This window comes from Streptomyces cinereospinus, from assembly GCF_042430725.1.
GTDB classification, from domain to species: Bacteria; Actinomycetota; Actinomycetes; order Streptomycetales; family Streptomycetaceae; genus Streptomyces; species Streptomyces cinereospinus.
The window spans coordinates 1-57,671 of the sequence record NZ_JBHMCY010000039.1 but is presented as its reverse complement, the minus strand read 5'-3'; the positions used below and the strand labels follow the sequence as shown (position 1 = coordinate 57,671).

Genomic DNA, 57,671 nt, shown 5'->3' with positions numbered 1-57,671 from the left:
CGAGGTGCCCGCGCGGTTCGGGGAACTCCTCACCGGTCTGGTGCGCGAGCGCCGCTACGGCGGCGCGGTCGCCGACGGCACGGCGGACGAGGCGCACGGCGAGAGAGCCGCCACGGACGCGCAACGCAACCTGAGGCTGCGCCACTCGGTGCTGCGCCGCCTCTTCGACGACCCCGTGCTGTACCGGACGGACCTCACCGACGACGAGCTGGCGTACGTCACCTCCCTGACCGGACGCCAGATTTTGCGCCGCTCGGTCGAGCAGGCCGGTTTCCTCCTGGAGGAACGAGCCGAGGGCTTCCTGCTCGTGGACCCGGACGGGCTGGCCACCGACGTCCGCTTCCCCGACGACACGTCCACCGCCCGGGTCGCCGCGCTGCTCCTCCTGGAGCCGCTGTGCGCCGCGCCCGCCGGACTGCTGCCCGAACAGCTCGCCGAGGCCGGAGCGGATCTGCTGCGCCGCTTCCCGCGGTGGGCCAGGGCGTATCAGTCCGAGGACGGCGCGGCCCGGCTGTCCGACGACGCCGTCCGCGTACTGCGTGACGTCGGCCTGGCCCGCCGGGCCGGGGGCCGTGTCGTCGCGTGCCCGGCCGCATACCGCTACCGCCTGACGGAGACGACGAGTGCGGACCGGGACGACAAGCCCGGACCGGCAGGGGACGCCGCCTCCCCCCAGGCCGCAGGCGGCACGGCTGCCGAGGGCGTCGCCGCAGAAGGAGACGAGCAGTGAGCGTGACAGAGCTTCCCTTCCCCCGGCGGCCGGAGCCCACCGAACCGGCCGCGGCAGGCGCCGCCCGAGCGGCGGACGCCACCGGCAGCCGCTGGCAGCCCCACCGCGCCGGCATCCTCAACGTCTGGCGCTACTACGACGAGACGTTCACCTTCCACCAGGGCCGCCTGCTGCTGCGCGGCCAGAACGGCTCGGGCAAGTCCAAGGCCCTGGAACTGCTGCTGCCGTTCCTCTTCGACGCCAGCCTCCGCCCCAACCGCCTGTCCACGTTCGGCGGTTCCGAACGCACCATGCACTGGAACCTGCTGGGCGAGGGCGCCTCCGGCAAGACTCGCGTCGGATACGTGTGGATGGAGTTTGGCCGCGTCGGCGACGACGGTACCGAGCGGTGGTTCGGCTGCGGGGCGCGCCTGCAGGCGAGCGTGCACACCAGCACGGTGCACGCCGACTACTTCACCACCGGCTCCAGAATCGCCCACCCCGAGGGTGTGCTCCTCGTCAACGAGGCGGGACAGCCACTGACCCGGGCCGCCCTCGCCGAAGCGCTGCGCGACCGCGGCGACGTCCATGTCTCGGCCACCGACTACCGCACGGCCGTACGGCGTGAACTCTTCGCGGGGATGGCGGAGCAGCGTTACGAGTCGCTGCTGTCGGCGCTGCTCCAGCTGCGTCAGCCCAAACTGTCGGAGCGGCTCGACCCGTCCCTGCTCTCCACCCTGCTGTCCCGTGCCCTGCCCCCGCTGGGCGAGGGGGAGATCGCCGAACTCGCCGAGGGCTTCGAGCGGCTCGACCGGCAGCGCGAACACCTCAAGCGGCTCGACGACGAGGTGACGGCCGCCGAAACCGTCGAGTCCCGGCAGCGTGCCTACGCGCGGCGGGTCCTGCGCGCGAGTTCCGCCGTGCTCATCTCGGCCACGACCGAGATGGACAACCTCACCCGCGTCGCCCGCCAGAGCGCCGAGGAGCTCGAACAGGCCCTGGCGGAACGCCGGTCGGCCCAGGCCCGGCGCGAGGAACTGGAGCTGCGCGCGCGTGCGCTGGACGAGACCGTCGAGGGCCTGCGCGAGAGCGACGCGTACCGACAGGGCGAGGAACTCGACCGGCTCCGCCGCCGCACCGAAGACGTGGCAGCCGCCGCCGAACGGCAGCGAGCCGCTGCCCAGGCCGCTCACAGCCGGTCGGAGGAGGACCAGCGGCACGCCGACGAGGCGGCGGACCGGGCCCGCACACTCGGCGAGCACGCGCGCGAAGCCGCCGCAGAAGCACACCGGGCGGCTCGGGCCGCAGGGCTGGAGTCCATCCACCACGAGGTGAGGACGGTCCTCGACACGGCGGATCCCGCGGTGGCCCTCCCCCGCACCACGGGACGCGACCAGGGCGGCGTCCCGCGCACGACGCCCGAGAACGGCGCGCGACAAGCCCGTCGACTGGTGCGCGGCGCGGACACCGCCCGACGGCAGCAGGTCACCCTCGTCACCGAGGCGATCGACGCGCATGATCGCGCCGTCCGCGACCGAGGCGCCGCCGAGGAACTGCTGGACGAGGCCCGCACCCGTCTCGCGGAGGCGATCGCCCGGCGGGACGAGGCGTCCGCCGCCTGGGACGACGCCCTCGCCGCACAGGTGGAACGCCTGCTCGCCTGGGCCGAGGACTGCGCCGAACTGCGCATCGCCGACGTCGACGCACTCGCTGCCGGAGCAGCGGTGGAGGCCGAGGTGACGGCCCTTGCCGAAGCCGCCGCGCGCCCGCTGGAACAGGAGATCGCCGCGGCGGAGGCCACCACCCGAGCCGCACGCCAGGGCCTGCGGGACGAGCGGAACCGACTGGAGGAGAAGCTACGGCAGCTGAGCGGTGAAACCGATCTGCCGCCGGTGCCCCCGCCCACCCGCACCACCGTCCGTACGCCGACGGCGGGAGCACCCCTGTGGCGAGTGGTCGCTTTCCGCGAAGGTGTCCCGCTCCCCGTCCAGTCCGCGGTGGAGGCCGCACTGGAGGCGTCGGGCCTCCTGGACGCCTGGATCAGTCCCTACGACGGACTCACGCTGCCGGGTCACGACACCCGCGCCGAGGCCGCCCTGGCCGCGACCGTCCCGGGGCCCAGCCTGCTGGAGGTGCTGAGGCCCGAGGAGGACATCCCCGTCCCGGCCGACACCGTGACCCGGATCCTCGCCGGCATCGCCTACGGGACCACTCTGCCGGGCGGGCACCCCGCGGCCGTCTCCGCCGACGGCGCCTGGCGTCTCGCGCTCGCCACCGGGACATGGAGCAAACCGGAGCCGGCCCACATCGGCGCCCTGGCACGTCAGCGCGCCCGGCAGCGCCTGATCGGCGAGCTGACCGACCGCATCGGCGAGACGAACGCCTCCCTCGCCGCACTCGACGACCGGCTGCGCGGCCTCGCCGCTCGCCGCGCCCGGCTGGACGCCGACCGCGACGCCCGCCCCGACCACCGGGAACTCGACGCCCGGCGCCGAGACCGGGACCGCGCGGAGGACAGCGTGGCGGCCCGGGACGACGCCGTGCGTGACGTCGCCGGACGCCTGGCGCGATGCGAAAGGGAGGTGTCGGGGGCGCTGCGCGCGCTCGACCGCCGGGCCGCCGAACACGGGCTGCCCACCGACCGCGCCCGGTTGCGTGAACTGTCGGACGCCATCGGCAGGTTCCGGGACACCGCCGACAGCTGGGTGGACGCCCGGCTCGCCGCGACCGACGCCTCGGACCGAGCCCGCCAGCGAGCCGCGCAGGCGGACCGATCGCGCCGGACCGCCGAGGAACGCGCCGAGGACGCGGCCGCCGCCGAAGCGGAGGCAGCGGGGCTGGCAGCGCGCCTGGAGGCAGTGGAAGCCACCGTCGGCGCGGACTACCGGCAGATCGTCGCACGCGTCGCCGAGGCGCGCGCCGATCTGCGTCACTGCCGTGAGGAGGCCGGCCGGGCCGCCGAACTCCTGCTGCGCCTGGAAGGACAGGTCGGAGAACTGCGGGCCACCAGCGGCCAGGACGCCGAACGACGGGAACAGGCCGTCGCGACCCGGGACGCGGCGGCGCACCGCTTCCGGCACCTGTGCCTGGCCGGTCTGGCCGAGGACGCCGGCATCACACCGGCACTCGACGCCGGGGACGGTACCAAGGCCACCCTGGAGGCCGCTCGCGCCACAGCGGCGAAGTGGCCGGACATCCCGCACGCCCCGCGCAACCTGGGCGACGCCGCGACCCGCCTGTCCGAAGCGGTCCACGAGACCCGCCAGCATCTCGGCACCCGCGCCGACCTGGACCTGGAACCGGACGACGACATCCAGCTCTTCACCGCCACCATGGACGGCGTACGGGTGGGGGCGAGGGGCCTGCTCAGCACGCTCACCCAGGAACGCGACCGCAGCCGGGACGACATCACGGCGGCCGAGCGGCGCCTGTTCGACCAGATCCTCACCGGCGACATCCGCCGCCACCTCGCGGCCCGCATCCGCCAGGCCGGTGAACTCGTCGACCGCATGAACGGCCACCTTGAGCGCGTCCGCACCGCATCCAACGTCGCCGTCCAACTCGTCTGGGACGTCCGCCCGGACCTTCCGGACAGTACCCGCACCGCCCGTCAGCTGCTGCTCAAGGATCCCGGCCGGGTCACCGAGAGCGACCGGGAGGCCCTGCACGTCTTCTTCCGCGGTCGCATCGAGGAGGCCAAGGGCAGCGAGACGGCCGCGAGCTGGGAGGAACAGCTCAGTGAGGTGCTCGACTACACCGCCTGGCACCGCTTCACCGTCCGCCTCGACCGGGCCAACGGGACCGGCTGGCAGCCGCTGACCAAGAAACTGCACGGCGCGCTCTCCGGCGGGGAGAAGGCCATCGCCCTGCACCTGCCCCTCTTCGCCGCCGTCGCCGCACACTACGAGGCCGTGCCCCTGGCACCCCGGCCCATCCTGCTGGACGAGGTCTTCGTCGGTGTAGACACGGTCAACCGCGGACAGGTCTTCGCGCTGCTCACCGCTCTCGACCTGGACCTCATGGTCACCTCCGACCACGAATGGTGCACCTACGGCGAGGTGCCCGGCATCGCCGTCCACCAACTCCTCACCGGCGGGGACGACGACGCGGTCACCAGCGCCCGCTTCGTCTGGAACGGCAGCGACCTGGAGGCGGGATGACCAGCACCGAAGCGGCGATCCCCGCACAGCCGGCCCCGGGTTGTGCCACCCTGCACCGCCCCGAACTCCGTCTCCTCTGGGACACGCTCCACAGCCGCCTGTCCTCCGGCCGCCCCGTCACCCGGGTGCGCCTCGGACCGCTCGACGACACCCAGCGCGAGGCGCTCGCCGACCTCCTCGGTCTCGACCGCCTGCCGGACGCACGCCCCTCCGTCCCCCTGGCCCGCCTGGAAGAGGCCGTCACCGAACTCACCGGCCGCACCGTACGAGAAGTCGTCACCGAGCTCGTCGGCCCTGTCGGTGACAGAGCCGGTGAGCGGCGCCGTCAGAAGGACGAGCGGGCCGAGCTGTGGACCTGGCTGGCCGAGCACGAGACGGTGAGGGCCCAGCCGGTGCTCTCCGACTGGGCAGCCTCCTGCCGGGCAGCGGGCGTGGTCGCCGGCTCGGCGGAACACACCCGTACGCTGCTGACGGACGCGCTCAAGGTGCTCGCCGAACTGCCCGGCCGGGCAGAACCCCTTCCCGTCTTCGCCGCCCGGGTCCTGAGCGGCCGGGCGCACGCACTCGACGACGGCACACCCCTGTCCGCACTCGTCCTGCGCGCCCTGGCGACCCTGTACGACACCGTCCCTCCGCAGTCCGCCGCGCAGCGGCGTGCCCTGTGGACCCGCGCGGGAGTCGCGGACGACGAGCTGTCCTCCACCGTTCTGGTCGGCGGACTGCGCCCGGCCGGTGACGGCCTGCTCGCCCGGGTGGCCACGGCATGCGCGGAGGCCGGTCAGGCCGCCAGTCTGACCCTCGCCCACGTCCGGCATCCGGGCGAGTTCATCCTTTCTGGGGCCCCGGCGCCCGTCGTCCACGTCGTGGAGAACCCCAGCGTCCTGGCACTGGCCCTACGCCGCTTCGGTCCCTGCTGCCCGCCGCTCGTCTGTACGTCCGGCTGGCCCAACAGTGCTGCGATCCAGCTTCTGCGCATGCTCGCGGACCACGGCGCGGCCCTGCGCTACCACGGCGACTTCGACGGCGAGGGCATCCGCATCGCCGCGTACGTCCTGGACAAGACGCCGGTGCGCCCCTGGCGTATGACGGCAGCGGACTATCGTGCCGCGGTCGCCCGCAACCCACGCGGACCTCAGCCGGGGCGCATCACTGAAGCACCCTGGGACCTCGAGCTGGCCGAGGCCATGGCAGAGCACGATACCGCCGTGGTCGAGGAACTGGTGGCTGAAGTGTTGTTGGAAGACCTCGCTCGTATGGCTCAGCAGAGGTGTTCCCCTGGCCGGCCGTGACGCTCCTTTGACGCTCGATGCGGGCGGCCGCCTGGTCCCACGCTCCGCGGAGCCGGGAGCGCGACCCGACCGCGCCATGTGATACCGGCCTGGTGTCATCTCTGTAGGGCGATGACACTTCGACTCCCCGACGACCTGGACGCGAAGCTCACCGAGCGGGCTCGTCGGGGCCTTCTGGTGTCGGCGGTCGAGCGACCCCGGACGAACGTGTTGGAGCCGAGTTGTCTCCGCGCTGCACGAGAAGGCTGCGGCACTGCTGCACTCCGTCGCCCGCAATCACGCGCTGATCGACGGCAACAAGCGCACCGCCTCGCTCGCCATGCGCGTCTTCCGCGGTTCAACGGCGTCGGCGCCAGTACCGTCCCGCCACCCGTCTCCGTTGCCGGCCCGTTCGTCGAGGAAGTCGCACAGGACACCACCGATGTACCGGTCATGGCCAAGCGCCTCTCGGCCTGGTTCCCCATTTCCTGACGTTCGACGTCGTGCGGTGGGGGATATGTCGAGTTCGAGGAGGCCGGCAGCGATGAGCATCCGGAGCTCACGCGGCAGGCCGGCGAGTTCTGCGTCCCGGTGGAATCATTCGGCATCGCATCTGTCCAGCGACTGCAGCAGCCCGCCCGCCACGGCGTCTCCCGGGGCCCCTCTCACTCCACGTCGTCCGCCACCCAGTCCCTGATGAGCGCCTGAGCCACGTCCATGAGCTGTCGGTGGGCCAGCGGCTGGAGATGGGAGAGGAGATTGCGAGCGTCGCAGAGGATGTCCAGGCGGCGCCGCTGCTCGGTGGTGAGGGTGAGGAGGCGGGAGGCGCGTTGGAGGTCGGCCACCTCGAGCTCGACCAGCGGGGCGGCGGGGAGCTGCTTCTTGACCTGGTACTGGGAGCGAGCCTGCTCGCGGAAATAGTCGAGGCTGATCTCCTTGCGCAGAAGGCCGGGCACCAGATCGGTGAAGGCGGCGCGGGCCTCGTTCACCAACGGCAGCAGGACGCGGTTCTGGGCGTGGCAGACGAGGGTGCGCAGCTCCGTGGAATCGGGGTCGAGAAGGTGGTGACCGAGGACCGGACGGACATGGCCGTCCCAGCTGTCGACGGTGCCGGTCGACCAGGCATCGCGCAGTTCCGCGGAGGGGGCGGAGGCGTGGGCGGTGGACATGCGGCGGGGCCAGGTCCGGTCCAGGACTGCCGCCTCGCGGGGGAGGATGCCGGCCAGGGCACGGCGCAGGGAGTCCAGGTCGCCGCCCTGCCAGGTCTCCCGGAGGGCGAGTGCGCTGTCGATGTCGGGGCCGCAGACCTCGGCGACGACGGCGTCGGTCACCCGGTGGAGCAGTGCCTCGGCGGCCCCCTCGTTCGGACGGGGCCGCCAGGCGAGCAGGACCTCGCTGTCGAGGCGGGTCCACACCCGCCACCACCAGTGCAGGGTGACGTGGTCGTGGCTCGGGCCGACGCCGAAGGCACTGCTGGGCAGGTCGCCCACGCGGGCGGCGATGAGGAAGCGGGGGCGGTGTCCCGCGTCGAGGCCCTCGTCCCGGAAAGTGGCATGGGCGGTGCGGAGCAGTCGGCCCGTCTCCTCGGGTGAGTCCTCTTCCCAGCCGCGCACCACGATCAGCGGCGGTGCGCTCGGCGGGGCGTCGTCCTCCGGACCGTCGTCGCCGGGAACGTCGTGCCGGAGCCGGTTCGCCCGCCTGATCAGCTCGCTCAACGGGTCGCCGGTGACACCGAGTTCCTTGGCCAGGCGCTCGCCGAGCGACATCGAGGTGAGCGTTGCGACGCCTGGGACCGGGCCGCGGCGGCCGGAGGGCGGAGGAGGGCCGGCCGGGGCGGCGACCAGCGCGCCCAGCATCGCTCCGTAGGGGTCTTCGGCGTCGAAGCCGTCGTCATCGTGCCAGAGCGTGAAGTGGTTGCTCGCCCCGGCGGACGGGGCCTCCGGTCCGGGCGCGGTGGCGCGCTGGGGCGGGATGGCGACGGCGCTTCCATGGCCGCCGGGGCGGTCGGCGAGCAAGGTGATCGTGCCCGGCACCGGTATGGGTTCCTCGAATCGGTTGTACAGCTCCCTCAGGAACAGTTCCGCCCGGCCGGAGCCGACCACGGGGTCCGGGAAGTACCAGACGCAGCTGCGGCCGGATCTCAGGTCCCTCTCCAACCGGTCCAGGTGGCGGCGCGGGCCGGGCATACGCACCAGGTCGCGCTCGGAAGCCGGAGGGGCCGGGACGGCGGCCCTGCTCTCCCGCGCTGGTGCCCCCCGCAGGCCGTGCGCCCCGCCCGGCTCGTTTCCACCCCACGGGCCGGCAGTCACAGGTCGCCGCCGATCGCCTTGACGGAACGGAAGGTGACCGGGTCCAGGGTCTCGCCGTTGTCGGTGACGTCGAGGACGCCGAGGAGGTCGAGGCGGGCCAGGAGCCGCTCCACGGAGGGCAGCGCGCCCTCGGCGTCGCTCTCGTCGTACAGACGCGCCTCGTGGAAGGCGGCCTGAAGGTCGCCTGCGGCGGCGACGGCGATGCCGGCGCGGTGCTCCTCCTCGGTGTAGAACTGCGCCCAGGCGGCGAGCCGGCCGACGTCGCCGGAGCTCAGGCCCGCCAGTTCCAGGTGGGCCTTGGCACGCTCCGGTACGGTCATCTCGGCGCGCAGCTCGTCGAAGACCTCCTGCTGACGCATGCCGGAACGGACCTTGTGCATGGCCAGTTCCACCAGCATCGGCCAGCCGCCGGTCACCTCGATCAGGCTGCGCCGCTCACGCGGGGAGCCGAAGGGCGACTCGGACCAGGCACGCACGCTGTCCACCGTCCATCGCTCGGGGCGCACCAGTCCGGCGGCCGACACCACGCTCGCGGCGGTGTCCGGGTCGCACAGGACGACGGCGTGTCGGCGGAGCACGGACGACGAGCTGTCGGAGCGCGGCTGGGTGATCCGGGTGTGGTCCAGGAGCCGGTCCGTGGCCTCCTGCAGCCGGTCCGTGTCCTGGCCTCTGAGGTCGACGAAGAGCAGCCGGGAGCCGCTCTTGCGGCGGGAGTTGGCCGTGATGAACTCGGTCAGGTCGTCGTCCGGTCCGATGCGCACGACGGTCAGGCCGTGGCCGTCGATGTGGAGCTGGATGCCGCGCTCCACCAGGTCGGCGCTGAGCGCCGGGGTGCAGGGCACCAGCGTGGTGCGGGTCGGGTGGGTGAGGATGTCGCTCAGCTGTCCGTCGGTCAGCGGGCTCATCCGCTGCACCCGGGTCCGCCGGTCGGTACCGAGAGAGCGGCGGGCGACGCTCGGGTTGTAGTCGTAGGGCAGGTCGAACTGGGTGTCGCGCAGCTCGTTCTCCAGCTCGGCCTGGGTGCCGAGCATGTTCACCACATTGGGGCTGCGCATGGCGTAGAGACGCTCATCCCCGGGAAGCCGGATCAGCAGGCCCAGGTTGACCATCTCCTCGAGGTAGATGGTCAGCTGTCGCTCGGAGTTGAGTGGAAAGCCGTCCGGCCAGCGCTCGTGGGCGCGCTCGAGGAGTTCGGCGGGCCGGTACCCGTGCCCGTGGCCCTGCTCCAGGCTGCGCAGGGCAATCAGCAGGGCGAGGACGCGGTAGCGGTCCTCCAGGTTGATGGTGTAGCGAAGGCGCTCCGCGATCAGCCCGCGGACCTCCTCCATGCCGGCCACTTGCTGGACGTCCTCCCAGGTGATCGGAGCGTGCCGGCCATCGGCGGGCATGGAGCGCTGCTGCATGTAGGCGACCAGGCGGTCGCAGAAAATCTGCAGCAGGTTGGCCTGGTAGTTGGTGAGGCCGAGGATGTGCCAGACGAGGTCGCGGGTCTCAAAGGTGAGACCGACGGCCGCCATGGGCTCCTCCACCAGCTCCACCGCGTCCTGCGGTTTCAGCGGGCCGACCGGTACGTCGCGGCCGCCGTGCGCGGTGACCACGTTGATCAGCCGGTTGAAGCGCTGGACCTGGTGGAGACCGGCGAACACCACCTTGAAGTTGCGCCCGGTGTCCTCCATCAGCCGCTGGAGTCGTTTCACCGTGGGGAACGTGGACTGGCCGCCGCCGGTGTAGACGGCCTGGGCGTCCGCCGTGAGAAAGGCGTCGGCCTCGTCGGCGAGCAGCAGCAGACGGCGCTCGGGCCGTTCCTCGATCCACTGCTGGACCTCATTCGCGATCACATTGCCCGGCGCGCGGTCGGCGACGCTCTCGCTGATCACGCCGCGCCTCTTCAACTCGGCCAGCAGCATCCGCCAGATGCCCTCCGGTGGCTCCGCGTGCCCGATGTCGGCCTTCATCAGGTCGACGTACACGGCGACCCGGTTCTCCCGGTCGTCTTTCTGGAACACCTCCACGGCCTGCCTGAGCAGGGACGACTTGCCGAGCTGCCGCCCCCCGAAGAGGAAGATCGGCCCCTGCGGGTCGAGGACGGCGCGCATCTCGTCAGTGCGGCCCTTGAACACCTCGGGCGGCACCAGACCCGCGACATGCGGGGTGTACGGGGTGTAGCCCGTCCACGGCAGGGTGACTTGCTGGACGGCGCGGAAGGAGCGTGGCGCGTGCGCGGCCACCCAGCCGACCACGGCCGGGTCGATGACCAGCGCTTGGTGGCTCCGGCCTCGCGACTCCTGCGCGAGGCTGCGACGGCCCTCGACACCCAGCGGCTGCGTGTACAGGATGATGTGGGCTTCGATCGCCGATGCGGGCAAATGGCGCAGTGGGCCTTCACCCCGCAACTCGTCGGTGATGACCACGACTTTGTACGTGCGGCGGGCGTACGAACCGAGGGCGGCGACGTAACCGGGCGTGCTCTCCGTGATGTCGGCCCGCACGCTCAGCCGGGTGACGCCCCACCTGGCCTCTTCCACATTCGGCTGGGAGGCGTTCAGGCCGAGCAGCCGCAGCACGCTGACCACCGCCTTGCCGACCTTCCGGGGGTCCCTCAACTGCCCCAGCCGGTCCCAGGCGTCGAGGCCGGAGACGGCGTTCTGCACCAGCGCCTCGCCCGAGGCGTAGTGGTCCGCCCACCAGCGGGCGCTGCCGCCGGACGAGTCGGGCCTGGGTGCGTCCTGGCGGGCGACACCCGACAGGAAGCGGGAGAGGACTTCTCCGGCCGGCTCGGTCGGCTCCGGCAAGGGCTGCCCCCGGCGGGCGAACGTCAGGAGCTCCTCCGCCGCCACCGTCTCACCGCGGTCCAGGAGGTCGCGGATCCGGCTCGCGTCCTGCTCCGTCAGCCGCACCTGCCCGAGCTGGCGGCGCAGGTCGTCGCTGCGCTCCTGCTCCAAGAGGCGCAGGCCCTCGGCGACTCGCTCGACGGCGCGCAGGCGCTCCCCGAAGCTTCCGCCGTGGCCCTCGCCCTCCAAGTCCAGCAGACGGCCGGTGAACTCGCGCTCCACCTCGTGAGTCAGCAGGTTCTGCGCGCGGACCCGGGCCAGCGCCAGTTGGGCGCTGCGGTGCTCCTTGGCGCACCGGTCCTTCCACTGGCCGGCCGCGTCGGAGAGCGCCTGCCGCTGCTCGGCGAGCTGGACCGCCGTGAGCTCGACACCGGGCACCTCGCCCCGGGAGATCCGGTTCAGCAGACGCTCGGCGAGGTGCAGGTCACCGTGGGCGCGGTGCCAGGCGAGGGCGCGGGCCGGGTCATGCGGGCTCAGTATGTCCGCGAGCACGGGGAACGCCTCCGGGGCGGCGACGTCGGGCAGGTACCTGCCGTTCTCCGAGCGCCAGGACAGGCCCGGCAGCATCATCAGCGCGTCCGCCGGCGGTGGGAACCGGATGTCCTCGTCCCTGGGCCCGGGCGTGTAGGAACGGTCGAGCCATCGCACCAGCAGGTCGAACAGCGCGCCGCCCACACCCGGGGGCCGCCCCGCCTCCCTGGCGGCCGCGAGCGCCGCCAGCAGCTCGGGACCGATGGCGCCGCTGCCCGAGGCCGCCGGCGCCTCGGCGGCGCGCAGGGCCGCCTTCAGGAGGTCCTGGACGCTCTTGATGTGCGTGCGGAGCTGAAGGCGGGCGCCGGAGTGGATGTCGTTCTTGGCCTGCTTGGTGGTGCGCTTGACCCGGTCGGTGTCGTCGATCAGGCGGTCCGCGGCATCGATGCGCCGGAAGTGCTCCTCCATCAGCCCGGACAGCTTCTCCGCGCCGGACGTGCCACCCTTACCGGCCCACTCCTCAACGGCGTGCAGGGTCGCGCCGAGCACCCCGTCGGGCCCGGCCAGTGTCTGGAGGACGACCGTGGCCCGCTGGTAGCGGATCTTCCGCTTCGGCAGGTCGACCGCGAGCTGACGGGCCTGGTCGGCGATCTTCTCGAACCGGTTGGCCTCCGCGGCCGCGACGCCGGTGCGCAGACCTCCCGGAGTGATCTCCGCGCCCTTGCGGACGGCGAGCACCAAGCCGTCGAGAGCCCTCGCCCAAGGGTCCGGAAGACCGGGGACGGACGTGTGGTCGCCGGTGAGGGCGCTGCTCGCCCAGTGGGCCGAGATACCGCTGCGTACGGCCGCCGTCAGTACCATGAACTGGGCGTCGCGGTCGTCCTCCAGGGGACGGCTTCGCGTGACGGCGTCCAGGTATTCCTCGGCCTTCACCTGAAGGTCGGAGGCTGAGGCGGGCGAATCGTGGAACGCGGCGTCCGCGAAGGCAAGGGCGAGCGTGCGGTGCTCCGACACGCCGGCGGCACGGCTCACCCAGTACGCCTCGGCGAGTCGGCCCTCGGCGACCAGGGCTTCCACGGTGGCCCCGGCCCCGGCCCAGCCGTCGGCCGAGGCGGGATTCGCCTCGTCGGCCTCGGGCCCGGGGCGGGACGGCGCATGCGGGCGGGGGGCGGCGGGGACAGTGGCCGCACGCTGGTTCCCACCGGTCCGGGCTTCGTCGTCGTGGTGTTCGCCGCAGCCGGGGGAGGTGGCCTCCCACCGGACCCGGGCGGCGCCGGTGTCCTGGGCCGCCACCGCCTCGGGCTGGTCGACGGCTCCGGTCCCAGGGCCGGGGAGGACGGCCTCCGTCGTCGCCGCCGCGACCGGTTCCGGGGTGTTCCCGCTGCTGAGTGAATCCCCGGTTCCCCCGTCCTGAGACGCAGGTGTGCCGCCTCGTCCGCCCACCCCGTCGTCCGCGCCGTGCGGACTGGTCTCGCCTCCCGGGCCGGGGAGTTCGTCCTGGGGAGCCGGGCCGGGGTCCGTCTCGCCGCTTCCTTCGTCCGGAGGGACACGGTCCGTACCGGCGCCCGCCGCGGAGTCGCTCTCCGCCTCGGATGCCGTGGTGTCGGCCACCGGTTCACCACGGAGCTCACGGAGCTTCCGCTCGAACTGCGCGACCTGGTCGACGAGGGTCTTCCGCATCAGGTCACTGACGGCCTGCTCAAGCAACCCCACCGCCTCGTCGTGCGCCTGCGTCACCTCGGCGATCTCCTCGGCGATCCGCCCCCGTTCCCGTTCTTTCTCGCGAAGCCGCTCGGTCAGCGCCGCGGCCTCGACCCAGCCGAGATCCGGACCCCAGGGGTCGGAGGGCTCCGCGCCGTCGGCCGCCGCGGGTACCGCCTCCGCGAAAGCCTCGGCGAGGAACTGCCGTTCCCGCATCCAGGACGTCACGGCGCCCAGCAAGGCCTCGTGTCCGGCAGGCTGCCGTCCGTCCCTGATCGCAGCGGTGAACGCCTCCAGCCGGTGCGCGAGTTCAGCGGCTCCCTCGCGAAGCCCGGTGGTTCGCAGCGACAGGATGTCGGGGGCCGGCACACTCGGCGCCTGAGCCCTCGCCGTGGAGTCGGCGTCCTCGCCGGCCGCCGCTCCAGCCTCCGTCTCCTCACCCCATATCGCCGGGGTGCAGGAGGGGCGCTCCCAGACGTCGGCCGCCACCGGTTCTCCCTTGACGGCCACCGCCCTGCGGAGTTCCTCGCCATGGCTCTCCGTGAACCGGTGAGCCGGCAGGTGCGTCGCGAACGTCAACCCGTACACGACCAGTTGCGCGAGTTCGGGCGGCAGCATCTCGAGCATCCGGACGAGCTGGTCCAGATCCGGATCCTCCAGGAAATCCCCCTGGCCCAGCTCCACGAGCTGCGAGCAGCCGACACTCAGGCCGCAAAGGCACAGGACGTGCAGGGCTTCCTCCGGAGCCCGGCTGATCCAGAGCCGTGCGCCCGGCGGTCGCCGACGTGCGGCGGGGGCGGGTGCACCGGGGTAGTTCAGGAGTACCGGACTGTGTGCCTTCTCGAGGTGGCGCATCATCCGCACCACTAACTGCGGCCTCCCCAGCAGCCACTGCCGGAACCCAGAAACGGAATGCATCGCCCAGCCCCCTTGCGTCCCCGGTACTCAGTCCATGGCCGGCAGGCCGGCAGGCCAGTAGCCCTACGGACCCACCCCCCGTGGGTCGCTCCGGTCGGGCCTCGTACCGATAAGCGTGATGCGCAGCAGTCTTACCAGAGAACGCCGACAAATGAGCACTCGTCAGCACGGAACGTATCGTTCCGAAGTTGCCGCGCCCCCGCGTATGCCACACTGAGCCAGTTGCTCTCGCCGGCTGCCCCGACGCGGTCCACCACGGAACCCGGAACGGTCCAGCCCCCTACGCTCCGTGGCTGACCGGTCGTCCAACGGTGTGGGTGTCTCGCTCAGCCGGCCTTCCTCCCGGCGTGCGGTCCGGGGCGGGCCACCGAGTCGCCGCGCCGTGAGGAGGCGGCCGGAGCGGCAGGGCTGAGGGGAGCCGCGGATACCAGGTGTCCCGCAGCGCGCGCGGGATGGCTGACACAGCCGACCGTCGGCCGCATCAGCGGGTTCCGGCACCGCAGACGGAGGGAGGAGCCCGCCTATCCGACCAGGTGCGCCAGGAGGGCGGCGGCGCACAGGACGGCCGCCGCGCCGAACAGGAGGAGCGCGCGCCGGACGAGGGCGTACTTGGTGGCGGCGATCCTCGACACCTCGTAGATCTGGTCGACGAGGGAGGCGGCCGGGGTCCGCAGCGTCCTGACGAGCCGCTCCTCCAGCGCCTCCTTCGGCTGGGCGACGACATCGCCGAAGTAGCTCACCAGATGCGTCGTGGCCGGCGTGGTGCGGCGGGTGCGAGGGCAGACGGCCCAGCCCAGGAGCGTGACCCCCGCCGTCGCCGAGCACACGCCCGCCCACCACAGCCAGGCGGCGGCGTCGGTCACGGGCCGGGCGTGCAGCCGGCCCGTGAGCGTCGCGGAGAGGGCCGCCCCGAGCGCGACCCCCGCCCCGGCCAGCAGCAGGGACGCTTTGGCGTCGGCCTGCCGGACCTCCTCGCGGGCGTCGGCCAGCAGCCGGCCCGCGTAGGCGCGGAACTCCGCGCTGTCAGGTCCCGGGCCGGTCATCGCGGGTCCGGGGAAGCCGGGCCCGGGGAGCCGGGGTCCGGTGCGGCCGCGTCGGCGGCGGCGACGAACTGACGGCACATCAGCTCTCTCTCGCCCTCGCTCACCACGCGCCGTACGTTGACCGAGGAGCCCCCGCCCGGCCGGCCGAGCAGGACGTCGGCGGCCCCGTGAACCGGCAGGCTGAGCACGGCCAGTGTGACGCAGAACCGGTCGCGCGCGATGGGCGTCGCGTGGAACGTGCGCACCGGGACCTCGTGCCAGGTCCCGGCCGGGAAACGAGCGGCGCGCAGGGTGGGGACCACGTCGAGATCCTCGCCGGTCTCGTGCACCTCGTCCTTGCCCGTCACCCTCGTCGGCCGGACCTCGTAGACGCGCAGGCGCCGCGCGCCGAACGGCACCCCGCGCGTGTCGTGCAGCCCCGGGCCGACGACTCCGTACTGCGACTCCCGGTACTCGCCCGCCAGGACGCGGGAGTACAGCCGGAAGCAGTGCTGGTGGATCGACGGGTGGCCCGGCAGGCCCCGGCGGAGCCCGTCGGGCCAGAAGTGGACCCGCACGAGGCCCAGCGCGGGCACGTGGGCGATGTCGAAGGTCGCGAAGCCGGTGGGGTGCCACAGCCCGCGGCCCAGCCGGCCCGCGCGGATCGCGCTCACTGTGCCGGCCAGCAGGTCCCCGGTCACGGCGGCGGCCTCCTCGACGAAGCGCAGATGTGCGGGCTCCCCGTCCGCCGCGGGTATGGATACGGGGACTGGTGCGGGTACGGTCGCGGAGTCGCCGCCTGGGGTCGCGGTCACGGTGTCCCTCCCGTTGAGGACGGCCGCTCGGTCTCCGCCGCCCGCCTCTCGTATATCAAGGCGTCGCCTTCGTACTCCTTGGCGGTCAGGGTCGTCTCGCCGAGCGCCGTCCAGTTGCCGAACGGCGATCCCGACTCCGGCGGTTTCACCTGCTCCGCGAGTTGCCCGCTCACCGCGATCAGATGCGATCGCCGGGGAAGCGACGCGAACATGGGTGCACTCCTCTCCTTCGAGGCCGTCGCCAGTCCCTGTTCCAGCCGGACCGCTTCGATCACCGCGGTGCCGTCGAAGGCGGCGGCGAAACTGCGGGTGCCGGCGATCCGGCCGTAGCTGTAGTAGCCCTGGTGGAGCACCATCCGGGTGCCGACACGTTTCTCGGGCGCGCGGATGGAGCCGTTGAACTGCTCTATGAGGCCCACGAGGGACTCCCAGCGGGTGGCGATGTTCGTGATCAGCGCGGTGGTGTTCGGGAACGTCCGCTCGGGAAAGGCGGCCACGAATCCGTCGCCCGCGAACTGGGCCTGGGTGGTGCCGAGGTCGCCCAGCATGGTGTGCAGCTCGTGCGCGACCCGTCTGCGGAACTCGTCCTGTGCCCGGTCCGCCGTGGTGGAGAAGGTGTGCATGTGCTCGAACGCGTACCGCAGTGCGGTCCCGTATCCGGCGAGGTCCACCACGCACAGCACACCGCGTTCCTCGCGGTGGAACAGCTCCGACGGTATGTCGAGGCCCTCCTCGCTGATGACGAGCCGGCGCATCTCCTCCTGGAGGACGTGCTCGACGTTGCTCATCAGCGGCTTGCCGAGGAACCAACGCTCGCTGCGGCCATGCTCCTCGCCGGGACGCACCTCCGTCGCCGTCAGGTAGTCGCGCAGCGGCAGGAAGACGTAGCCGCGCCGCTGCTCGGGGTCGGCGAGGTTGCGGCAACTGGAGGCGTCCACGCCCACCAGGCCGTGCCGGAGGATGTAGTACGCCTTCACCATGCTCGGGGACCGCGGGGACACCTTCACTTCCAGGAAAGGGCTGCGTCGCCGCAGGTGGGTGTCCCGCAGGCCCATCTGGTAGGCGAGGTGGTTGAGGTCCCGCTCGATGTCGATGCGGTCCGCCGCCTCGGTGGCGAGCCGTAGCAGGGATCCGGCCGTCGTGGGCGGCGAGAACTCGATCGGGACCGGGTAGGCGACGAACGGCGGCGCCCAGTACCCCTCGTCGTGCGGCGGGCTGTTGTGCTGTCCGGCGAGCGGATAGCTCGGGTGGACGAGCATCAGGTGGTGATCCCCCTGCCAGGAGACGGCGATCTCCAGCGTCGAGATGATCCACACCTGTGACGGGGGCACCGGGAGCGGCATCTTCCCCGGGCTCTCGTCGGTCAGGACCTGGTAGGTCATCTGCTCACTCTCTGTTCACCCCACGGCCCGCCGGGGGGTCAGATACTCGACCGGATGGCAGGCAGGGCGTCCGCCACGTTGGACGACACCGTGCGGCCGAACGGCGTCTCGGACCGGGCGAGTTCCTCGGCCAGCCGGGACGGCTCGACCCACACGTGCGGCAGCTCCAGATCGAGCGCGGTCACGCGGTTGAGGAAGTAGCTGAACTCGTAGGCGGTGTAACTGTTCGACGTCCTGGAGAACTTGAGGGAGTAGTTCGTGTAGAACGGCGTCCCGCTCCAGGTGCCGTTCAGATCGGCGATCACGTTGTTCACCCCGGTCTGGATGGCCGACACGTAGGCGTCCTGGTGGCCGACGCGCAGCTGCCCCAGCGCCTCGGAGAGCGCGCGGAACGTCGACCCCTCGGTGAGGGCCAGGACCGGGCCGGTGCCGTCGTCCGGGCCGTCCGGGGCGGCGGCCAGCTCGTCGCGGGTGAGGATGAGCGACGCGTACGGGAACATCCAGGTGTCCCAGGTGCCGGCCGGGTGCGGGTCCACCACGAGGATCTCCCTGGCGCCGTTGACGACCACCTGGGGGGCGGTCAGCGCGTACCGCTGGGGGACGACGGCGGCGTCCAGGTGTTCGTCGTTGAGATCCGATTCCTGGTCCCAGGAGTAGTCGGCGTTGGTCATGGGGGCCTCTCTCTGCTTTCTGCTCGATGTTTCCGCGGTCCGCGAGGACGGTCGCGTCCTAGGGACCGCGGAGGCGTTCGATCTCCCGCCGGGCAGAGGTCTGCGCCCGGGACAGGAAGACATCGGACGGTCGGAAATCGGGGTTACCAGTGTGCCGAAACAACGGGGTCCGGGTGCGCGCCGAGCCGGAAGGCGCCACCTCGGCCAGCGGCACGGGCGGTCCCGCCGGAGGCGGATGGGTCTCAGCGGTGAGCACCGAGACCCACACGGTGTCCAGGCCCTGCCGGAGGGCGGCCAGACACCGATGGACCCCGTCGAGGATCAGCAACCCGCCCGGGTGACGCTCGACCAGCGGACCGAGCAGCAGCCTGCCGCCCGGCCACGGGCCGGTGAGGACGGGCAGGTACGGGGCGATACCGGATCGGCCGAACGCACGCAGCAGTGCCTGGGCCGACGTGTAGGGGGCGGGCGCAACCAGTTCGATCACGCTGCCGAGCGAACGGAGGCCGACCTGTTCGCACGTCACGTCCACCGCCCCGAAGCGCTCGCCCCAGCTGTCGGCCACGGCCTGCCGCCAGGCCCGCGCGGCCAGATCCGGGGAGAGCGGGGTCATCGGCGGGCCGCCGGAGGCACGGGGCGGCCGGGGAGTCGCCAGGGCGGGTCGTCCAGCCGCGAGTCCGCCCCGTCCACCACCGACAGGACCACCAAGTCGCCCGCCGAGGTGCTGAGGTGGCACAGATCCCCGGTGAACGTGCCCCGGTCGCCCCGGTGGAAGTCGCCGCGGTCACGCAGGTGACTGACGAGGACCGGGAGTCGGCGTGCCACCTCACCGGGCAGCGCGGCCGACACCTGTTCGGGGACGATGCCGAGCAGGGTCGGCAGGTACGCGCCGTGCGCGTCCGCCACCACGCGGCCGCTCACCGTCACGTTCCGCAGCAGGGTGCGGGCCGCGGCGAGGCCGGCGAGGGGCGCGTCGGCGGGGTCCTCGTAGCGGAAGAAAGGGCACAGGATGCCGGCGCGGGTGCGCAGCCGGATCCGCCAGTCCTTGCCGTGCTCGCGCAGGCGGGCTTCGGGATGGGCGCGGCCGTGGGCCGACAGGCGCCGGGCGATACGGACGGCGGCCTCCGGGCCCACGTCGAACACCACGTCGTAGTCGTGCATGCTCCGCACGGTGGGGTCACCGAGCAGCAGGCGGCCCGATCCCGTGAGTCCGAGCGGGCCGGCGGGCAGCGTGTCGCCCAGGATCCGGGCCAGTTCGGTGAGATGCGACTCGGCGTAGCGGCGCAGGAAGGAGCCGGGCACCGTGTCGGTGCGCGGGTCGACGGCAGCGGACAGATGCAGGTCCACCTGGGAGAGCGGCACGATCGACTTCGCCGAGAAGGGGTGCGCGTGGTCGAAGCAGGTGCCCGTCGGGAAACGGACCAGCTCCCGCTCGCTCTCGGACATCCCCCGCCCGTCCGCCACGTACGCCTTGCGGTACCGCGACCCGAACATCGCGTACCCGCCCGCGGTGGACGGCACGAAGGCCAGTTCCCCGACCAGGTGTCCGGCCGGGTGGCAGTGGCCGTGGACGGCCAGGATCCGGCCGTCCTTCAGTAAGACGTAGTCCTGGTCCCGGATGAGCATCCTGTTCCCCCCAGCGCCCTCCGGTGCGGCGGTGCCCGCGGTCCGTGCTCCGGTTCCCATACGACCTGCGCCTTTCCCGTGGTGAAGGCAGTGCTCACCGTTGGCTGGTTTCCGGCACTCCGCAGGCTCCCGCCCTGCCCGGGCGACCCGCAGCGGTGATCGACAGTTCTCCCAGGATGGGCCGGTACCGGACGCGTGCCCAGGGGTTGCCCGCTAGCCTTGTCGTTCGGCAACGGGCAACACCTGGGAGCGCACCGTGGAATCCTTCGGCACGCGACTGCGCCGGTACCGGAGCGAACAGCAGTGCTCCTTGTCGGACCTCTCCGCCCGGACGCACTACTCAGCGGGGCACCTGAGCAAGGTGGAGAACGGCCTGCGCACGCCGACCCGGGAACTGGCGGCGAGTTGTGACGCGGCGCTGGGCGCCCGGGGCGGTCTCCTCGCGGCGCTCGGCGCGGGCCGGCCCGGCGACGCGGCGCGAGGCGCGGCCGGGGCCGCGGGTTCGGCGCCCGCGGCGGCGGCACCCGACGACACCGTCCTGCCCGCACCACCCGCCACCTTGACCGACGGCGCGGCCGCTTCGGTCATCGCGGCGCTGACCACCGTCCTGGACGGGCTGCGGGCGACCGCGCAGAGCGCCGGCCCGGGGGCCGTACTGGAGAGCGCGGCCGCACAGGTGCGGGCCCTGCGCGGCATGGCGGCGCACGCCCGCGCCCCCGAGGCAGGGCACCTGCTGTCCCTGGCGGGCCGCTACGCGGAGTTCATCGCCTGGATGTGCCAGGAGGCCGACGACGAACGGTCCGCCCTCGGCTGGGCGCGCACCACGGCCTCCCTCGCCCGGCACGTCGGCTCACCGGACATCGAGGCCAACGCCGTCCTGCGGCGCTCGCTGCTCGCCCTCTACTGCGACGACGGCGCCGCCACGGTCGACCTCGCCTCCGCCGCGGCCGGCTTCCCGGCCTCCCCGGCCACCCGGGTGCGGGCGCTGCTGCGCCTGGCCCAGGGCCACGCCCTCAGCGGCGACGACCTCCGCTGCCGCCGGGCGCTCGACGACGCGTACAGCCTGCTCTCCTCCCCGGCGTTCTCCGACCCGGCCGCGGGTCCGGTCACGGCTGCGTCCCACGGCTCGTCTCCGGGGCCGGTCACGAGTCCGGTGCGCGACGGGGCTGCCCTCGGCACCGCCTACGCCGCCGGCCGGGGGAGCGGTCACTACGGCACCCGGCACGTCGCCGATCCCGCCGCCATGGCGAGAGGCTGGTGCCTCCAGGTGCTCGGCCACCACGACGAGGCGCTCGGCCTGCTGGGCGCCGAGGCGCGGCGCATCCCGGCCCACGCCCACCGCGCGCGGGCCCGGTTCGAGGTCAGGGTCGCGCTCGCCGCGCTCGGCGCCGGCGACGTCGAGCGCGCCTGCGCCACGCTGCGCGAGGTCCTCACGGTCGCGCCGGGCCTCGACTCCGCCACCCTGCGCACCGATCTGCGCGGCTGTGTCCGGGCCCTGTCGCGGCACCGCCGGCATCCGGCCGTCGCGGAGCTGCTGCCCGTCGTCACCCGCCACGCGTCCCGGCGTACGTCCGCATGACCGCACCTGTGCCCACCGGCATCTTCGTCAACTACCGGGTGGGTGACTGCGAGACGGAGGCGGCGCTGCTGCACCGCCTGCTGGCCGACCGGTTCGGCGACGAGCAGGTGTTCTTCGCCAGCAGTTCCATCCAGTTGTCCGCCGACTTCACCGAGGCCATCCCCGAGGGCCTCGCCCGCTCCTCCGTCCTGATCGCCGTGATCGGACCGGAGTGGCTGACCGTCACCGACGCCCATGGCACCTCGCGGATCCAGCTGGCGGAGGACTGGGTCCGGCGCGAACTCGCCTACGCCTTCCAGCACGACATCAGCGTCGTTCCCGTCCTGGTCGACCGGGGACGGCGCATCCGGATGCCCTCGGCCGCCGAACTGCCCGACGACCTCGCCAGGCTGGAACGCTGCCAGTACCTGCGGATGCACTACCAGAGCCTGCGGCTGGAGCGTCTCTTCGCGGAACTCGCGGAGCTGACCCCGCAGACCTTCGCCCACCGCGTTCTGCTGCCCGCCGAGGAACTGCCCCCCGAGCCCGTCCCCAGCATGCTGCTGCGCGCCGAGTACGGCGTCGTCCCCTTCCACGGCCGGGAGACCGAGCAGGAGGAGTTCCACGCCTGGTGCGCGGGACCGGCGGGATCGGCCGTACGTCTGGTCACCGGGCCCGGCGGCCAGGGCAAGACGCGTCTCGCCCTGCACCTGTGCCGGCAGGCCGCCGAGCGGGGCTGGCTGGCGGGGTTCGTCGACGAGTCCTGCGCGCCGGACGACCTCGCGGTGCTGGCCCGCTGCACCGCGCCCATGCTGCTGGTCCTCGACTATGCCGAGGCCCGCGCCGAGCAGCTGCTCGTCCTGGCCGCCGAGTGCGTACGCCGCGACGCCGACGCCGGACCGTTGCGGCTGCTGCTGCTCAGCCGGGCCGGCGGGGAATGGCAGCGCCCGCTCGCCGAGTACGCCGACGACCGAGTCGCTGTCCTGTTCGCCGCCATGCCGGAGCACCGCCTCGCCCCACTGGTGCCGTCCGAGGCGCAGCGGCAGGCCGAGTTCGTCGGCGCGGCCCGGGAGTTCTCGGCACACCTGGCCGGTACCCGCCCCGAGGCCGCGGTGATCCCCGCCGACCTGGGCACCGCCCGCTACGACCGGATCCTGGACGTCCACGCCGCCGCCATGGTCGCGCTGCTCGAACAGGACGAGCCGCCGGACAGCGCTCCTTCGACTTCTGCTTCTGCTTCTGCTTCTGCCGACCCGGTGGCCCGGGTACTCGCCCACGAACGCCGGTACTGGAGACGGCTGCTGGCGGTCCACGGGCTCCCCGAAGACACCTCGCTGCACGCGGACGCGCTCGTCGCGGTCGCGACCCTCTTCGGTGCCGGCACCGAAGAGGGGGCGCTCGCCCTGCTGTCGGGCACCCCCACCTTCGAGGGCGCGTCCGTGTCGTTCCTGCGCCGCCATCTGCGCTGGGCCTCGGCCGTCCTCCACGGTGGCCCCGGACTGCACCCCCTGCGCCCCGACCGGCTCGGCGAGGAACACGTCTCGCACGTCCTGGCCTCCTTCCCCGAGGTGGCCACCGCCCCCCTGGCGGGGCTGGACGACGGCCAGGCCCGCCGGGCTCTGACCGTCCTCGGCCGCGCCGCCGTGCGCCACCCGGTCGCCGTCCGCGCCGTCGCCGCGCTGCTCGCCCACGACATCGACCGCATGCTCCCCCTGGGCATGGAGGTCGCGCCCCAGCTGGAGAACCCGCGCGCCTTCGCCCGGACCCTGCTGGACAGCCTCCAGGCGCACGACGACGACCACACCGTGGGCCTGGTCCTCGGCCATCTGCCCGACGAGAGCGTCGCTCTCGCGGACCTGGCGGTGCTCGCCAGCGAACTGACCCTGAGCAGTGCCAAACGGCACGCGTCCGTCAACCCGGCCACCACCGCCCGCCTGCTGCTGCGCTACACCTACCACCTCAAGACCAGCGGGCGCCGCCGGGAGGCACGGGAAGCGGCCGAGGAGGCGGCCGGGCTCTTCGAGCAGCTGGTGGCGGACAGCCGTCAGACACATCTCGCCGACCTCGGCCGGGCCCTGCACGGCCTGGCCGTCATGCTCGACGAGACGGGTGAGCGGGACCGCGGGCTGAGCACGATCCGCCGCGCCGTCGAGGTGCGGAGGGAACTGTGCGGGCAGAGCGACGTCCACCTGCCCGAGCTGGCGCTCTCGCTCGACGTCCTCGGCGCCGACCTGGCCGAGCGGGGGCACAGGGCCGAGGCCCTCGCGGCCGGCCAGGAGGCCGTACAGATCTTCGAAGAGCTCGCCGCCGCACGCCCGGTGCTGTACGAGGCGCAACTGGCCACCGCCCTCGGTAACCTGGCGCTCCAGTGGGAACGCTTCGGCGACTTCGACGGGGCGTGCGCGGCCTCCGAGCGCTGCGTGGCCGTGCTGCGCCGCCTGTCCGACCAGAACCCCGACGCGCACCTGCTCAAGTACGCCGAGGCCCTGAACCACCAGGCGTCCGCGCTGGTCAGGGCGGGTCGGCCCGCGGTGGCGCTCGCCCCCGTGGTGGAGGCGGTGGAGCTGCTGCGCGGCCTCGTCGAGACGGATCCGGGCCGTGCCCAGGACGCCTCCAATCCCGGCGTCCGGCTGGCTTCGGCACTCGTCAACCTGTCGATCGTGCAGGCTGCGAACGGTCTCCACCCCGAGGCGTTGGCCTCCGCGGTGGAGGCGGTGCAGGCCCACCGCCCCCTGGCCGAGACCCTGCACGGCGTTTACCGGCCGCGCCTGGCTGTGGCGCTCACCACGCTGGCCGCCAGGCACGGCGCGGCCGGCAACATCAAGGAGGCACTGGAGGCGGCGGTCGAGGCGGTCCGTATCCGCCGGTCCGACCCGGAGGGCCGCCCGGTGGACCTCGCGCACGCGTTGGGCAATCTCGCGGCGCTGCTCGCGCGGGCGAAACAGTGGGTCTACGCCGAGCGGACCGCCGCCGACGCCCTGGCGGTCTACCACTCGCTCGGGGATCTCGACGAGCAGGCGCATGTCGAGTCGCTGGCGGGGGTGCTGCACACCCGCGCGGCGGCGGCGAGTCATGTCGAAGGGGCCACCGATCGAATGATCGAGGCCATCGACGCCTCCGTAGAGCTGCGGCGAGCGCAGGCCGCGGCGCTCGGGGGCCGCTACGAAGCGGCCCTGACCAGTGCCCTGTTCGCCCAGGCGATCCTGCACGAACGGGCCGGCCTCCCTGACGCCCCCGGCATTCGCGCGGAGGCGACGAAGCGCCGGGACGCTCTCTGACGACGGCTGACGCAACGAGGTGGACCGGCGCTTTCCCGATGGCCCGGGGCGTGTGCGTCTCACGGCAGGCGCAGTTCCGCCCAGACCGTCTTGCCGGGCGCGCCGTCGCGCGGGGCGACGGCCCAGCGGGTCGCCAGCCCCGCGACGATCAGCAGGCCCCGGCCGGACTCCGCGTCGCCGGGCGGTTCCGTATCGGTGAGCACAGGGGTGCGTTCGGTTCGGGTGTCGGTGACCTCGACGCGCACGGTGTCGGTGCCGTGGGTGAGCCGGACGTGGAAGTCCCGTCCGGCGACATGCCCGTGCCGTACGGCGTTGGCGGCCAGCTCGGCGGTGATCAGCGTGAGGGTGTCGTTGACCCGGCCGCCGTACGGGTGTCCCCACGTGTCGAGCCGGTGGGAGACCAGCCTGCGGGCGAGGCGGGCGCCGCGCGGGGAGGAGGTGAACGCCATCGCGAACTCGTGCAGGGGGTGGGCGGTTTCGGCGTCGGCGCCGGGGGCGTGCACCCGGTGGGTGGAGATGGGGCTGTTCATGTGGCTCACGGTGCCGGTGGCGCCCTAGCGTGACCAGATACGGCGCGCACACGGAGGGTTGCTGTATGTGGCCGGTGTGCGGGTGTGGGCGGGACGGAGCGTGACGGTCGGCGCGGGGGTGCGTTGGCCGAGGGAGGTGGTACGGGGATGAGTGAACCGGCGGGGCTGGTGGAGGAGGCGTCCGGTGGCGGCGAGGGTGAGGGGCGGCATCCGGAATCGGACGCCGGCTCCGGGGTCCTGCGGGTCTTCGGGCGGCAGTTGAAGCGGTTCCGGGTACGGGCGGGCATGGAGCGGCCCGAGTTCGGCTCGCTGACGGGCTATTCGGTGTCGACCATCGCCGCGTACGAGCAGGGACGCCGGGTGCCGCCGCCGAGGTTCATCGACCAGGCGGACGAGGTGCTGGACGCGGGCGGGGTCCTCCAGGAGATGAAGGAGGAGGTGGCTCGGGCTCAGTATCCGGCGTTCTTTCGGGACGCGGCGCGGTTGGAGGGGGAGGCGGTTGGGTTGCACGTGTACGAGATGTACGCCGTACCTGGCCTGTTGCAGACGGAGGAGTACGCCCGAGCAGTGTTCTCCGTTCGTCGCCCCCTGCTTGACGAGGACCGGATCGAGCAAGGGTTGAGCGCACGTCTGGCGAGGCAGGAGATCTTTACGCGTAAGCCCTCGCCGCTGGTGAGCTTCGTCCTGGAAGAGTGCGTGCTCCAGAGGCCTCTCGGGGGTAAGGACGTACTCCGGGGCCAGTTGGAGCAGGTACTGCTCATCGGTCATATGCGGAACGTCGAAATCCAGGTCATGCCGGTCAGTCGAGAGGATCACGGCGCACTGGGTGGCCCGTTCACCTTGATCGATACACCTGAAGGGCGGAGGATCGCCTATGCGGAGGTGCAAGGCGACAGCCGCCTCTACTCAGGGCAGTCGAAGGTCCGGGAGCTTGAGGCCCGTTACGGGATCCTTCGAGCGCAGGCCCTCACGCCGAGTGAGTCACTGGCATACGTAGAGAAGCTGCTGGGAGAGACATGAGCGTTGAGCCCGAACTGGATTGGGTCAAGAGCAGCTACAGCACCGGAGACGGGGGGCAATGCGTCGAGGTCGCCGTCTGTCCTCACGTCGTCCACGTGCGCGACTCCAAGGACATAACTTGCGCGGGCCTCGCGGTCGATGCGGCGGCCTGGACGGCGTTCGTCGGCTTCGCTGTCCGATGAGGCGCTGAGTCTGCCCCTGGCCAGGTGTCAGGGGCAGACGTGTGTCGACAGGCCCGTCCCGGCCGCACGGTCGGGACGGTGTCGCGCGGGTCGTCCGCGGAGACGAGGCCCCCGTCAGGCCTCACGTGGCTGCCGTGCGGTGCGCCGCCGGTTCAGCAGCCACCACGCGGTGACCAGGTCCTCCGTGCACCGCAGGTCCAGGCCGGTGAGGTGCTGGAAGCGGCTGACCCGGTAGCGCACGGTGTTGGGGTGGACCGCGAGTCGCCGGGCGGCCTGCGACGCCTGCTGGTCGCACTCCAGGTAGACCCGTGCGGTCTCCTCCATCTCGTGGCGCGAACGGCCCGCCTCGTCCAGTGCCGTCATGTGCCGCGTCTCCAGACCGGCGGCGGTGCGCCCGCCGGCCAGTACGAGGGGGCGCGGCCCGAGGTCGGGCAGCCGTACGATGCCTGACATCCCGAAGCGCTCGGCGGTCTCCAGTACCAGCACCGCCTCGTCGAACCCGTCGGCGAGCCGGTCGAGCGGGAGCGCGGGACCGACCGCGACGAGGTGACCGGCGACGGCGTCCGGCGGCTTCGACGCGATGAAGCCCAGGCTCGTGCCGACCTGTGCGAGCAGCAGGCGGTCCGGGGGGAGGTGCACGGCGCGGGCGATGGCGCGACGGACCGCGTCGGCCTCGGCCGCCGACGCGGCCCTCGCGGCGAGGGCGACATGGTGCGCCTGGGGGTCCAGTCCGAAGACGGCCGCGTCGCGGTTGATCCGCTCGGCCGGGTACGCGCCACCGAGTACGCCGCCCGCGTAGGCCGACCGGCGCTCGGCGTCGAAGTGCGCCTGTTCCAGGACCAGCCGGTGCTTCACCCGGGCGAACACCGACGCCGCCTCGTTGGCGAACTCCCAGGTGCTGTCATGCACGGCGAGCAGGAGTCCGGGCGGCAGGTCCACGTCGGCGGCGACCTGGTCCAGCAGCGCGAGCATCTCGCGGGAGCCCAGCTGGTAGCCGATGGAGACGGCGTCGAGCGGGACGCCCCGGGCCACGCGTTCGGCGGCGTACTCGCCGAGGACCTCGCGAAGCGCGGCGTCGGGCACGCGCAGGGAGGAGAGTTCCGCGAGGAGGATGTCCATGAACCGCCGGGCGGAGGCCCGGATCTCCTCGTCGGACAGGGGTGAGTAGCCCGGAACGTGCTCGCGCGCCTGTGCGAGAAACCGGTCCCCGAACACCTCGCGCAGCGTGCGCAGCCGCTCGACGGCGGCCGTCACCTTGGCGCGAGCCGGCTCGTCGAGGGTGGTGAGGTCCGGCATCCGCCGGCGTACGGGCCACGCCATCGGTGTCTCGTTCTCCATGGCCGCACCTTAGGCCGCTCCTTTGTCGCTGGGAACAAAGTCGGTGCGCCGACCTTGGCTGAGTCTCCGTAGCCCTCGGCATGCGACGCGTCCACACTGTGCCGAAGCTCACGGCGACCTTGTACCGGGTGCCATCCAGAGCCCTCTTCATCGGCGAAGGGATCTCTCCCGTGGCTCTTCAGCGTCCGAAGCCTCCAGGCACACTGACGACCTCACGCTCGTCGGCCGGTTACGTACTGGGGTTGCTCTTCGTCGGCAACCTGCTCAACTACTACGACCGTGCTCTGCCCTCGGTCGTACTGGAGCCGATCAAGGACGAGTACGGCCTCGGCGACACCGAGGTCGGCGTCCTCGCCTCCGCGTTCGTCCTCGTCGCCGCCGTCGCGGGCGTCCCGCTGGGGCGCCTCGCCGACCGGGCCGCGCGCAGGGCGGTCGCGGGCTGGGGGCTGATCGTGTGGAGCGCGGCCACGGCGGCAGGCGGCGTGCTGACCAGCTTCTGGGGTTTCCTCGCCTCCCGGGTGGGCGTGGGCGTGGGGGAGTCCAGCTACGCGCCGGCCACCGGGTCACTGTTGTCGGACCTCTACCCGAGCGAGCGCCGCTCCCGCGCGCACTCCCTGTTCATGCTCGGCTTCCCGATCGGCACGCTCCTGGCCTTCTTCACCGCCGGCGGGCTCGCCGTCGCCTTCGACAGCTGGCGGGCGCCGTTCCTGATCGCGGCCGTGCCCGGCTTCGTGGTCGGATTCCTCGTGCTGCGGCTGCGGGAGCCGGAGCGCGGCGCCGCCGAACCGACGCGCGTGGACGCCACCGCCCCGCGCGGGGACCGCCGGAAGAGCCTGCTGTCGCTGCTGAGGGTGCGTTCCCTGTACGGGATGCTGCTCGCGTTCGCCGGCTACAACTTCGCGGCCTACGCCATCGGCACCTTCCTCACCCCCGTCCTCCAGCGCTACTACGGTCTCGGTCTGGTCAGCGCGGGTGCCGTCGGCGGTGTCGTGGTCGGCGTCACCGGGCTCGTCGGTCTGCTGGCGGGCGGCCGGGTGCTGGACAGGGCGGCGAGGAGATCTCCCGCGGCGCGGGTCAGGGTGGCCGCCCTCAGCCTCGTCGGGGCGGCCGTCTTCTCCCTCGGAGGTCTCGCGGCGGGCCAGGACGCCCTGTGGCAGCTGCTGGTGTTCCTGAGCCTGGGCTACCTGCTCGGCATCGTCTACCTCGCGGCGGCGGTGCCCGCGGTGTCCGACGTCATCGGGCCCGAGCACCGTTCCGGCGCGCTGGGCCTGATGTTCGCCATCGGCTACCTCCTCGGAGGCGCGGCCGGACCCGTCTTCGTCGGTGCCCTGTCCGACTCCCTGGCCGCGGGCTCGGCGTCCGCCTCCGAAGCCTCCGCGCACGGACTGCAGACGGCGATGATGATCACTGTCCCCCTCGCCTTCGCCGTCGCGGCGATCGGCATGCTGCTCACCTCCCGCTTCGTCGAGGCCGACCGCGACGCGATGCTCGCCCGCGAGACCACGGCATGACACGAGCGGACATCGGCGCGACCGGCGCAGACACGACCGGCACGCGTGTGACCGGCGCGCGCACGACCGGCGCGCGCACGACCGGCGCGCGCACGACCGGCGCGCGCACGACAGACACACGCACGACAGACACACGCACGACAGACACACGCACGACAGACACACGAGGGAAGGACACCGTGGCACATCACGCACAGGTGCTCGTCGTCGGCGGCGGCTTCTCGGGCATCGGCCTGGGGCACGCCCTGCTGGAGTCGAGGTTCACCGACTTCGTCATCCTGGAGCGCGCGCCCGACGTCGGTGGCGTGTGGCAGGCGAACACCTATCCGGGCTGCCGGTGCGACGTACCGTCCCACCTCTACTCCTTCTCCTTCGCGCCCAACCCGGACTGGTCCTCCACGTACTCGCCGCGGGCGGAGATCCACGCCTACCTGCGGCGCTGCGCCGACCGGTTCGGGCTGCGCCCGCACCTGCGCACCGGTGTCGGCGTCGAGGCGGCCCGCTGGGACGAGGACGCGCAGCTCTGGCACGTCACGACGAGCGAGGGGCCCTGGACGGCCCGGGTACTCGTCAGCGCGGTGGGCCCGCTCACCGAGCCCAAGCTCCCCGACGTCCCCGGCATCGACCGGTTCCGCGGCACGATCATGCACTCGGCCCGGTGGGACCACGACCACGACCTGACCGGCGAGCGGGTCGCGTCGATCGGCACGGGCGCCTCCGCCATCCAGTACGTCCCGGAGATCGCCGACCGGACCGGCCGGCTGTACGTCTTCCAGCGCAGTGCCCCGTGGATCACCCCGCACGACAACCGGCCGATCACCGACGCCGAGCGGGCACGGTTCCGGTCCCGTCCCGGCCGGCAGCGGATCGAGCGCGCCAAGGCGTACGCCGCCAAGGAGTTGCTGGTGCTCGGCTTCGCCAAGCAGCCGCGGCTGATGCGGCTGCTGGAGACCGTCGCCCGCAAGCACCTGGAGCGGCAGGTGGCCGACCCGGCGCTGCGCCGGGCCCTCACCCCCGACTTCACCCTCGGCTGCAAACGCGTCGTCCCGTCCAACACCTGGTATCCCGCCCTTCAGAAACCGCACGTCGAACTCGTCCCCAAGGCCCTGCGCGAGATCCGCGAGCACAGCGTGATCGACGCCGACGGTGCCGAACGCGAGGTCGACACCATCATCTTCGGCACCGGCTTCCGCGTCACCGACATCCCCTTCGCCGACAAGGTGCGCGGTCGCGACGGCGCACTGCTGAGCGATGTGTGGGCGGGCTCCCCGCGTGCCTACCTCGGTGTGTCCGTGCCGGGCTTCCCGAACTTCTTCATGTTCCTCGGCCCCAACTCCGGCCTCGGGCACAGCTCGATGGTCTACATGATCGAAGCCCAGGTGGAACACGTGAAGAACGCCGTCCGCGCGCTCGACCTCGCCGGCGCGACCTCCATCGAGGTGGACCGGCGGGCGCACGACGCCTACAACGCCCGGCTCGACCGGAAGCTGGCCACCACCGTGTGGGAGACCGGCGGCTGCCGCACCTTCTACCAGGACGCCAACGGCCGCAACGCCACTATCTACCCCGACTGGACCTTCACCTACCGCCGGCAGGCCGTCCGCTGGAAACCGGACGCCTACCACCTGACCACCCGGCCGGGCGCCGCCGGCCGGCAGCCCGCCACGGCCCTGGACGCCTCGTGAAGGCCGTGGCCCTCACGCAGGGGCGACTGGAACTCACCGACCTGCCGACGCCGCGCCCCGGTCCGGGCCACCTGCTCGTCCGGGTCGAACGGTGCGGCATCTGCGGCTCGGACCTGCACGCCCGCCACCACGGGGACGAGCTGGCGGACGTGCTGAAGCTGTGCGGTTACCCGCGCTACCTGCGCTCCGACCAGAGCGTGGTCCTCGGCCACGAGATCTACGGCGAGGTCGTCGACCACGGGCCGTGGGGCACCGGGCGGCTCAAGCCCGGAACGCCGGTGGTCAGCGTGCCCCTGGTACGACGCGGCCGGCAGGTCGACGGCATCGGTCTCTCCGCGCACGCCCCGGGCGGCTACGCCGAACACGTCGTCGTCCAGGAGGCACTGACCCTTCCGGTGCCCAACGGCCTGTCCCCGGACGCCGCCGCGCTCACCGAACCCATGGCCGTGGCCTGGCACGCCGTCAACCGGGGTGAGGTGACCCGCAAGGACGTCGCGGTCGTCCTGGGCTGCGGACCGGTGGGCCTCGCGGTGATCGCCGTACTGAAGAGCCGCGGCGTCGGCACCGTGATCGCCAGCGACTACTCCGCGGGCCGCCGGGCGCTCGCGGCGAAGTGCGGCGCCGACGTCGTGGTCGACCCCGCCGTCGACTCCCCCTGGGAGACGGCGTCCGCCGGGCACGGCTTCATGACCACGATGCCCGACGAGTACAACGCCGGCATCGACGCCCTCGAAGGCCTGGCCAGGCTGCCCCTGCCCTGGTGGACCGCCTGGCGTGCCCTGGACAAGGTCGGTGCCACCCGCCCGAAGCGCCCGGTCGTCTTCGAGTGCGTCGGCGTCCCCGGCATGCTCGACGGCATCCTCGCCGAAGCCCCCCTGCACGCACGCGTCGTCGTCGTGGGCGTCTGCATGGGCGCCGACGCGATCCGGCCCTCGCTCGCCGTCAACAAGGAACTCGACCTCCGGTTCGTCGTCGGCTACACGCCGCTCGAATTCCGCGACACCCTCCACGCCCTGGCCGACGGCACCCTCGACGCCTCGCACCTCGTCACCGGCCGGGTGGGACTGGCCGGAGTCGAGACCGCCTTCACCGCCCTGGCCGACCCCGAGACCCACGCCAAGATACTCATCGACCCCCGACTCGCCACGGACCAGATCCTGCCCCGCTGAGCCACACCCCGGCCCAGCACCTGTGCCGGTGCGACGGACCGGCGCGATCCGGCCGGCCCTCACGTCCGCTACTCGAAGGACATAACCCGTGCCGCACTCGCCGTAGACCCCACGGCGTGGGCCGCCTTCGTAGACGTCGCGGCACGCTGACAGACTTGGTGCCGATCGCAGGGCCCTCCGGCGGGCGTGTGCTTGCCGAGGGCCCTGCGCGTCCCGTCTCCACGGCACACCTTCAGCAGCACCTGCGCCTTGCCCGCCGGGTGCCCGCGTCGGCGTAGGCGGCCATGGCAGTCACGTCCGCCCACAGGCGCTCGGTTCACGACCGGGGTCGCCTTCCCCGGGGGACGATCGTCATCGTGGTGGAGTGGGCTCTCACGCCACCGTCCCGCACATAACGAGGTCTCAACGGAGCTGACGCATGCCGGTCCTTGCAGCTCGGAGGTACTGTAAGTTCCTGCCATGAAGCAGGGTAAAGAGGTCGAGAACGCGGAGTCGCGTTTCTTCACGGTGCTGCTGGCGGCAGCGAAGCTTCCGGGCGTGCGTATCCACAGGGAGGCGTACCTCCGAAGTGCGCTGGCTCGACACTGCTCCGAGGACGAGATCCGGCGAGCGATAGAAGAGACTCCCGCTGCGGCGGGCATCACTGTCGAACTCCTCGACAAGGTCGCCAACGACTCCATCCGCTACGAAACCGCCAAAGTCAGCGCCCTCTCGGCCGCCGCCGGGATACCCGGCATCCTCGCCCTTCCCGCCACGGTGCCCGCCGACACGGCCCAGTACGTCGGCCACATGCTGCGCATCGCGCAGAAGCTCGCCTATCTCTACAGCTGGCCCGACCTGTTCTCCGGCGAGGGCGATGACGTCGATGACGCGACCAAGGGCGTGCTCACGCTGTTCTTCGGCGTGATGTTCGGCACCCAGTCGGCGAACGCCGCGGTGGGGAAAGTCGCGGGAATGATGGCGGAGCACGTCGCCAAGACGCTGCCCAAGAAGGCACTCACCCATGGGGTCGTCTACCCCATGGTGAAGAAGGTCGCGGGCTACCTCGGTGTCAAGATGACGACGCAGTCCTTCGCGACGACCGTGTCGAAGGCCATCCCCCTCGTAGGGGCTGCCGTCTCTGGTGGGCTCACCTTGGCGACCTACCTCCCGATGGCCAAGAGGCTCAAGAAGCACCTCGCCGGCCTGCCACTGGCGGACCCGTCGCACCGGGTGAGGGAAGGGGAGGTCGTGGACGGTGAAGTCGTCGAAGACGACGAGCCTTTCGCCGCAGCACACGCTGAGCGACACGGCGCGGACATCACTGCCCTCAAGCTGGAGGACCGCACATCCTGACGCTGCGAGTGTCCTCCTGACTGCCCAGGGGAGCGGCCTTCCGTCTTCAACGGAGGTGCGGGTCCGCATGCGCTGGAGCCACGCCTGCTCATGATGAGTTTCGTCCTGGACGCACGCCCGAAACGCCATCACCGTGGGTTCAGGGATCGGCGGGCCGATGCGATGACGTTGTGGGCGTCGGCCCCGTACACCGCCGACTCGCTGAGGGCCTTCCAGATCTTCTTGTACAGGGTGATGTTGTCGGCGTCGTCCAGCCACAGCTCGGCATGCCAGTCCTCGGCGACGACCAGTCGGTCGTCGAGCACCCAGAAACCGTTGCCAGGGACGATCTTGACGGTGCCGTGAAGGGGATGACACCCAGCTCGACCGTGTCCATGCCGATCACGCCGTTGAGGCGGTCGAGCTGGCTCGCCAGCACCGAGGGCGGGCAGATCAGTGACCGCAACGCGGCCTCCCACATCAACACGTGCAGCTTGTGCCCGGACCGGTACAGCCATTCCTGGCGCTGCACCCGTGAGCGGACGGCTGCCTCGACATCGTCTGCTCCGCCCAGCAGCGCCGAGTACCGCTGGATGACATGTCGGGCGTACTCCGGCGTCTGCACCAATCCGGCGATCACCGACTCTTCCCAGATCCAGATGCCGGTGGCATGGTCGATCTCGGCGCTCAGCCCCTCATGAAGGGGCTTGAACCCGTGTGCCAGCGCTCGGCGCCATGACCTGATGTGCGACTCGAATCCGGCCAGCCTGGCAGCGAGTTCCGGGCGGGTCGTGACAGCAGCCCGCCCGGCACACACCCGAGGGTTACTTCTCGGCGGAGCAGGGGTCGCAGCAGGAGGGGGCCGTTTCGACGCAGACGGCGACGGTGTCGGTGTTGTCGGTGGTGTCGGGATCCTTCTCGTTGGCGGCGGCGGTGGCGGTGTTGCTGATCAGGCCGGCTGTGGTGGCCTTGGCCCGCAGCACGAGCGTGGCGGTGGCGCCGTCGGCGAGGTCGCCCACCGCCCACCGCCCGGTGGCCGGGTCGTAGCTTCCGGATGTGCCGTCGGCGGACAGGAAGGTGAGGTTGTCGGGGAGCTGGTCGGTGACGGTGACGCCGGTGGCGCCGTTCGGCCCCGTGTTGCGAACGGCGATGCGGTAGGTCACCGTCTGGCCGACGGTGACGGTGGTTTCGTCGACCGCCTTCGTCACGGTCAGATCAGCAGCCGGTTTGACCTGCGTGACCTGCTCGTTGGAGGTGGAGGTCAACGGCTCCGGCCGGTCGCCGAGCCGGTTCTCGTAGGAGGCGGTGGCGGTGTTCTGGATCTGCTTGCCTCCGCTGGCCCGTTCGATGGTGACCCGGTATTCCACCGTGGTCCCCGCAGGCTGGGTCCCGGTGTTGGGCAGGCTGCCCCCTGCCACGCCGGAAGCGCCGTTGCCGAGATGGAACACGACCTTGTTCGCCGCGGCGTCGTAGTACGCGTGGTCATCACCTCGGGCATCGCTCTTCGCTCCGGAGTTCGGGCCGTCGACGATGCGCAGGGACCCGGGCAGGTACGTCGTCCCCTCCGGTACGACATCGGTCAGGACGAGGTTCTCGGCCTCGCCGCCTCCCTCGTTCTTGGCGGTGATGCGGTAGGTGACGACGTCGCCCACCTCCAGCGGCCCCGCCGGAATCGCGGTCTTGGCGAGCAGCACGTAGGGAGCGGTACCGAAGAAGATGCCGTCCAGAAGGTTGCCGAGGGCGCGGTTGCCACCGGCGGCGGAGATGGAACGGAAGGCGAAGCGCGTCAGCGTCTGGCCCGCCGGAACGGTATAGGTGCCGGTGTAGTAACCCCAGGCGGTGTTGCCGTCGGTGAAGCGCCTCTGCTCCACCATGGACCCTGGCGCGCCGATGTCGAGCGCCATGGTGTCCTCCCCCTGGCGGCCACGGTGATACAGCCGCCAGTACAGCCTCGTACCGGGCGTCGTCGGCAGGTCCTGGTAGAGCGTGGAGACCTGGTTGGCGTTGAGCTCGGCGAACTGCGTGCCCTCGGCTGCCGGCACACCGTTGAAGCCCGAACGCCACAGCTCGATCATGTGGTCGGAGGCGGTGGTGAGCCAGCCCGGGACCCGTTTGGCCGCCTGCGTCTGTGAGGCGTCCGGCAGGACCTCGTAATTGGTCACCGGGGGTTCCTCGAAGCCGCCGTTGACCAGGGTGACACGGAGCGGAGCAGCTGGAGGCGTGGCCATGGTTCTTCTCCTCAGGGGCGTCGCTGCTGGTACGCACCGCTGACGGGCCGCACGCTGCGCGCCGTGGCGGTGCCGAGACACCGCGTAAGGACAGCGTGATGCGAGAGATACGTGAAGTGATGGGCGAGTGGGTCCGGCCAACCCCGCGAGGCAGGTTTGTGATACCCGCGGCGGGGCAATCCGCGCCACGTCGTCATGCACGGCGCCGTCGGCAAGCCTCTCCGATCACACACGCCTCGCTGCACTCTCCCGCCCGGCCCGTTATGGCCGACCACCGCCGGTGCACCTCCCGCACCCACCCTCGCTCAGGGTGAACTGACTGTCTGCGGAGTTGACGCTCCGGCAGGCGTGACTGCACGGTGTGGCTCCGGCTGGACAGAAACGCCTGCGGCATGGGGGTGTGTGACGGCCACGCCGGAACCTCGGCCGGGTACTCGGCCGACAGCCGGCGCGTGCGGCGAGCAGCGAAGTGGTGGGCCGGCGGGCCTGCCCGGTGTCGTGGCCCCGCCCGGTGTCGTGAACCTCTGGGCCCGAGCGATGCGAGGACCTGCTCGGCCGAGGTGCTTCTCCCAACGGTCGGCGTCGGACGCCCAGCGGGGGATGGGCAGCCGTATGCGGTCGGGGAGGGCTGCTCGTCGAGCACCGTGACGATGTCCGCGAAGAGGTGCTCGGTCATGCGCGGGGCCTCGGGCGAAGCCCGGTGATCAGCCTGCGGGGTCCGGTCTCGCGGGTCTGAGCCGGGGAGCCGAAGCGTTTCAGCGCGCAGAGCACGGCCTGGTGCCGGATGCGCGGGCCAACGGGCCGAGGACCCGTTCCGGCGAGGGACGGATCCGCGTGAGCAGGCACCGCGGCCGCGGTTGGCGACCTCTCGCCTGGTGCGGCGCCGAGCCGGGGCCTGCGGATACTCGCCGAGGCTTTCGGGTCCCGCCCTCACCGTGTGCCGGCAGGGGCCGACGGGCGGTCGGGACCCGATCGAGCGCCATCAGCAAGGCGCTGCCCTCGTTCGGCACCCCGGCACTTCGGCACTTCGGCACCCCGGCACTTCGGCACCCCGGCACTTCGGCACTTCGGCACCCCGGCACTTCGGCACCCCGGCACCCCGGCACCCCGGCACCCCGGCACTTCGGCACCCCGGCTCCGGTCCGGCAGCAGTGCCTCGGTATCCCGGCACCGGCACCGGCACCGGCACCCTCGCCGGGGGCGAGAAGGCCGCGACCCCCGCGCGTCGGCCGGCGGCACGCCGACCGACGCGTCACCTCATCGTCCCGCTACCCGAGGACCGAGGACGACGTGCAGCCGAGACTGGCGCGGCTGGCGACGGTGAAGGAGATGCTTCCGGAGTTCTCCCAGAGGTTGTTGATGTTGGTGAACAGCCACCTCGTCGTCAGGCTGTGGTCGGCCGAGGACAGGGTGGCCGTCCGTCCCTCCGTCCCTGGCCTGATCCGGAACCTCACCACCGTGTCCCCCAGCTTGTGCGGCGGCGTCTCCTGGACGCTCAGCGTCGTCCCGGCGAAACTGCCCGGCCCCGTCACCGACTCGACATCGGCCACCGCCATGACCGAAGCCAGATTGACCCGGTGGATGTGGTACTGCGAACCCACGGGGTTGCGTGTCGTCTCCGGACGCCACCTGAACGTGAACGTCGACCCCGGCGCGATCCGCCCACCGAACGGGTTCGGCGACGACGATTCGTGGATCACGCCCTCACCCAACCGGACGCCGAAGACGTTCCGCCAGTAGAACCGAGGACTGAGCCGGGCGTTCCCCGGCTGGACGCACTCCGGGTCGACCGCCGCCGGGGCCGCCTGCACCGCTGCGACGGGCTGTCCCTGCGCTGCGGCGGCGTTCGCCGGCAACGACGTCCCCAGCAGCACCGCCGCGACGAGCCCCACCAGTCCCCACGCCCCCCGTGGCCTCCGCCACATCCGTGGCACCGGCACGGCGGTGCCCCTGTCGCGGCCCGCCGCTGTGTTTCCTGCTTCGTACATGCCTCAGCCCTTTCTTGGCTGCGTTGTCCGTCGGCGGTTCCGGTGAGTGCCGGAACCGCCGACGGTTCGGCCCGTGTGTGGTGGGATCAGTCCTCGTCGGGGCCGAGGACGCGGCCCTTGAGCTTGATCGGGGTTGCGGCGCCCACCTTGAGCTGGCCGTCGGTGTAGCGGCCCGGTGTCGCGCCGTCGGTGGCGGTGACCTGGGCCGCGTAGCCGAGGCACTCCTGGTTGGTGTTCAGGTACGGGTTGTGGGTGAAGGTCAGCGTGCGGCCCCCGTCCGCGAGGGTGCCCTGGGTGGTCTCCAGGTTGCCCTTGGCCTGAAGGGTGCTGACGTCGTGGTAGGCCCAGGAGAGCCAGCCCGTGAACACGAAGCCCGTGGGCGCCTTCAGGGTGATGGTGAGGTCGCCGGGGTTCACCGGGTGCGGGACGGTGCTGAGGACGCCGAAGCTGAGGTGGGCCGGTACCCCGCCCGGCGCGTCCTCGACGATGCCCTGCTGGAGGATGTACAGCTTGTTCTCGGACCCCGGTTCGACGGGGGCCTGGGTCTGCGTGGCCATGGGTGTCCCTTCTGTGGATGGGTGCGTCCGCGTGGGCGGACCCGCCGGTGGCGGGCTTGGGGGCGGCCGCGCTCATGGACCGGCGCGGCCGGTGACCGGCTCCATGGGCCAGCCGGTGGGGGCGTGGTCGCCCAGGAGCGGGCCGAGGACGGCGAGGGCGCCGAGGGTGATGTCCTCGTAGAGGTAGAAACCGGCCTCCAGGGACGGCAGTTCGGCATCCGTGTCGTCCACGCCGGGCTTCGGCGCGCTGGTGTCGTGTCCGGCGTCGTCGGTCCCGGCCTGGGTGGTGGGCTCGCCGAGCAGGTCGGTGAGGTCCTGCGCCGCGCCCAGCGCGGCGGTGCGGGCGGTGGCGGCCAGCAGGCGCAGGGGGAGGTCGAGGGCGGCGGCGGTGCGCCGGCCCGGGACCACTGCCGCCGCCGTGGGGGACTCCGCCGTCGTGGCGGCGAGCCACTGGACGGGCAGGGTGCAGGCGGCGACGATCCGCTCGGCGGGCATCAGGGGCGGAGGGTCGCCGTCGACCATGAGGTCCTCCCATTCCATGAGGTCGAAAAGGAACTGGCCACCCTTGTAGAGGGGCCATGGCCGGACCGTGTCGAGCAGGACGCGGGCGCGTTCGGGGTCGCGTCGGCGCACGGCCACACCGTGCCTGGCCAGGGTGCACAGGCACCGGCGCAGGCAGTCGTTGACCTGGCCGAGGAAGGCGAAGGCCCGGTGGTCGGTGGGGGTCAGCGGGCCGGTGGCGGTGGGGTCGGACGGGGGCGTGGTCGTCGTGGTGGTCACAGTGGCCTTGAGGTGACGTAGTGGGCGATCTGCCGCAGAACGGCTTTTCCTTCGTTCTCGGGGATGACCGCGAGGTCTTCTTCGAAGCGGGCGATGCCTTCGGCGGCGAGCCGGTCGGCGAGGTCGGTGGCGTACTCGACGGAGCCGTGCCGGCCCATGGCGGCGAGGAGTTCCTCGGCGTGCTGCTGGGTCTTGTCGGTACGGCGTTGGCGCAGGATGTCGAGGAGACGGGGGCGCTCATGGGGGTACGCGGTGCGGAAGAGGTGGATCAGCATCACCGTGCGCTTGCCTTCGAGCAGGTCCCCGAGGGGTTCCTTGCCGTAGAGGGCCTCCTCGCCGACCAGGTTGAGGATGTCGTCCTGGATCTGGAAGGCGACGCCGATCAGGCGGAACGCCTCGTCGAAGCGGCCCAGGACGGCCGGGTCGGTGACGCCGGCGCAGACGGCTCCGATGCGGCACGGGCTGATGCAGGTGTACCAGCCGGTCTTCTTGGTGCTCATCGTGAAGTAGGCGTCGTCGGCCTCGGGGACGACGTCGTGGCGGATCCAGCCCAGTTCCATGGCCTGGCCCTCCAGGGACTCACGGCACATGTGGATCGCCTCGTGGATGAGGCCGAGCGTGCGCACCAGGCCAAGGGTTTCCAGGTTGGACAGCACGGCGTCGACCGCGAGCAGGTTCAGACCGTCGCCGACGTTGACGGCGAGGCCCAGGCCGTGCTCCTCGTGCATGGTCGGCAGTCCCCGCCGGTGGGTGGACTCGTCGGCGATGTCGTCGTGGACGAGGAAGCCGTTGTGGAACAGCTCCAGTGCGGCGGCGGCGCGTACGGCGTCCTCGGGGCGCCCGCCGAAGGCGGCGCAGGCCGCGATGGTCAGGGTGGGCCGCAGGCCTTTGCCCTGCCGGGCGGGATAGGAGCGCATGAGGTCGTACAGCTCGGCACGCGGCTCACGGTCCGGCAGCAGCCGTTCGATCTCCTCGTTGGTGCGGGCGCGGCACCGGCGCATGATCTCCATCAGGTCCGCGTCGCGGACGTTCTCCTCCAGCGACCAGCTGGTGCTGGTGCGGCCGTCCCACAGCAGGCGCGGCGCGCTGACGGTGGTGTCGCCGGTCAGCGCGGGCGGTGCGGGCGCGTCCTCGGGGGAGCGCCGGGCGAGGAAGTCCAGCGCCGTCCAGTCGACCGGGTCACCGGCCGGCTCCCGGGCGGCGGGTACCGCGCTGCCCCACAGCTGCGGCGCCTGTTCCCGGTAGGCGCCCCAGAGTTCCTGCATGCTGCGCAGTCCCGCCGCACGCCGGGACAGCAGCGTGAAGGCCCGCCACACGGCGAGGGTGTCCTCCTGCGAGCCGCGGACGTCCAGGCTGTCGGGCAGTACCTGGTCGACGGGCGGCCGCTGGAGATCGAACAGCAGGTTCATGGCCCGGTTGTCGAAGGCGACCTCGACGTCGGCGTCCGGGCAGGGCTCCCGCCGTACGAGGATACGGCTGTGCCGCGCGGTGAGCGTGGCGTGGCTGCCGTCGTTGAAGCGCAGGCCGAGCCGGATGCCGCGCAGTTGCTCGGCGGCGGCGGCGAGGATGGCCGGCGCCCGGTCGGACAGGGCGGCGACGGTCTCGTCCAGCAGCCGGGCGCCGGTGAACGCGGGCGCGGTCTCAGTCATGGGCACCACCGGCGAACTCCACGATGCCCCCGGTGCGGAAGCCGATACGGCGCCCGCCGACACGGCCCTCCACCGTGCACGGGCCGAGGGTCTCGTGCACGCTGAACGGGTGCAGACTCGTCTCGGACGGGTTGGCGATCCGGCCCGCCGTGCGCGAGCGGAAGTCAAGCACGAGACGGTCGTCGCCGAGCCGGGCCGTGATCAGCAGCCGGCCGGGCACGGCGGCCGTCGGCGGGGTCCCCAGCACGTCCGCCAGCGGCGGCACCATCGCCACCCGGTCACGGTCCAGGCTGCCGCTGACCGCGACCTGGAGATTGCGACGCGGGAAGTGACGGATCATGCGCCCGTCGCGCCACAGCATCACCGACCCGTTGGCCGCGCCCCGCGGGCGCGCGGGCTGGAGCAAGGTGAAGACCACCGCCGAGGGTGGCGCGGCGTCGGTGGGGCCCGACGGGTCGTTGACGAACCCGAACACCCAGCCCCCCAGCGTGGGCCAGGACCAGCGGCCGCGTACCCGCTCGTGGTAGCCCAGCAGATCGGCCTCCGTGGTGGTGCCGTCGCCGTGCCGCAGTGTGCCGGTGCCCAGCACGCCGGGCTCCGACTGCCACCGCAGGTGCTCGTCCTCGCCGAACGGCGCGCACTGCGAGGTACAGGGCCTGCTGGTCCGGGTCAGCCGTACGTCGACCGCCGGCGACGCCCTCCGGTCCGCCACCCGGAACGCTCCGGGCGTGCCGCGCGGATGCGGTAGCCGGAAGGCCGACCACGGCACTTCGGGTTGATGGGCGTTGAACTGGGTGGAACTCCAGCCGTGTTCCTCCCCGTACGCGAGGAGGATCGCCATGTGCTGTCCCTCGGCCGCCGTCCCGGTGCCGCTGCGCCGGCCGGTGGCCGGGGCGCCGGGATCGGCGAACACCGTGCCGGTGGAGGATCCCAGGACGGACAGGTTGGCGACCAGCGCCTGCCGGCCGCACCGGGACAGGAACGCGTAGTGCAGCCACTTCCGGTCGAGGGGGCGGACGAGCGGGGCGTGGGGGAAAGGGCCCGGAGGCCCGAGCCTCGGGAGAGTGGGCGTGGACACGTCCCGAACGCTAACTCAACGTACCCCGTGTATCGCAATCTGTGACCATCGTACGGGTGAGCCGGGGGGCACAAAAACGTTTTCTTGCGCATGATGAGTTTGAGGACGCAAAGAGCCGCGTGTGACGGATGGCCCGCCACAGGCGGCTCAAGGCCCGCTCAAGGTGCCGCTCGCTCTCGCTATTCCATGTCGTCGTCTCCGAGGACGCTTGCCGTGAGGCGCACTTCCGGCTGGCCCGAGATCACCGCCCGTCCATCGGTGTACCGGCCCGGCCCGGCGTCCGTCAGGGCCCGGACGCCGAGCGTGTAGACCAGGGCCGCCGCCGGATGGCCGGGGGTGTTCAAGCGCGGATCGTCCGTGACGGCCAGTGTCCTGCCGCCGTCTCGCACCGTCGCGTCCGGCGTCCCCCCGGGGAGCACCGTGCGATCCGCGCGGTAATAGGCGCAGGTCGCCCGGCCGTCGAAGACGAAACCCGTAGGAGCGGTGAACCGGTGTTCCACTCTTCCCGGGGCCCATGGGCCGGTGGAGGAGACCCGTACATGGATCATCTCGCTCGCGCCGCGCGCCACTTCCACTCCGACTTCCTGGCGGACCAGCAGTCGCGCGGCCGGCGCGGGGGCGGCACCACCGTCGCCGCCCTGCGTGCTCCCGGTCCCGCGGTCCGGTGCCGGTTCCCCCTCCGGTACCGGTTCCGGCTGCTCGTCGTTCTCCGGTGCGGCGTCCTGGGAGGCTTCGGTGTCCTGGGAGGAGGTGCCGGGAAGAGGCAGTGCCGCGACGCGGTGGTGCAGGTTGTCCGCCACCAGCAGCCGCCCGGCCGGATCCACGGCGAGGCCGCACGGATAGGCCAGCGAGGTGCTGAGGGCGGTGTCGGCCGCGGCACCGGCCTCAGCCGCCTCAGCCACCCCCGGGTCCGGCCCCGCGACGACCTCGGCCGCTCCCTGGGCCAGTCGCCACACGCGGTGTCCGTTCAGGTCGGCGACGTAGAGCGCCCCCTGGGCGTCGACCGCCACCGCGCAGGGAGCGGTCCAGTCGACCGCCGCCGCGTCGGCGCTGCCGTCCGGTGCTCCCGCCAGTACCCGCAGCGTCCCGTCCGTACCCAGCAGCAGCACCCGGCGGCCCGCCGGGTCGGCGATGTACAGCCGCCCGGCCGGGTCGACCGCCAGACCCGCGGGCACGAACGCCTCACCGGCGGCCGCCGCACCGGAGCTCCCGCACCGCCCGGTCGCCGCGACGACCGTGCCGATGACGCCGTCGCCGTCGATCCTGCGCACTCTGGCACCGCCCCCTTCACCGATGTACAGGGTTCCGGCGCCGTCCACGGCCAGGGCGCACGGGGCGTCCAGCCGCGCCTGGCCGGCGGGGCCGCCGTCGCCGTCACCGCCACGGGAGCCGTCTCCCACGATGGTGTCGATGACGCCCGAGGGATCGATCCGGCGGATCCGGTGGTTCAACTGGTCGGCGACGAGGACCGCCCCGTCGGGACCGACCGCGAGTGCGGCCGGGAAGCCGAGACGGGCTCGCGCCGCGTCCGCGCCGTCCCCGGCGAAACCGCGCAGTCCGTCCCCGGCGACCGTCGTCAGATTGCCGGACGCGTCGATCCGGCGGACCCGGTGGTTGGCGTGGTCGGCGATGAAGACGGCCCCGCCCCCCACGGCCACGTCCGCGGGGAAGGCCACCTGTCCTCGCGCTGCGGGCCCGCCGTCCCCGGAGCATCCGACGGTCCCGTCGCCCACCGCCGTGCCCAGCGGTCCGCCCTCCGGGGAAACCCGGTCCCGCCGCCGGACCGTGGTCTTCGCCGTCACGCCGCCACCACCCGGCACCGGCGTGCCCCGACCCCGGTGGCTCCCGGCGCCTTCCACCGCCCCGGCCTCGTCTCCCGCATGTCCGTCTCCTCCCGAGCCTGTCGTCGACATCCCCTGCATACCGGCCGGGCCGGCCCCGCGGGGGCTGCGCACCGAGCGCTCCACCCGCACGAGGGAGCAGCCGCGAGGGGCGGGCGACGGTGGTCCGGGACGGAGGCAGGGCCCGGGACGGAGGCAGTGGCCCGACACGGGCAGCGGTGGCCCGACACGGGCAGCGGTGGCCCGACACGGGCAGCGGTGGGCCGGCGGGGGTCCGGCGAGGCGACCGACGGGTGGCGCCCACTCCTTCGGCGGAGCGTGGAGGCTGCCGCGCTCTGCATCCGTGCGCCTTCGTATGCCTCCGTTCTACTGAAACCAGTGACGCAGAATCGATCCAGCGTGCCGAACGGGGGAATGGCGGCATACCACCCACGCGACTGGGCTAACGATGAACCCGGACGACGGTGAGACGCGTGTCGTAGTGCCCGCGCGAACGCCCCGTCCGAAGCAGCAGGTGACGTCCCGCGCACCTTCCGGACACAGCTCCCGTGGCGTTCCGCGTGCGGTGCGCCACGCGGCGCGCTGTTCACAGCCGTGCCCGCCGCCTGCGGGGACGGCGACCGGCGCACGTACGTCCCCTTTCCTTGCACGCTTCGATCACCACCAGGAGGACTCGGAGATGAGCACCGACGTGCAGTCCAAGAAGGAAGCCTACAAACGGGGAGAGGAACAGGGCCGCGCCGACGCCCTCGCCGGCCGGCCGTACGCCGACCCGCCGCGCGACGGCGCGCGCGGTGAGAAGGACCAGTACGCCAACGGCTACGACTGGGGTTACGAACAGGGCCGCGCGCAGAAGCTGGACCTCGTGGTGTGGCAGGAGGGTGGCGTCGAGGACGCCCCCGGGGGCCTGGGCACGACCATCAACATCTGCGTGCGTACGCCCAACTGGAGCGAGACGGTCGACGCCGGCGAACGCGAGCACGTCTTCACCGCTCCCACCGGATTCCGCTGGAACGGCACGGTGGGCGCCCAGTACAAGCGCATGGACCAGACCACAGGCGGCAGCCTGCCCCCCGTCCGGGCCAAGGTGAGCGACGACGGGCGCACCCTGACCTTCATCTACCACGTGCACCTGAACACCGGCGCCGAGGACAAGGACTGCATCGTCTACACCTGCGGCCTCGAAGCCGTCGACGGTGCCGGTGCCCGGCCCGGCCGGCACACCGACGGCGTCGCCCAGGTCGGCACCGCGCCCCCGGCCAAGCTCAAGGCCGAGGTCATCGAGGACGAGGACTGAGAGAGCAGGAGCCAGACACCATGACCACCGTCGTCACCTCCGGAGTCTTCCCGTCCACCGATCCCGCCGTCTCACCGGTCAACGGCCTGGGCACCGCGGACATCAGGTGGGGCAGCAACAACGCCCAGAGCGGATACCAGTTCCGCGGCGCGGCCGCGGACGTCCAGCTCGACGGCACCGAGTTCGTCGTCGGCACCTTCGTCCACCGCAACGTCCCCACCAACGTCAGCCCGAGCGAGTTCGACGTCCGGCTCGCCATCAACGTCATGTTCGAGGACGGCAGCACGACCGATCTCCACTTCGACTTCCACCACAACGAGACGCCCAACACCACCAACAGCAGTCCCGCGGACGACGACCTGGTCGACCTGCAGACCTTCGTCCACCCTCAGCCCGTCACGATCGACGGCAAGCAGTACCGGGCGGTGCTGAGCGGGTTCAAGCGCAACGGCCAGATCGTCAGGCAGTTCCGCAGCCCCGAAGGCGGCATCAACTTCGCCGAGGTCGTCTGCATGTTCACGCTGGAAGAACCCGACGTGATCATCTCCGACCTGCGGTACCTGGGCGCCGGCACGGGTCAGTCCGACGAGTACGTCGAGATCTTCAACCGGGGCGCCGCGCCTCAGGACCTGACCGGCTGGGTCGTGGAGGCCAAGCCCACCGGGCGTGACTTCCCCTTCCCGCCCGGGACGGTCATCCGGCCCGGGCAGCGGTACCGCGTCTACACCAACGAGTCCCACCCGCAGTTCGGCGGGTTCACCTTCGGCTCCTCCCAGCAGGTATGGCGGGACGAGGGCGGCATCGCCCGCCTGGTCGCGGCCGACGGCCACGTCCCGGACCAGTACCCCTACCTGGACAGGGGGTTCAACCGGACCGGCGCACCGTAGAGGGGCCTCGCCGGGTTCTCGGCGACCGGTGAGGCCGAAGCGGGCCTCACCGGTCGGGGGCCGCCCGGCATGGTCCTCGTGTGGCGGATGCGGGGCGGCGACGACTCCGCCCTTCGCCGCGGACGGAGAAGCCGACCCCGCTGTCCGCTTCGCGCTCGCGTTCCACGAGGACCGGCCCACCCAGGTCAGCTCGCCCGCCCCGCCGGGGGCGGGCGGAGTGGTCACTTGACGTTCTGGCGACTGCGGTTGTTCGCCTCGGCGAGCAGGGCGCTCAGCAGTTCGTCCTGGCTCAGCGCGCGGAGATGGCGCGGGTCGGCGTCCCATTCGAGGCCGCCGCCCAGCGGTCGGATCCGGAGGCAGGGGCCTTCGTGGCCCACGACCCGGCCGACCCGTCCGCGCCGGGTGTCGCGAACGGCGTCTCCGACGGCCGGGGTGCGGTCCCCGTCCCCGTTGTCCTCCGTCACGCGCCCGCTCCCCGGAGGATCACGTCCGCGAGCATGTGGGCCACGGGCGCGGAGCACACCCCGAGGTGTACGAGCGCGTAGCGGGCCTCCCCTTCGCTGTCGTCCGCCCACGGGGTGCGTACGTCCATCGCGGGGAGCTGGACGCCGGCGCGGCTGAGCGCGGCGGCGAGGGCGTTCCGCGCGTCGACGGCTTCCTGGATCTTCGGCGTGGTGGGGGGCATCGGTGTCCTTCTCGTCGGTCCGGTTCTTCCGGTTCTGCGAAAACCACGACCCGTCTGCGCTGGGCGAATTACGCTGCGTAGTACAGGCGTTACGAGCATGGGGCCGGAGGTGGACGGCCAGGCCGTGGACGGGGTGGTGCTTCCCCGGTGGGCGGAGTCGTTCCACACCTTCCACGCCCTTCACGCGAGGACGTCGAGGTACGTCGAGTACTCCGGAAGGGAGCCAGCCCGATGCCGCAGCGTCGCGTCGTCACCGGCCGCAGTCAGGAACCACGTCAGCGCTTCGCCGAGGAACTGCGCACCCTGCGGGCGCGCAGCGGGCTGAGCCTGCGGCAGGTCGGGGAACGGCTCGGCTGGGACTGGTCCCTGTTCGGCAAGATGGAGAAGGGCGAGACGCTGGGCAGCCCGGAGGTCGTCCAGGCCCTCGACACGCACTACGGGACGCCGGGGCTGTTACTGGCGCTGTGGGAGCTGGCGGCCGGAGACCATACGCAGTTCCGTGAGCGGTACCGGCGGTACATGGCGCTGGAGGCCAAGGCGGTGAGCCTGTGGCACTTCGCGGTGAGCGTGCTGCCGGGGCTGTTGCAGACACCGGGGTACGCCCGGGAGGTGCTGGCCGCCGGTGGGCTGAAGGGGAAGGAGCTTGAGCAGCAGGTCGAGGCGAGGATGGGGCGACGGGAGTTGCTGGACGGGGAGGACGCGCCGCCGTTTCGGACGATCCTGTCGGAGGCGGTGCTGCGGACGCCCTTGCGTGAGCTGGGGGAGTGGCGGGGACAGTTGGAGTATGTGGCGGACATGGCCGAGAGGTCCCATGTGACGATGCAGGTGCTGCCGCTGAGTGTCGGCATGCATGGCCTGGACAGCACCGCACTGATGTTCCTGCGTCTCCCCGGCGGAGTTACCGTGGCCTACACGGAGAACGCACACCGTGGCGAACTGATCGAGGAGAACGCGTCGGTCGAGCGACTTCATCGTGCATACGATGCGATGCGCGACTTGGCGCTGTCCCCGGCTGAGTCGCGAAAGTTCGTTCTGGCCATCTTGGAGGAAGTTCCGTGCGAGGCGTCGATCTGAGTGCCGCTAGCTGGCGCAAGAGTTCCCACAGCAACTCGGATGGTGGCGAGTGCGTCGAGGTCTCCGACGACTTCGCCGATGTCGTTCCGGTCCGGGACAGCAAGGCTCTGCACGGCCCGGCGCTCGTGTTCTCGGTGGACGGTTGGGCTGCCTTCGTGGGTGCAATGAAAAGCGGTCGGCTGAGCGACTGAGACCGAACGCCGACGGCCCTCGCGGAGATCCGTACCGCGAGGGCCGTCTTCGGAGCGCATGCAGGGCGGTCTGATGCGCATCCGTCGCGCGGACCTCGCCGGGGCGGGCGGGCCTACTGGCACCCCGTCGTCGCCGTCGCCGACCGGGAACGGCGGCACCGAGCAGATATGACCGGAGCTGCGTGTCTCCACGGTCCGTGCATCAGCGAGAGCTGTGGCTGCGTCGGGTGCCGGGTGGGCGCCGTCCGCCGGTTACCTGCGGCGTATTCACGTGCCCGCAACCCGCCTCCCGTATCGTCTGCCAGTGCCGGGCCGCCCCGTGGGCGTCGCCCGCGCACGCCCCGACAGCACGCACGTCCCGCGGGACGTCCGCACGGCACGGCCCCGGCCGCCGAAGGAGTGGCTCATGAGCACCTCACCGACCACCCCGCGGACGCCGGACGAACTGCACCGGCGGCTGGGTGTGCCGGACGCCGTGGTGATCGGGCTGGGCTCGATGATCGGGGCCGGGATCTTCGCCGCGCTCGCCCCCGCCGCCGCCGCGGCCGGCTCCGGACTGCTGCTCGGCCTCGCCCTCGCCGCCGTGGTCGCCTACTGCAACGCCACGTCCTCGGCCCGGCTGGCCGCTCGTTACCCCGCCTCGGGCGGCACCTACGTCTACGGCCGCGAGCGGCTCGGCGACTTCTGGGGCTACCTGGCCGGCTGGGCCTTCGTCGTCGGCAAGACGGCCTCCTGCGCGGCGATGGCCCTCACGGTCGGCGTGTACGTCTGGCCGGGGCAGGCGCACGCGGTGGCGGTCGCCGCGGTGGTGGCGCTCACCGCCGTGAACTACGCCGGGGTGCACAAGTCCGCCTGGCTGACCCGGGTCCTCGTCGCGGTGGCCCTGGCGGTGCTGGCCGCGGTCGCGGTGGCGGCCCTCACCTCCGGCGCGGCGGACGCGGACCGGCTGGGATTCGGCGACGACATGACGTTCGGCGGCGTGCTCCAGGCGGCGGGCCTGCTGTTCTTCGCCTTCGCCGGGTACGCCCGCATCGCCACCCTCGGCGAGGAGGTCCGCGACCCGCAGCGCACCATCCCCCGGGCGATCCCCCTGGCGCTCGGCGTCACCCTCGTCGTCTACGCCGTCGTGGCCGTCGCCGCCCTGAGCGTGCTGGGCCCGCGGGACCTGGCCGGGGCGACCGCCCCGCTGGCGGACGCCGCCCGGGCCGCCGGCGCCGGCTGGCTGGCGCCGGTCGTCCGGGCCGGTGCCGCGGTGGCCGCGCTCGGCTCGCTGCTGGCGCTGATCCTCGGCGTCTCGCGCACCACCCTCGCCATGGCCCGCGACCGGCACCTGCCGCCCGCCCTGGCCGCGGTCCACCCGCGGTTCAAGGTGCCGCACCGCGCCGAACTCGCCGTCGGCGCCGTGGTGGCGGTGGTGGCCGCCACGGCGGACGTCCGCGGCGCGATCGGCTTCTCGTCCTTCGGCGTGCTGGCGTACTACGCCGTCGCCAACGCCTCGGCCTGGACCCTCACCCCGGCCGAGGGCCGCCCCCACCCCGCGATCCCGGTGACCGGACTGGCCGGGTGTCTCGTCCTGGCGTTCGCCCTGCCGGTCTCCTCGGTGATCTCCGGGGCGGCGGTGCTGGCGGTGGGAGTGGCGGTCCACGCGGTCCGCCGGGCCGCCGCGCGGCGCTCCGCGCGCTGAGCGGAACACCGTCCGGAGTCCGCCCCGTTCCGAGCCGTCCGGCCAGGTCGCCGCGGGGGTCCGCGCCTCGTGGCCGCGCACACGTCTTCGAGATGTTGACCACATATGCGCAGGTCGCCGCCGCTCGGGGTAACCGGTAGAAAACGGCAGCTCAGCCAACAGTTGCTGTTTGACAACTATGGCGGCGAAGCAACAGAGTAACCGTGTCGGACGGGCGCGGGGAAGGGTCGGGAATGGGTTCCGGTGAACGGAGGTCACTCCGTGCTGGGTGCCGACGCGGCAGGGCGCGGAGGCCGACCGCGGGGCAGCGGGGTCAGGCCGTCTGGCCGCGGGGATCGTCGGCGGCGTCGTCCTGTATCTGCGCCGCGGCCGCGGCGCAGAACGCCTCCAGCCCCTGTACCAGCGCGAGCCTCTCGGCCGCGGGCATCTGCTCCAGCACCGATCGCAGCGCCCGCTCCCTGCGCGCGCGCAGATCGGACAGGAAGGCACGCCCCCGGCCGCTGAGACAGAGCCGGACCTCGCGCCGGTCGGCCGGGCTCACCTCGCGCTCGACGAATCCGGCCGCCTGGAGCCGGTCGCACAGCCGGCTGGTGGAGGGCGGCGTGGAGCCGAGCGCGTCGGCGAGGGTGCGCAGGTTGATGCCCTCGTGGTGCTCCAGGACGAGCATCACGCGCAGTTGGGAGGCGGACGCGGGCGCGGTGGACGCCCGGCCCCACAGGACCTCCAGCAGCTCCGCGGCCGTGGACGTCATGCGCGCGGCGACCTCGTCCGGCTCGCGGCGGGGGCGGAAGGCAGTCACTGTCACACTCTCGCAGGCACTGGGATGACCGTCAGGGTACTAGGCGAACGAGCTGGCCGAAGAGGGCCGGGACGTTCCCCACGGGCCGTTCGAGCGGCTACGCCGCCTGAACGAGAGCCCGTGGGCGTCCGGTGAAGGATTGGTGTGTCTACCATCGTGAAGAGATTCGTCGCCGCCGAGCGCGCGTTGCGCACGGCGGCCCCCCATGAGCTGCTCGACGCTGTCCGCCGTGTACTGGTCGAGCAGTACACGGCGGAGTCCGTCGAGCTCTACCTGGCCGACTACAGCCTCGCCGTGCTGCAGCCGGTCTCCGTACCGCCGTACACGCTGCGGCCGGTGTCGGTCCACAACACCCCCGCGGGCCGGGCGTTCGGCGCCCAGGAGCCCTTCGTGGAGCGGGCCCGCGGCGGCGCGGTCCGCGCCCACCTGCCGGTCACCGTGCGCGGCGACCGGCTCGGCGTGCTGTCGGTGACGCTGCCCGGCGAGGGCCACCTGCGGGACTGCCTGGACGAGCTGGCGGAGATCGCCGAGGTGCTCGGGCACGAGGTCGTGGTGGCCGAGCGGGACACCGACGTCTACCTCCAGGCCCGCCGCCGGGAGCGGCTGACGCTCGCCGCCGAGATGCAGTGGCAGCTGCTGCCCGGCCGCTCCTGCTCCCGCCCCGAGTACGAGCTGGGTGCCCAGCTGGAGCCCGCGTACGCGATCTTCGGGGACAACTTCGACTGGTCCGCGACGGCCGACCGGCTGACCCTGTACGTGACCAACGGCATGGGCGAGGGCATAGAGGCCTCCCTGTTGACGAACCTGGCGATCAACGCGCTGCGCAACGCGCGGCGGGCCGGCATCCCCATCGCCGACCAGGCCGCGCTGGCCGACCAGGCGGTCTACGCCCACTACCGGGGCCGCAGTTATCTGTCCGTGCTGATGTTCGACTTCGAACTCGCCACCGGACGCGCCCGGGTGGTGGACGCCGGGTCACCGCAGATGCTCCGGCTGCGCGCGGGTACGGTCGAACGTGTCACCTTCGAGGCGCAACTCCCGTTGGGCATGTTCGAGGAGACCGATTACGTGGCGCAGGAATTCGAGGTCGAGCCCGGCGACCGGCTCGTGTTCGTCAGCGACGGGGTCTACGACGTCGCCTCCCCGGGCGGGGAGGTGTACGGGGACGCCGCGCTGACGCGCGCGGTCCTGTCCAGCCGGCTGCTTCCCGCGGCGGAGGTCCCCCGGGCCATCCTCCGCGAACTGACCGGCCACCGGGGCCGGCCGGCCCCGGACGACGACGCCCTGGTGGTGTGTCTGGACTGGCACGGGCGGCGCTGATCGCGTGTTGTTCGCGCCACGACCCCGACGCTAATGTTTGTCATACGGCAATAAATGGCCGAAGCTGAGCCGTTCGCGAGGCCGCAGGAGCCCGTGGAGAAGGAGACGATGCAGGTGCGAGAACAGGACGCGGCGACCGAGTCGGCGGCGCGGCAGGTGGCTGCCTTCCTCGACCGCTCCCGGGAGCAGGTCGCCCAGCGCTGGGCCGACGCCGCGCTGTTCCGCACGGTCTTCACCGTCTCCCGCGACGAGGCGGTCGAGGCCGGCAAGGCCGTCGTCGACGCCCTCGCTGCGGTCGCCGGCACCGGACGGCTGGAGGACATCGCGGCGCCCGGGTTCGAGACGGTACGGGACCAGCTGGGGCGGATGGCCTCCTCCCGGGCCCGTACCGGACTGAGCCCGGCGCAGATCGCCGACGAGGTCGCCGAGCTGCGCCCGCCGGTGGCCGCCCTGCTGCGCGAGGGGTTCGCCGACCCGGCCGCCCCGCAGGCGGGCGACTGCGTACTGGCCCTGACCGTGCTCATGGGCACCCTGCGGCTGGTGGTGATGGAGCGGGCGCTCAGCGCGGGCGAGGAGCTGATCGAGCGTCAGCGCCAGCAGCTGCTGGAGGTGGCCACCCCGGTGGTCAAGCTGTGGGAGGGCACGGTCGCCGTACCGCTGATCGGCACCCTGGACAGCGCGCGCAGCCAGGTCGTGATGGAGAACCTGCTGGACGCGATCGTCGCCCAGCGCGCCCGGTACGCCATCCTCGACATCACCGGTGTGCCCACCGTCGACTCGCTGGTCGCCCAGCATTTGATGAAGACGGTGGCGGCGGCCCGGCTGATGGGCGCCGAGTGCATCGTCTCCGGCATCCGCCCCGCGATCGCCCAGACCATCGTGCACCTCGGTATCGACCTCGGATCCGTGCTCACCCGCGCCACCCTCGCCGACGCGCTGGCGTACGCCATCACCCGGCAGGACGCCGAGGACCGGTCGTCCGCGGCGGCGGGAGCGAGCCGGCGGTGAGCGTCCCCGCCGGCCCCGCGGCCCCGGTGCCCGTCCTGGCGCTGGGGGACGTCCTGCTGGTCACCCTCCAGGGCGAGCTGCACGACGGGATGGCCGAGCAGCTCCAGCAGGACATCACCCGGCGCATAGCGGGCAGCGGGGCGACCGGGGTGGTCATCGACATCTCCGGGGTGGAGATCGTCGACTCCTTCCTCGGCCGCGTCCTCGCCGAGATCGCCTCCAGCGCGGGCCTGCTGGCCGCCCGCACGGTGCTGGCCGGCATGCGGCCCGCCGTGGCGATCACGCTGGTCGAACTCGGGCTGACGCTGCCCGGCCTGCTCACCGCCCTGGACAGCGAACGCGCGCTGGAACTCCTCGGCACCCCGGCGGGCGGGGGGCGAACATGACACCGACCTCCCGCCAGGCCGCCTCGACCAGCCTGCCGATCGGCTCGGACGCCGATCTGGCCTGGGTGCGGCAGCAGGTGCGGCAGGTCGGATCCGAACTCGGGTTCGGGCTGGTGCAGCTGACCAAGCTGGTCACCGCCGCCAGCGAGATCGCCCGCAACACACTCGTGCACGGCGGCGGAGGGCACGTGGAGATCACTCCGTTGGACAACGGCCAGGTCCGGGGGCTGCGGCTGTCGTTCGTCGACTCCGGACCCGGCATCCGGGACGTCGAACGGGCCATGACCGACGGCTACACCACCGGCGGCGGCCTCGGGCTCGGCCTCAGCGGGGCCAAGCGCCTGGTCCACGAACTGACCATCGACACCGAGCCCGGCCGGGGCACCACCGTCACCGCCGTCGCCTGGAACACCGTCCTGCCCGCCACCCGCCCGGGGACCGTATGAGCCGGGTGTGGGACATCCCCGTACACGACTCGACCCGGGTCCGCGACGTGCGGGTCGCCGCCGAGGCGGCCGGCGCCCGGGCCGGGCTCGACCCCCACCGCATCGCGGTCGCCGCCCTGGTGGCCACCGAACTCGCCACCAACCTCGTCAAGCACGCGGACGGCGGCCGCATCGCGATCAACCTCGTCCAGCGCCCCGCCCCCGACGGTCAGATGCCCTCGGTGCAGCTCGTCTCCCTCGACCACGGGCCCGGCATCGCCGACGTCGAGGCCGCGCTGCGCGACGGCCACACCACCGCGCCCGCCTCCCTGGGCGCGGGCCTCGGCACCTGCTCGCGGATATCCAGCGACTTCGACCTGCACAGCGTCCGCGGCCGGGGCACCGTGGCGATCGCCCGGATCGACCAGACGCCCGCGGCCCGGCGGAGCCCACCCGCGTCCGGCCCCCGGGTGGGCGGCGTCAACATCCCGCTCGCGCAGGCCGAGTACTCCGGCGACGCCTGGAGCTGGGTGCGCACCCGCGGCCGGCTGACGCTGATGCTCGCCGACGGACTCGGCCACGGTGCCAAGGCCGCCCAGGCCTCCGGCGCCGCCGTCGAGGAACTGCACCGCACGGGACACCTGCCGCCCGTGGAGATCCTGCGGCACCTCAACACCGCGCTGCGGCCCACCCGGGGCGCCGCCGTCGCCGTAGCGCAGATGGACATGGACACCGACCAGCTCCGCTTCGCCGGCATCGGCAACATCGGCGCCCGCCTGCACTCCGACGGCGCCTGGCAGCCGCTGGTCTCCCATCCCGGCATCGTCGGCTCTCAGTTCCCGGCCGGCGTCCCGCTGCACCGGCTGCCGTGGCGGCCGGACAGCCTGCTCGTGCTGCACAGCGACGGACTGCCCAGCCGCTGGAACCCGCCCGGCGACCCCGGCCTGCTGCGCTGCGACCCCGCACTGGTGGCCGCGGCCGTCCTGCGCGACGCCAGCAGCGCCGCCCGCCCCGTACGCGACGACACCAGTGTGGCCGTACTGGCCCCCGACCGCCGGACCTGCGCCCATGACCGCCGCCCCTGACACCTGGACCATCAGCTCGGCCGCCGACGCCGCCCACGCCCGCAGCGCCGTCGCCCGGCTCACCGCGGGCGCCCCGGTCCTGGACCGCGCCCGCTTCCTGACCGACCTCACCACCCAGCTCAGGCGCTGCCTCGACGAGGGCGGCGCGGAACTCGTCCTCAGCGCCGAGGACACCGGCCGGCTCCAGATCGACGTACGGCCCACCGGCCGGCCGGCGCACCGGCTCACCCTCACCTGGCCCCGGCACTCCGGCGCGCCGGGCACCGACGGCACGGACCCGGCCGGCGCCCTGCTCACCGCCGACCAGGACGCGGGCGAGCTGGTGGGACAACTGGACGACCTGCACAGGGAACAGGACGACCTGCGCGGGAAGCTGGACGAGCTGCGCGGGAAGCTGGACGAGCTGCGCGGGAAGCTGGACGACCTGCGCGGGGAACAGGACGACCTGCGCGGGAAGCTGGACGAGAAGGAGGCCCTGGTCCGCTTCCACCGCGAGGAGCTGCACGAGACCAACCAGGGCGTACTGGCCCTGCACGCCGAGCTGGACGCCGCCGCCCTCGCCCAGCGGGAGCTGCTCGACGCCGAGCGGGCCGCGCGCGCCGAGGCGGAGAAGGCGCGCCGGCTGCTGACGTTCCTCGCCGACGCCAGCGCCGCCGTGACCGCCTCGCTGGACCACGAGGCCATCCTGCGCCGCCTGCCCGAGCTGCTCGTCCCCGAGTACGCCCGCGACGTCGACGTCTGGCTCTTCGACGACGAACAGGTGCCCCGGGGCGGCGGCCGTCCCGCGGCCGCCGTGGCCGCCGCCCGCACCGGCCGTGCCCAGCACGCCGCGGGCCACCCCGGCGGCCTGCCCGGCGTCGACGACCTGCCCGCCTCCGTGCTCGCCCCGGACCGGCCGCTGCTGTGCATCCCGCTCACCGCGCACCGCATGCTGGGCGTGCTGACACTGACCGCGCCCGGCCCCCGCATCGACCCGGACACCTCCGTCATGCTGGTCGAACTGGCCCGCCGGATCGCCACCGCCCTGGACCACGCCCGCCGCTACGAACAGCACCGGGACGTCGCCGAGGCCCTGCAACGCGCCCAGCTCACCGACCTGCCCGCCGTCGAGGGCCTCACCCTGGCCGCCCGCTACCTGCCCGCCACGCGCGGCCTGAACATCGGCGGCGACTGGTACGACGCCTTCCCGCAGCCCGACGGCAGCCTGCTCGCGGTGATAGGGGACGTCACGGGGCACGGGCTGCGGGCGGCCGTGATGATGGGTCAGCTGCGCACCGCTCTGCGCGCCTACGCCGTGGAGGGCGACGGGCCCGGCCGGATCCTCACCCGGCTGCACCACATGCTCCGCCACCAGCAGCCCGACCTGTACGCCACCGCGGTCGTCGCCCGCTTCCGGCCCGGCGACCCCACCGTCGTGTGGGCCTCCGCCGGGCACCCGCCCCTGCTGGTGCGCGAACCGGACGGCGCGGTGCGGGTGCTGGACACCAGGCCGGGCATCATGCTGGGGGTTCCCATACCGTTCGCGTTCCAGGAGCACGCCGTCGAGCTGCCCCCCGGCTCGACCCTCGCGCTCTACACCGACGGCCTGGTCGAACGGCGGGTCCTCGGCATCGACCCCGGCATCCAACGGCTCACCGAGGCGCTGGCCGCGCTGAGCGGAGCGGAACTGGAAGGCGACCTGGACGCCTCCGCCGAGTCCCTGCTCAAGCCGTTGCTGCACGACTCCGAACGCGACGACGACGTCTGCATGCTGCTGTGCCACACCACCCGGATCCCGTCCCCGGTCCCGGTGCCGGCCCCCAGGTCCGACCGGGGCGCCGTGCGCACCGACGCCCCGGACCCGGCCGCGGCGGCGTGGCGCCGGGGCCGGGCAGAGGGCGGGACCCCGGGCGGCCTGTGAACCCTCGGCACCACCTGGCTGCGCTCGCACGTGGGGCGTCTTGCGCTTTCCTGGCCGGTGGGGGGCCTGCCTGCCTGGTTGTGCTCGTACGTGGGAGGTCTCGCCTTTCCTGGCCGGTGGGGGGCTTGTCTGGCTGTGCTCGCGTGGGGCGTCTTGCGCTTCCCCGCCGGCAGGGAACCCGCCCGGCCGCGCTCGCACCTGGGACGTGTCGCCCTCCTCGGCAAGCACGGAACCCGCCCGGCCGCGCTTACGCCTCCGGTGTCTCGCCCCCCGGCCGGAGCGCCTCGCCGGTCCGGATCGCCAAGAAGGCCCGCAGCCCCCGGCTGAGCGCGGCCCGTTCGTCCGGGGCCATCCCCGCCAGCGCCTCGCCCAGCGCCCGCGCCCGCCGCTCGGCCACGTCGCCGAGCACACGCCGTCCGTGAGTGGTGAGACTCAGCCGCACCTCGCGCCGGTTGCGCGGATGCAGCGCCCGCTCCAGCAGCCCCGCAGCCTCCAGCCGGTCGCACAGCCGGCTGGCCGTCGGCAGCCCTATGTCGAGCCGCTCGGCCAGCCCCGTCAGATTCAGTCCCGGCGTCACCTCCAGCGCCCGCAGCGCCCGCAGTTGGTGCAGCGACAGCCGCAACACCGCGGCCTGCGCCGACAGCGACCACAGGTTCGCCAGGTTCTCCACGGCCTCGGCGATCTCCAGGGCGACGGCCCGCGGACCGTCGGCCGGTCCATCCGCCTGGCCGTCGCCGGGGCCGCCGGGGTGGGTCACGAAAACATCACTTTCAGTAAACTCCGGGCGGGTGCGCGTCTCCCTCTCCAGAGGCTGTACCCGAAGCGGGCGAGGACAAGCCGCCCGGCCCGTCACCGGCACCTCGGGGCCGTCCACGGGCCCGGTGCTCAACCCTGCCGCTCGGTGATGTTGACCATCCAGGCGACGCCGAAGCGGTCCGCGCACATGCCGAACACGTCGCCCCACATCTGCTTCTCCAGCGGCACGGACACCGAGCCGCCGGCCGTCAGCCTCTCCCAGTACCCGCGCAGTTCGGACGCGTCGTCGCCGCTGAGGCTGATCGAGAAGGCGTTGCCGCGCTGGAAGTCCTCACCGGGCGGGGTGTCCGCACCCATCAGGGTGAAGCCGCTCGGAGTCTCCAGCATGCCGTGCATGATCTTGTCCGCGTCGGGGGTGCCCGGCCGGCCGCCGATCTCGCCGTAGGTGCCGAGCGACAGCGTGCCGCCGAAGACCTCCTGGTAGAACTCCAGCGCCTGGCGGGCGTCGCCCTCGAAGACGAGGTACGGGTTGAGTCGCGAAGCCATGGGAAACCTCCCCGAGGGAGCGGACGGTCGGTGCTCCGC

At 72.5% G+C, this 57,671-nt stretch carries 45 protein-coding genes and 3 pseudogenes (1 of these 48 running past the window's edge); 25 read left to right on the top strand and 23 right to left on the bottom strand.

Features of this window, described 5'->3' with window-relative positions; genetic code table 11:
• The 5 genes and pseudogenes from ACFF45_RS20845 to ACFF45_RS20830 form a co-directional block, all read left to right on the top strand.
• Positions 1–730, top strand: partial view of a TIGR02678 family protein gene (locus tag ACFF45_RS20845; RefSeq protein WP_381347927.1) — the 3' portion only. It extends 617 nt beyond the left edge of the window; the window shows 730 of its 1,347 coding nt (coding positions 618–1,347); its start codon lies beyond the left edge, outside the window; it ends in the stop codon at positions 728–730.
• Positions 727–4,869: a TIGR02680 family protein gene (locus ACFF45_RS20840; RefSeq protein WP_381347926.1), complete on the top strand. Its 4,143-nt coding sequence runs from the start codon at positions 727–729 to the stop codon at positions 4,867–4,869. The genes ACFF45_RS20845 and ACFF45_RS20840 overlap by 4 nt, the downstream gene beginning before the upstream one ends.
• Entirely contained in the window at positions 4,866–6,158 is a 1,293-nt protein-coding gene (locus tag ACFF45_RS20835) for a TIGR02679 family protein (RefSeq protein ID WP_381347925.1), read from the top strand. The genes ACFF45_RS20840 and ACFF45_RS20835 overlap by 4 nt, the downstream gene beginning before the upstream one ends.
• Positions 6,159–6,236: 78 nt before the next feature.
• Positions 6,237–6,326, top strand: a pseudogene (locus ACFF45_RS35655) (ribbon-helix-helix protein, CopG family); the annotation flags it as partial.
• Between the two features lie 64 nt (positions 6,327–6,390).
• Entirely contained in the window at positions 6,391–6,834 is a 444-nt protein-coding gene (locus ACFF45_RS20830; protein ID WP_381347938.1) for a Fic family protein, read from the top strand.
• Here ACFF45_RS20830 and ACFF45_RS20825 read toward each other — a convergent pair.
• From ACFF45_RS20825 to ACFF45_RS20790, 8 genes are all read right to left on the bottom strand, one after another.
• Positions 6,803–8,323, bottom strand: coding sequence for a hypothetical protein (locus tag ACFF45_RS20825; protein WP_381347924.1), 1,521 nt, complete (start codon positions 8,321–8,323; stop codon positions 6,803–6,805). The genes ACFF45_RS20830 and ACFF45_RS20825 overlap by 32 nt on opposite strands.
• A gap of 119 nt (positions 8,324–8,442) precedes the next feature.
• Entirely contained in the window at positions 8,443–14,133 is a 5,691-nt protein-coding gene (locus ACFF45_RS20820) for a hypothetical protein (protein WP_381347923.1), read from the bottom strand.
• Positions 14,134–14,888: 755 nt separating this feature from the next.
• Positions 14,889–15,410, bottom strand: a complete 522-nt coding sequence (locus tag ACFF45_RS20815; RefSeq protein WP_381347922.1) for a Pycsar system effector family protein — start codon at positions 15,408–15,410, stop codon at positions 14,889–14,891.
• A complete protein-coding gene (locus ACFF45_RS20810; protein ID WP_381347921.1) occupies positions 15,407–16,204 on the bottom strand; it encodes a hypothetical protein in 798 nt (265 codons plus the stop codon). Before ACFF45_RS20810 ends, ACFF45_RS20815 begins: the two co-directional genes overlap by 4 nt.
• The gene (locus tag ACFF45_RS20805; RefSeq protein WP_381347920.1) at positions 16,201–17,586 is read right to left on the bottom strand and encodes a hypothetical protein; all 1,386 of its coding nucleotides are present in this window, start codon (positions 17,584–17,586) and stop codon (positions 16,201–16,203) included. The genes ACFF45_RS20810 and ACFF45_RS20805 overlap by 4 nt, the downstream gene beginning before the upstream one ends.
• A gap of 38 nt (positions 17,587–17,624) precedes the next feature.
• Positions 17,625–18,257, bottom strand: coding sequence for a hypothetical protein (locus tag ACFF45_RS20800; protein ID WP_381347919.1), 633 nt, complete (start codon positions 18,255–18,257; stop codon positions 17,625–17,627).
• A 58-nt stretch (positions 18,258–18,315) separates the two neighbouring features.
• Positions 18,316–18,822 (bottom strand): hypothetical protein, encoded by a 507-nt coding sequence (locus ACFF45_RS20795; RefSeq protein ID WP_381347918.1) that lies wholly within the window; start codon positions 18,820–18,822, stop codon positions 18,316–18,318.
• 44 nt (positions 18,823–18,866) lie between these two features.
• Positions 18,867–19,883 carry a hypothetical protein gene (locus ACFF45_RS20790; RefSeq protein WP_381347917.1) on the bottom strand — a complete coding sequence of 339 codons (1,017 nt, stop codon included), beginning with the start codon at positions 19,881–19,883 and terminating at the stop codon, positions 18,867–18,869.
• Positions 19,884–20,139: 256 nt separating this feature from the next.
• On the opposite strand from ACFF45_RS20790, the gene ACFF45_RS20785 reads away from it, so the two are divergent.
• Positions 20,140–21,462: a helix-turn-helix domain-containing protein gene (locus ACFF45_RS20785; RefSeq protein ID WP_381347916.1), complete on the top strand. Its 1,323-nt coding sequence runs from the start codon at positions 20,140–20,142 to the stop codon at positions 21,460–21,462.
• Positions 21,459–24,719: a tetratricopeptide repeat protein gene (locus ACFF45_RS20780; protein WP_381347915.1), complete on the top strand. Its 3,261-nt coding sequence runs from the start codon at positions 21,459–21,461 to the stop codon at positions 24,717–24,719. Before ACFF45_RS20785 ends, ACFF45_RS20780 begins: the two co-directional genes overlap by 4 nt.
• 59 nt (positions 24,720–24,778) lie before the next feature.
• Here the strand turns inward: ACFF45_RS20780 and ACFF45_RS20775 are convergent, their stop codons facing one another.
• Entirely contained in the window at positions 24,779–25,249 is a 471-nt protein-coding gene (locus tag ACFF45_RS20775; RefSeq protein WP_381347914.1) for an ATP-binding protein, read from the bottom strand.
• Between the two features lie 147 nt (positions 25,250–25,396).
• Here ACFF45_RS20775 and ACFF45_RS20770 point away from each other — a divergent pair, with 147 nt between their 5' ends.
• Together ACFF45_RS20770 and ACFF45_RS20765 are read left to right on the top strand one after the other, a co-directional pair.
• Positions 25,397–26,269: a helix-turn-helix domain-containing protein gene (locus ACFF45_RS20770; protein WP_381347913.1), complete on the top strand. Its 873-nt coding sequence runs from the start codon at positions 25,397–25,399 to the stop codon at positions 26,267–26,269.
• The gene (locus ACFF45_RS20765; protein WP_381347912.1) at positions 26,266–26,451 is read left to right on the top strand and encodes a DUF397 domain-containing protein; all 186 of its coding nucleotides are present in this window, start codon (positions 26,266–26,268) and stop codon (positions 26,449–26,451) included. The genes ACFF45_RS20770 and ACFF45_RS20765 overlap by 4 nt, the downstream gene beginning before the upstream one ends.
• A gap of 114 nt (positions 26,452–26,565) precedes the next feature.
• On the opposite strand, the gene ACFF45_RS20760 is transcribed toward ACFF45_RS20765, so the two are convergent.
• Entirely contained in the window at positions 26,566–27,789 is a 1,224-nt protein-coding gene (locus ACFF45_RS20760; RefSeq protein WP_381347911.1) for a PucR family transcriptional regulator, read from the bottom strand.
• A gap of 170 nt (positions 27,790–27,959) precedes the next feature.
• On the opposite strand from ACFF45_RS20760, the gene ACFF45_RS20755 reads away from it, so the two are divergent.
• The 5 genes and pseudogenes from ACFF45_RS20755 (at position 27,960) to ACFF45_RS20735 (ending at position 33,489) form a co-directional block, all read left to right on the top strand.
• The gene (locus ACFF45_RS20755) at positions 27,960–29,300 is read left to right on the top strand and encodes an MFS transporter (protein ID WP_381347910.1); all 1,341 of its coding nucleotides are present in this window, start codon (positions 27,960–27,962) and stop codon (positions 29,298–29,300) included.
• 179 nt (positions 29,301–29,479) lie between these two features.
• On the top strand, positions 29,480–30,985 hold the full coding sequence (locus ACFF45_RS20750) for a flavin-containing monooxygenase (protein WP_381347909.1): 1,506 nt from the start codon (positions 29,480–29,482) through the stop codon (positions 30,983–30,985).
• Between the two features lie 5 nt (positions 30,986–30,990).
• Positions 30,991–32,154, top strand: coding sequence for a zinc-binding dehydrogenase (locus ACFF45_RS20745; protein ID WP_381347908.1), 1,164 nt, complete (start codon positions 30,991–30,993; stop codon positions 32,152–32,154).
• 63 nt (positions 32,155–32,217) lie between these two features.
• A pseudogene (locus ACFF45_RS20740) lies at positions 32,218–32,304 on the top strand (DUF397 domain-containing protein); the annotation flags it as partial.
• 309 nt (positions 32,305–32,613) lie between these two features.
• Positions 32,614–33,489 carry a hypothetical protein gene (locus ACFF45_RS20735; RefSeq protein WP_381347907.1) on the top strand — a complete coding sequence of 292 codons (876 nt, stop codon included), beginning with the start codon at positions 32,614–32,616 and terminating at the stop codon, positions 33,487–33,489.
• Between the two features lie 128 nt (positions 33,490–33,617).
• On the opposite strand, the pseudogene ACFF45_RS20730 reads toward ACFF45_RS20735, so the two are convergent.
• The 8 genes and pseudogenes from ACFF45_RS20730 to ACFF45_RS20695 all read right to left on the bottom strand — a co-directional run bounded on the left by ACFF45_RS20730 (position 33,618) and on the right by ACFF45_RS20695 (position 43,550).
• Positions 33,618–34,381, bottom strand: a pseudogene (locus tag ACFF45_RS20730) (DUF5753 domain-containing protein).
• Positions 34,293–35,696, bottom strand: a complete 1,404-nt coding sequence (locus ACFF45_RS20725) for an isopeptide-forming domain-containing fimbrial protein (RefSeq protein ID WP_381347906.1) — start codon at positions 35,694–35,696, stop codon at positions 34,293–34,295. The pseudogene ACFF45_RS20730 and the gene ACFF45_RS20725 overlap by 89 nt, the downstream one beginning before the upstream one ends.
• A 1,268-nt stretch (positions 35,697–36,964) precedes the next feature.
• Positions 36,965–37,684 carry a hypothetical protein gene (locus ACFF45_RS20720; protein ID WP_381347905.1) on the bottom strand — a complete coding sequence of 240 codons (720 nt, stop codon included), beginning with the start codon at positions 37,682–37,684 and terminating at the stop codon, positions 36,965–36,967.
• An 86-nt stretch (positions 37,685–37,770) separates the two neighbouring features.
• Entirely contained in the window at positions 37,771–38,241 is a 471-nt protein-coding gene (locus ACFF45_RS20715) for a hypothetical protein (RefSeq protein WP_381347904.1), read from the bottom strand.
• Positions 38,242–38,313: 72 nt separating this feature from the next.
• Complete coding sequence (locus tag ACFF45_RS20710; RefSeq protein ID WP_381347903.1) at positions 38,314–39,021, bottom strand: hypothetical protein; 708 nt, start codon at positions 39,019–39,021, stop codon at positions 38,314–38,316.
• Positions 39,018–40,670, bottom strand: coding sequence for a polyprenyl synthetase family protein (locus ACFF45_RS20705; RefSeq protein ID WP_381347902.1), 1,653 nt, complete (start codon positions 40,668–40,670; stop codon positions 39,018–39,020). The genes ACFF45_RS20710 and ACFF45_RS20705 overlap by 4 nt, the downstream gene beginning before the upstream one ends.
• Positions 40,663–41,748 (bottom strand): hypothetical protein, encoded by a 1,086-nt coding sequence (locus ACFF45_RS20700; protein ID WP_381347901.1) that lies wholly within the window; start codon positions 41,746–41,748, stop codon positions 40,663–40,665. The genes ACFF45_RS20705 and ACFF45_RS20700 overlap by 8 nt, the downstream gene beginning before the upstream one ends.
• Positions 41,749–41,927: 179 nt before the next feature.
• On the bottom strand, positions 41,928–43,550 hold the full coding sequence (locus ACFF45_RS20695) for an NHL repeat-containing protein (protein WP_381347900.1): 1,623 nt from the start codon (positions 43,548–43,550) through the stop codon (positions 41,928–41,930).
• A 718-nt stretch (positions 43,551–44,268) separates the two neighbouring features.
• Here ACFF45_RS20695 and ACFF45_RS20690 point away from each other — a divergent pair.
• Positions 44,269–44,886 (top strand): hypothetical protein, encoded by a 618-nt coding sequence (locus ACFF45_RS20690; protein ID WP_381347899.1) that lies wholly within the window; start codon positions 44,269–44,271, stop codon positions 44,884–44,886.
• Between the two features lie 20 nt (positions 44,887–44,906).
• Positions 44,907–45,773 carry a lamin tail domain-containing protein gene (locus ACFF45_RS20685; protein ID WP_381347898.1) on the top strand — a complete coding sequence of 289 codons (867 nt, stop codon included), beginning with the start codon at positions 44,907–44,909 and terminating at the stop codon, positions 45,771–45,773.
• A 221-nt stretch (positions 45,774–45,994) separates the two neighbouring features.
• On the opposite strand, the gene ACFF45_RS20680 is transcribed toward ACFF45_RS20685, so the two are convergent.
• Complete coding sequence (locus ACFF45_RS20680; protein ID WP_381347897.1) at positions 45,995–46,237, bottom strand: hypothetical protein; 243 nt, start codon at positions 46,235–46,237, stop codon at positions 45,995–45,997.
• Complete coding sequence (locus tag ACFF45_RS20675) at positions 46,234–46,458, bottom strand: hypothetical protein (RefSeq protein WP_381347896.1); 225 nt, start codon at positions 46,456–46,458, stop codon at positions 46,234–46,236. The genes ACFF45_RS20680 and ACFF45_RS20675 overlap by 4 nt, the downstream gene beginning before the upstream one ends.
• Before the next feature lie 231 nt (positions 46,459–46,689).
• On the opposite strand from ACFF45_RS20675, the gene ACFF45_RS20670 reads away from it, so the two are divergent.
• The 3 genes from ACFF45_RS20670 (at position 46,690) to ACFF45_RS20660 (ending at position 49,407) form a co-directional block, all read left to right on the top strand.
• Positions 46,690–47,532 carry a helix-turn-helix domain-containing protein gene (locus ACFF45_RS20670; RefSeq protein WP_381347895.1) on the top strand — a complete coding sequence of 281 codons (843 nt, stop codon included), beginning with the start codon at positions 46,690–46,692 and terminating at the stop codon, positions 47,530–47,532.
• Complete coding sequence (locus ACFF45_RS20665; protein WP_381347894.1) at positions 47,514–47,723, top strand: DUF397 domain-containing protein; 210 nt, start codon at positions 47,514–47,516, stop codon at positions 47,721–47,723. Before ACFF45_RS20670 ends, ACFF45_RS20665 begins: the two co-directional genes overlap by 19 nt.
• A 406-nt stretch (positions 47,724–48,129) precedes the next feature.
• Positions 48,130–49,407, top strand: a complete 1,278-nt coding sequence (locus ACFF45_RS20660) for an APC family permease (RefSeq protein WP_381347893.1) — start codon at positions 48,130–48,132, stop codon at positions 49,405–49,407.
• A gap of 313 nt (positions 49,408–49,720) precedes the next feature.
• Here the strand turns inward: ACFF45_RS20660 and ACFF45_RS20655 are convergent, their stop codons facing one another.
• Positions 49,721–50,158 carry a MarR family winged helix-turn-helix transcriptional regulator gene (locus ACFF45_RS20655; protein ID WP_381347937.1) on the bottom strand — a complete coding sequence of 146 codons (438 nt, stop codon included), beginning with the start codon at positions 50,156–50,158 and terminating at the stop codon, positions 49,721–49,723.
• A gap of 204 nt (positions 50,159–50,362) precedes the next feature.
• Between ACFF45_RS20655 and ACFF45_RS20650 the strand changes: the two genes are divergently transcribed.
• From ACFF45_RS20650 to ACFF45_RS20625, 6 genes are all read left to right on the top strand, one after another.
• Positions 50,363–51,526: a PP2C family protein-serine/threonine phosphatase gene (locus ACFF45_RS20650; RefSeq protein ID WP_381347936.1), complete on the top strand. Its 1,164-nt coding sequence runs from the start codon at positions 50,363–50,365 to the stop codon at positions 51,524–51,526.
• A gap of 108 nt (positions 51,527–51,634) precedes the next feature.
• Positions 51,635–52,534, top strand: coding sequence for an STAS domain-containing protein (locus ACFF45_RS20645; protein WP_381347935.1), 900 nt, complete (start codon positions 51,635–51,637; stop codon positions 52,532–52,534).
• Complete coding sequence (locus tag ACFF45_RS20640) at positions 52,531–52,920, top strand: STAS domain-containing protein (RefSeq protein WP_381347892.1); 390 nt, start codon at positions 52,531–52,533, stop codon at positions 52,918–52,920. Before ACFF45_RS20645 ends, ACFF45_RS20640 begins: the two co-directional genes overlap by 4 nt.
• A complete protein-coding gene (locus ACFF45_RS20635) occupies positions 52,917–53,366 on the top strand; it encodes an ATP-binding protein (protein ID WP_381347891.1) in 450 nt (149 codons plus the stop codon). Before ACFF45_RS20640 ends, ACFF45_RS20635 begins: the two co-directional genes overlap by 4 nt.
• Positions 53,363–54,430 (top strand): SpoIIE family protein phosphatase, encoded by a 1,068-nt coding sequence (locus tag ACFF45_RS20630; RefSeq protein WP_381347890.1) that lies wholly within the window; start codon positions 53,363–53,365, stop codon positions 54,428–54,430. The genes ACFF45_RS20635 and ACFF45_RS20630 overlap by 4 nt, the downstream gene beginning before the upstream one ends.
• Positions 54,414–56,330, top strand: coding sequence for a SpoIIE family protein phosphatase (locus ACFF45_RS20625; protein ID WP_381347889.1), 1,917 nt, complete (start codon positions 54,414–54,416; stop codon positions 56,328–56,330). The genes ACFF45_RS20630 and ACFF45_RS20625 overlap by 17 nt, the downstream gene beginning before the upstream one ends.
• A 247-nt stretch (positions 56,331–56,577) precedes the next feature.
• Here ACFF45_RS20625 and ACFF45_RS20620 read toward each other — a convergent pair whose 3' ends face one another.
• Both ACFF45_RS20620 and ACFF45_RS20615 read right to left on the bottom strand, forming a co-directional pair.
• A complete protein-coding gene (locus tag ACFF45_RS20620; RefSeq protein ID WP_381347888.1) occupies positions 56,578–57,087 on the bottom strand; it encodes a MarR family winged helix-turn-helix transcriptional regulator in 510 nt (169 codons plus the stop codon).
• A 128-nt stretch (positions 57,088–57,215) separates the two neighbouring features.
• Positions 57,216–57,632, bottom strand: coding sequence for a VOC family protein (locus tag ACFF45_RS20615; protein WP_381347887.1), 417 nt, complete (start codon positions 57,630–57,632; stop codon positions 57,216–57,218).
• Positions 57,633–57,671 lie beyond the last annotated feature (39 nt).

Bases quoted from the DNA above. Each gene is read 5' to 3' on its own strand.
- ACFF45_RS20835 (WP_381347925.1), top strand. From the start codon at position 4,866: ATGACCAGCACCGAAGCGGCGATCCCCGCACAGCCGGCCCCGGGTTGT.
- ACFF45_RS20825 (WP_381347924.1), bottom strand. From the start codon at position 8,323: ATGCCCGGCCCGCGCCGCCACCTGGACCGGTTGGAGAGGGACCTGAGA.
- ACFF45_RS20815 (WP_381347922.1), bottom strand. From the start codon at position 15,410: ATGACCGGCCCGGGACCTGACAGCGCGGAGTTCCGCGCCTACGCGGGC.
- ACFF45_RS20805 (WP_381347920.1), bottom strand. From the start codon at position 17,586: ATGACCTACCAGGTCCTGACCGACGAGAGCCCGGGGAAGATGCCGCTC.
- ACFF45_RS20800 (WP_381347919.1), bottom strand. From the start codon at position 18,257: ATGACCAACGCCGACTACTCCTGGGACCAGGAATCGGATCTCAACGAC.
- ACFF45_RS20790 (WP_381347917.1), bottom strand. From the start codon at position 19,883: ATGCTCATCCGGGACCAGGACTACGTCTTACTGAAGGACGGCCGGATC.
- ACFF45_RS20780 (WP_381347915.1), top strand. From the start codon at position 21,459: ATGACCGCACCTGTGCCCACCGGCATCTTCGTCAACTACCGGGTGGGT.
- ACFF45_RS20775 (WP_381347914.1), bottom strand. From the start codon at position 25,249: ATGAACAGCCCCATCTCCACCCACCGGGTGCACGCCCCCGGCGCCGAC.
- ACFF45_RS20770 (WP_381347913.1), top strand. From the start codon at position 25,397: ATGAGTGAACCGGCGGGGCTGGTGGAGGAGGCGTCCGGTGGCGGCGAG.
- ACFF45_RS20765 (WP_381347912.1), top strand. From the start codon at position 26,266: ATGAGCGTTGAGCCCGAACTGGATTGGGTCAAGAGCAGCTACAGCACC.
- ACFF45_RS20760 (WP_381347911.1), bottom strand. From the start codon at position 27,789: ATGGAGAACGAGACACCGATGGCGTGGCCCGTACGCCGGCGGATGCCG.
- ACFF45_RS20735 (WP_381347907.1), top strand. From the start codon at position 32,614: ATGAAGCAGGGTAAAGAGGTCGAGAACGCGGAGTCGCGTTTCTTCACG.
- ACFF45_RS20725 (WP_381347906.1), bottom strand. From the start codon at position 35,696: ATGGCCACGCCTCCAGCTGCTCCGCTCCGTGTCACCCTGGTCAACGGC.
- ACFF45_RS20720 (WP_381347905.1), bottom strand. From the start codon at position 37,684: ATGTACGAAGCAGGAAACACAGCGGCGGGCCGCGACAGGGGCACCGCC.
- ACFF45_RS20715 (WP_381347904.1), bottom strand. From the start codon at position 38,241: ATGGCCACGCAGACCCAGGCCCCCGTCGAACCGGGGTCCGAGAACAAG.
- ACFF45_RS20705 (WP_381347902.1), bottom strand. From the start codon at position 40,670: ATGACTGAGACCGCGCCCGCGTTCACCGGCGCCCGGCTGCTGGACGAG.
- ACFF45_RS20690 (WP_381347899.1), top strand. From the start codon at position 44,269: ATGAGCACCGACGTGCAGTCCAAGAAGGAAGCCTACAAACGGGGAGAG.
- ACFF45_RS20685 (WP_381347898.1), top strand. From the start codon at position 44,907: ATGACCACCGTCGTCACCTCCGGAGTCTTCCCGTCCACCGATCCCGCC.
- ACFF45_RS20675 (WP_381347896.1), bottom strand. From the start codon at position 46,458: ATGCCCCCCACCACGCCGAAGATCCAGGAAGCCGTCGACGCGCGGAAC.
- ACFF45_RS20670 (WP_381347895.1), top strand. From the start codon at position 46,690: ATGCCGCAGCGTCGCGTCGTCACCGGCCGCAGTCAGGAACCACGTCAG.
- ACFF45_RS20660 (WP_381347893.1), top strand. From the start codon at position 48,130: ATGAGCACCTCACCGACCACCCCGCGGACGCCGGACGAACTGCACCGG.
- ACFF45_RS20655 (WP_381347937.1), bottom strand. From the start codon at position 50,158: ATGACGTCCACGGCCGCGGAGCTGCTGGAGGTCCTGTGGGGCCGGGCG.
- ACFF45_RS20645 (WP_381347935.1), top strand. From the start codon at position 51,635: ATGCAGGTGCGAGAACAGGACGCGGCGACCGAGTCGGCGGCGCGGCAG.
- ACFF45_RS20635 (WP_381347891.1), top strand. From the start codon at position 52,917: ATGACACCGACCTCCCGCCAGGCCGCCTCGACCAGCCTGCCGATCGGC.
- ACFF45_RS20630 (WP_381347890.1), top strand. From the start codon at position 53,363: ATGAGCCGGGTGTGGGACATCCCCGTACACGACTCGACCCGGGTCCGC.
- ACFF45_RS20625 (WP_381347889.1), top strand. From the start codon at position 54,414: ATGACCGCCGCCCCTGACACCTGGACCATCAGCTCGGCCGCCGACGCC.
- ACFF45_RS20615 (WP_381347887.1), bottom strand. From the start codon at position 57,632: ATGGCTTCGCGACTCAACCCGTACCTCGTCTTCGAGGGCGACGCCCGC.